The following is a 57,671-nucleotide window of genomic DNA, read 5'->3' as shown; positions in this document are numbered from 1 at the left end:
GCAGCCCCGTCCTCAAGCCCCCGTCCCTCTCCGTGGCACCAACGAGCACAGACAGGCCGGCGGCAGCCACGCCGCCTCAGGGCCCGCCCGAGCTGCGCGGGCTGGACACCGGCGGACGCAATCTGCGCCTCATCGTGCGGCTGCATCAGGGCGCAGATGATCCGGTCACGGCGCTGGCCGATATGCTGGCGGAGCTGCGTCGTGCCACCTTGGATGCAGACGACATGCGCCCGCTGCGTCTGGTGGTGATGGGGGACGGCGATACAGACGGATTTGCGCAGCTGACAGCGGGTCTCGGGGCCGCCGTGATGGTGCTGCGCAACGAGGCTCCGGCAGCCGCTGCCTCACTGATTTCGGTGCAGACCGACGGCCTGCCGGACTGGGAGGCGCTCTTTGCCCTTGCCGACCGCGAACCCTGGGTCGATTGCGCCGGTTCCGCTTTGCGCGCGCCGCGCCTGCTGCCGCAGCCCCGCCCCGCAGAACCCGCCGCAGCATTGGGCCTGAATGACAGAGCGAACGAGGCCCTGAACGGGGGCCAAACCCACAGCTCGGCCTTCTCGTGGCAGCCCAGACCGCGCCAACGTCCCCGCGCCGACGAGGTCGAAATCGCGGTGGCCGCGACAGGGCTCAACTTCCGCGATGTGATGCTGGCCAAAGGTCTTTTGCCCGAGCGGCTGATCCGTAGCGGGGCGTCCGGTGGCGGTCTGGGTATGGAATTTGCCGGTATCGTGCAGCGGGTGGGCCGCGATGCCCCGCTGGCGAAAGGCATGGCCGTCATGGGCTTTGCAGCCGATGCCTTCGCCACACATCTGACCGTGCCCGCAGCGGCAGTCATGCCCCTGCCCGAGGGGCTGGACCTGCATCAGGCGGCGGCCCTGCCGGTGGCCTATGTCACCGCATGGGAGGCACTGCGCGGTGTGGGGCGTGTCTCGGATGGCGACATCGTGCTGGTGCATGGCGGCGCGGGGGGCCTGGGGCTGGCAGCGATCCGTGTGGCGCGGCTTTTCGGGGCGCGGGTCTTTGCCACAGCCTCGAGCGCAGAGCGGCAGGCACTGGCGGTTGCCGCAGGGGCGGAGGCCTGTTTTGACAGCCGCACACTGGACTTTGCCGATGCGTTGCGCGCCGCGACCGGCGGACATGGGGCCGATATCGTGCTCAACAGCCTCGCGGGGGAGGCGATGCTGCGCTCGGTCGAGGCACTGGCCCCTTTCGGCCGTTTCATCGAACTGGGCAAGCGTGGCTTTGTCGAGAATGCGATCCTGCCGCTCGGACAGTTGCCCGAAGAGGCCAGCTATCACAGCTTCGATCTGGACCGGCGTCTGGCGGCCCGCCCCGCACAACTGGCCGGAACGCTGCACAAGATCGGCGCGGCGCTTGCCGAAGGCCGCCTGCCCGCATTGCCGGTGACCCCTTTTGCGGCAGAAGACGCCGCCGAAGCCTTCGGGCATATGTTTGCCGCAAGACAGGTGGGCAAGATCATCATCACCCCGCCGCCACTTCCCACGGGCCCCGCCGCACCCTACCGGCCCATCCGCGACGACTGGGTGATCCTGGGCGGCACAGGGGGCGTGGGGCTGGCTCTGGCCAAAACCCTGCGCGAGAACGGGGCCAAACGGGTCCATCTGCTGTCACGCTCGGGCACGCCGAACCTTGGCAGCGGGGCGGCGGGCGCATGGGTTGCCGCCGATCAGGGCACGGTGCTCCACGCGCTGGATGGTCGCGACGCCGCCGCGCTTTCGGCCTATATGGCGCAGATCGATGCCGACGGCCACCGTCTGGGCGGCGTGATCCATGCGGCAATGGTGCTGCGAGACCGGTTGATCCGCGACCTCGACCCCGTCGAGACGGCGCTGGTGCTGCGCGCCAAACTGGGGGTGGCCCGCAGCCTTGATCAGGTGCTGCGCCAGCGGGCGGAGTCCCCCGATGCGGTGCTGTTTCTGTCTTCCGTGGCGGCCTGTCTCGGCAATCCGGGACAAGCCGCCTATGCCGCTGCCAATGCGGCGATGGAGGCGCTGGCCGAGCGCCGCCGCGCCGATGGCCACCCGGCCTCGGTGCTGGCACTGGGCCCGATCGGGGACGGGGGCGCGCTGGCACGCAATGCGGCCCTGTCGGCGCAGTTGGGACGGCTGGACGGGCTTGCGATGCTGCCGATGCGCACCGCCGTGGCAGAGATCCTGTCGACCCTGCGCGACCCCACCGCCCGAAACCGCCTTTTCGCCCCGCTGAACTGGGCGCGTCTGGCACCGCATCTACCGGCGCTTGCCGCCCCGCCTTTCTCGTGGATCGTGCCCGAGGGCGCGGCACAGGCCGCAAAACCCGGCGATCTGGCGCGCGCTCTGCGCGGCCTCGAATGGCCCGAGGCTCTGGCCCATGTCGAACGGGAACTGGCCGATATCCTATGCGATATCCTGCGCCTTCCAGCGGCAGAATATGACCCGCATCGCCCGTTGGGGCGCTATGGGATCGACTCGCTTATGGCACTGGAATTGCGGCTGGAAATCGAACGGCGACTGGGGCTGCAACTGGCAAGCTTCCCGCTGTCCGAAAGCACGACCCCCGCGCGCTTCGCCGTTGCGCTGCTGACACGCCTGCACGCACAGGAGGCGCCGGATGGCTGACGGCCCGCGCATTCTGCTGCTCCACCGCAACCAACCCGCGCAGTTCGAATTCTTCGGCAGGTGGCTGGCCCGTCGGGGCTGGCAGGTGACCTATATCCATGCCGGAGCCGCCTCGGACAGCACGGATGCGCTCGGCATCCGCACGCTGCGCTTTCCGGTGGCGGCCATGGAGCGCCCCGAGACCGATTTCCGCTATGCGCTGGATTATGCCGCCGCCACCGCGATGGGGGCCGCGGTGCTGTTCGAGCATCTGCGCAATCACGAGGGCTACCGCCCCGATGTGGTCATGGCGCATGCAGGCTGGGGGATCGGGCTCGGGGTGCGACAGATCTGGCCGCAGACCCGCTATATCGCCTATCACGAGTGGTATTATACCGATCTGGACTGGACCACCGGCAGGATCGAGCGCCCCAGCACGCCTCCCGTCGCGATGACCAACCGGATGCGGAACTTGCCGATCTCGGCCGAATTCGACAGCGCCGATGCCAACTGGTGTCCGACACAGTTTCAGGCCAACCGTTTCCCGCCCCCGCTGCGGCAGCAGATTTCCGTTCTGGCGGATGGCGTGGATTGCCGGTTCCATCACCCCGATCCGACCGCCAAGATGGATTTCGACTGGCTCTCCCTGCCCGACCGGCCAAAGCTGCTGACCTATGCGACCCGTGGTCTGGAGCCTTTGCGCGGCTTTCCGCAATTCATGATGGCGCTGGCCCGTTTGCAAAAACAGCGGCAGGATTTCCATACCGTGGTGCTGGCGCAGGACAGCGTCTCCTATGGTCCGCGCCTGCCCGAAGGGGAAAGCTGGGGCAAACGCGCGCTGGCGGCGCTGGACCTCGACCGGAGCAGACTGCATCTGGAAAGCATGAAGCCCCGCAGCGACTATCTGCGCACGCTACAGGCCTCGAGCGCGCATATTTATTTCACCGAACCTTTCGTCACCTCCTGGTCGCTTTCGGAGGCCCTTGCAAGCGGCTGCCTTGTGATCGGGTCACGCACGGGGCCGGTGATGGAGCTGGTCGAGGACATGCAGACAGGCATTCTGGTGGACATGGACGACCCCGAGGAGGTTTCCGACATGATCGGCTGGGTCTTCGACCACCCCGAAGAGGCACAGGCGATCCGGCGGCGGGCACGGCAGCAGATGCTCGATCTCTATGACAGCGAGGCGGTCTTCCGGCGTAAGGAGGCCCTGTTGCGCCAGATGATTTCGCGCGTGGCGGACACGACCGGACCCTATCAGCCCGTCCTGTAAGCGCCTGTGAGGCCGACACCGCCGCGCGCCATCTGCCCGCCCGTGCAGGCCCTGCCGACACGCGGGCCGCAGCCGGAAAGACGGGACGTGTCGCGGGCCTCTATAGCTTTGCCAGCACCTGCGCGATCACGTCACGGACACGGCGCGCGCGGGCCGGAAGCTGCCGGTTGCGGCGATAGGTCAGCCAGAGTGCGTGCCGGACCGGAACTGGCAGCACCATCACCTGAAGGCGGTGGCGCTGCGGATGGGCCTGAACCCCGCTGCGCGGCAGGATCGTGTAGCCCAAGCCCCTGAGGACAGGCGCGGGAATCTGACCGATCTGGTTGATGAAACTCCGCGCCCGGATATGTTCAGCGCCCTGAAAACTGTCCGGAAAGTTTGCGCCAAGCACCTCTTCGGCATAGGCGAACCCGTCTGGATGGGCAATGAAGCCCAAAGCGTCCAACCCTGCCAGATCCTGCGGTGGCGAGACCTGTTCCGGCAGGATCAGACACAGCTCGTCCTGCCCGACGATATCTCCGTCGAGCCGCATATGGGCGGGCGAGTGATCCACGATCCCCATATCACACTGCCCGCCCAGAAGGCCGTCGATGATACGCGGTTGCGGCATCGCCTCAAGGCGGATCGACAGGCCCGGGGCCTGCTCCATCAGATCCATGAAACGCGGATAGAGCAGCAGGGCAAGCGACCCCGAGCAAGCCACACAGACATCGCCATGATCCGGATCGTCATACTGCAACCGCCTGCGCAAATCGGCCTCTTCCGCACGCCTGCGGCGCGCAAGGGCCAGAACCGTTTCTCCGGCGGGGGTCGGGGCAAAGCTCTTGCCGTCGCGCGACAGAAGCGGCTGCCCGACCTGTGCCTCGAGCTTGCGGACCTGCTGGCTGACACCGGGCTGGGTCATGTTCAGGGCCTGCGCGGCGCGTGTGAAATGACCGATATCGCAAAGCGTCGCAAAGGTTTCGAGCCAGCGGGCGTTCAACATCAGATCATTCCGGCATGTTATGAAATTCAGAATGAATGATAATTTGATGATTTTTGTGCTGCAACACATATCAACGGGACCAATCAAGGAGCTTTCCATGACCCGACCAACCCCCCGCACGTTCTCCCATATCGGCCTCTCGGTCCCCGATCTTGATCGCGCTGTCGAATTCTACCGCGATGTCATGGGCTTCTATGTCATCATGGAACCGACCGAGATTGCGCAGGACGATAGCGATATCGGCATCATGTGTGATGATGTTTTCGGCGCGGGCTGGGGCAAATTCCGCATCGCCCATCTATCGACCGCCGACCGGATCGGCTTCGAACTGTTCGAGTTTCCCGAAAACTACCAGCCCGAAAACACCCTGCCCTATCGCCAGACGGGCCTGTTCCACTTTGCGATTCAGGATCCCGACCTTGAAGGGCTGCTGGCCAAGATCGTGGCGGCAGGCGGCAAGCAGCGTATGCCCGTGCGCCATTATTTCCCGGGCGAGAAACCCTATCGCATGGTCTATGTCGAGGATCCTTTCGGCATCGTTTTCGAGCTATATTCGCATAGCTACGAGCTGACCTATTCGGCGGGGGCCTATAACTAAGGCCCCGCATAGGCCTGCGGCGCGACCGGCCCGATGCCGCGCGCAGGCCGCCACATCCCCGAGCGCTCAGGTCGGCGTGGGGGTATCATACCCGATTGCCGCGCAAAAGCGGGCCATTTCTTCCGCACTCGGGCGCTCGCCGATATAAACCTCGACATAATAGGGATGGCGCGCCACACGCTCGGCCAGATCCTCCTGCACCCGCATCGAGATATACCCGATCTGCACCAGATAGATCGTGCGGGCACGGACATCGGCATCTGCCGGTGCGAACCCCAAACGCAGCAACATCGCGCGAAGGGCCTCAAGGCGACGGGCATCATTGGCCTGCAACCGCGCCAGCACGGACGGATCCCGCTGCGCCCATGCCCGGACCGCCAGTTCGAGGGCGGTATCGAATTGCGCCTCCGACATGAAAATCGCGATCACGTTCAGCATCGCCTCGGGGCGGCTGGCGGCATAGCTTTCGGTGGCGGCAATCAGAGCCGCCGTCGTGGCCTTCTCCCAACGCTCCAGAAGCGCTGCCAGAAGCTGCCCGCGGTCTTTGAAAAACCAGTAAAAGCTCGTGCGCGACAATTTCAGGCTATTGGCCAGCGGCATGATCTTGACGGCATCCACCCCCTTGGCAACGAGGGCCTGATAGGCGGCATCCAACCATAGCTCGGAAGAGCCGCGCCAGCCGCGCTCGGGGGGGGGATCATCTGTCATCAGGCATTCTCGTCATGGGTGGAGGCGAATTGTCTATAAAATGTGCAATACTGTCCAGAGGCATTTCCCCTCAGGATCGACAAGGCGGCCCCATCCCGCCGGTGACCAAAAATCCGGCGCGCGCAATGAATGCCATCCCGGAATAGAGTACATGCGTGAACTCATAGTTGACACATATGAACATTTTGCCGCACCCTCCCGCTATGGCCCCAAGGCACCGCAGGGAAAGGTACCCAGATGTCGCATGATCCGCTGTTGCAGCCCTATCAGCTCAAGCATCTCACTCTTAAAAACCGTATCATGATCACCAGCCACGAACCGGCCTATCCCGAAGACGGCATGCCGAAAGAGCGCTATCGGGCCTATCATCTGGAACGGGCGAAGGCGGGGGTGGCCCTGACCATGACGGCAGGCTCGGCCTCTGTGGCGCGCGACAGCCCGCCGGTGTTCAACAATATCCTTGCGTGGAAAGACGAGGTGGTGGGCCATATGGCCAAGCTCGCGCAGGAATGCCATGACGAGGGCTGTGCGGTGATGATCCAGCTGACCCATCTGGGCCGCCGGACCCGGTGGGACAAGGCCGACTGGCTGCCCGTTGTCTCGGCGGGGCATGAACGCGAGGCCGCCCATCGCGCCTTTCCGAAAAAGCTGGAAGACTGGGACATCGCCCGCATCATCGACGATTATGTCGATGCGGCAGAGCGTATGAAGGCGGCGGGGCTCGACGGGATCGAGCTGCAAGCCTATGGCCATTTGATGGACCAGTTCTGGTCACCGCTGACCAATACGCTTGACGGGCCTTATGGCGGCTCTGTGGACAACCGGCTGCGCTTTACCTTCGACATCCTTTCCAAGATCCGCCAGCGCTGTGGCGCGGAATTTCTGGTGGGCCTGCGCTATACCGGCGATGAGGACCTGCCGGGCGGTCTGACCGAAACCGACGGGATAGAGATCTCGCGCCGCCTGCGAGACAGTGGTCTGGTCGATTTTCTCAACGTGGTGCGCGGCCATATCGATACGGATGCGGGCCTGACCGATACCATTCCGATTCAGGGAATGAAAAACGCGCCGCATCTGGAATTTGCCGGACGGATCCGTGCCGCGACCGATTTTCCGACCTTCCATGCCGCGAAAATTCCGGATGTGGCCACCGCGCGCCACGCGATTGCCAGTGGCAAGGTCGACATGGTCGGGATGACCCGCGCCCATATGGCGGACCCGCATCTGGCGCGGAAGGTGATCGAGGGCCGCGAAGACGATATCCGCCCCTGTGTCGGCGCGAATTACTGCCTCGACCGGATCTATCAGGGCGGGATGGCGCTGTGTTTGCACAATCCCTCGACCGGACGCGAAATCGAACAGCCCCACAGTATTGCGAAAGCCGAGACCGCGAAACGGGTCACCATTGTCGGGGCGGGCCCTGCAGGGCTTGAGGCGGCGCGCGTCGCGGCAGAACGCGGGCATCATGTGACGGTCTTCGAGGCGGCGGACCAGCCCGGAGGGCAAATCCGTCTGGCGGCACGGCAGGACCGCCGCCGCGAGATGTCATCGATCATCGCATGGCGTTACGAGCAATGCCTCAAACACGCTGTAACATTCCATTTCAACAGCTTCGCCGATGAAACCGATGTCGAGGCGACGCAGCCCGACGAGGTGATCATCGCGACGGGCGGCCTGCCCCATACCGAGGTGCTGGCACGCGGCAATGATCTTGTTGTCTCGGCATGGGATATTCTTGCAGGGGATGTGAAGCCCGGACAGAATGTGCTGATTTTCGACGATGCGGGCGATCACGCAGGGCTTCAGGCGGCGGATCTTGTGTCCGCAACCGGCGCGAAAGTCGAAATAGTCACCCCCGATCGCGCCTTCGCCCCCGAGGTGATGGCCATGAATCTGGTGCCCTACATGCGCGCCCTGCAAAAACGCGACACGACCTTCACCGTGACATGGCGCCTCAGATCGGTGACCCGCGCAGGCAATCAGCTGACGGCCTGTCTCGGGTCCGATTACGGTGACATCACCCGCGAACGACAGGTGGATCAGGTCATCGTCAATCATGGCACCCGTCCTCTGGACGAGATCTATTTTGCGCTCAAGCCCCGCTCCCGCAATCTGGGCGCGGTCGATTACGACGCGCTGGCAACCGGTGGCCTGCAGGAACGGACACCCAACCCCGAGGCCGCATTCCGCCTGTTCCGCATTGGCGATGCCGTCTCGGCCCGCAATACCCATGCGGCCATCTATGATGCCTTACGCCTGATGCGCACATTATAGACCACACCTCTTTGGCCGCGACCTCTGTCGTGGTGTCGCGGCCCTCTGCCCGAGAATGCGCGCCGTTCTACGCGTCGTCCCGCACCTTCTCGAGCCATGTCACAGCGGTTCCATCAAGGCTTTCCTGAATGGCGATATGGCTCATGGCCGTGCTGTCGCAGGCCCCGTGCCAGTGCTTTTCTCCGGCAGGAAACCAGACGACATCCCCTTGCGAGACCTCCTCCACGGGACCGCCCTCGCGCTGCACGCGCCCACGCCCGAAGGTGATCAGGAGGGTCTGCCCCGCCGGATGGGTGTGCCATGCCGTGCGCGCGCCCGGCTCGAATGTGACATGCGCCCCCGAGCAGCGACCGGGCGCTTCGGCCTGAAACAGCGGATCGATACGCACGGTGCCGCTGAACCAGTCTTCCGGCCCCTGCATCGACGGGGTCTCACCGGAACGGGTAATTTTCATAATGCTTTCCTTTCTATGGGGTTTCTATCGGACGTCCCCGGATTACAACCGGCCACCATAGACGGGAAAGACGCCAGCTTCGCCATAATCGCGGATCGTCTCGAACGCCTTCAGAACCGCCATATCTTCCGGCGTGATGGTGAAATCGAGCTGCGCATTGCGGCGCATATGGTCGGGATTGGCGGTCTTGGGCAGGGCGATCATCCCCAGTTGCAGCACATAGCGGATGCTCAGTTGCGCGACCCCCACCCCGTAGGTTTCCGCCATCGCCTGCAGATCGGGATGCGACAGGATCTGCCCGTGCCCGATAGGCGAATAGGCCTCGGCCAGCATGTCGTGCCCCTGAATATAGGAAATCAGATCAAAGGGCGTGTTCGAGATATGCGCAAGGATCTGGTTGATCATCGGCTTGATCTTTGCATTTTGCAACAGATTGTCCAGATCCGCCTGCTGGAAATTCGACACCCCGATCGCGCGCAGCTTGCCTGCCTCGTAAGCCTCTTCCAAGGCACGCCATGCGGCCAGATTACCCTCGGAATAGGGATCGGCCTCATGGAAGGCGGCCCAGGGTTTCGGGCTATGGATGATCATCAGGTCGATGTAATCCAGCCCGAGCGTCTGTAACGACCCGTCAATCGCCTTCACGGCATCCGGATAGGATTTGATCTCTGCGGCCAGCTTCGTGGTCACGAAGACCTCGTCACGCGCGATGCCACTGTCGCGCACACCCTTCCCGACGCCCGCTTCATTGGCATAGGCCTGCGCGGTGTCGATATGGCGATAGCCCAGTTCCAGCGCGGCCTGCACCGCGGCGGCCGCCTCCGCATTCTCGATCATCCATGTGCCCAAGCCAAGCTTCGGGATCGCGACCCCGTTCGGCAAAGTCAGGGTTTCGGTCATTCCCATCTCGCAGTCCTCACATCATCCTATGGCGCCCGCGCAGGCTGGGCCAGCGGGCTCTGCACGGCACTTTAGAGCGATAAGCCAAGAGGGATAATCGGCGCGATACTTATAGGACTAATGAGCCAGCCGCATAAATCCTTCCTTCACAACCGCAGCGCCTCCAGCACTGCGCCAAAGGCCGAAGAGGGACGCTGGCGGCTGGGGTAATACAGATGGAACCCCGGAAAAGCGGGAGAAAACGTCTCGAGGCAGGACTGTAGCGCACCGCTTTCCAGATAGGGCGCCGCCAGACAGTCCGGCACCAGAGCCAGACCGTGCCCGTCAAGCACCGCAGGCAGCAGGACGCCAACCGTATTGAAACAGAGCTGCCCTGACACCTTGATACGGATGTCATGGCCCGCCGCATCCTGAAACTCCCACGCATAGAGGCCGCCATGCGTGCTGAGACGCAGGTTGATACAGGCATGACGGGTCAGATCCTGCGGGACCTGCGGCACACCGGCTGCGGCAAAATAGGCGGGCGCCCCCACGCAGAGCATCCGCTCGTCCGGACCGATGCGCAAAGCGATCATCCCGTCACTGACATCCTCGCCATAGCGCACACCCGCATCACATTGCGCCGATGCAAGATCGGTAAAGCCGTAATCCATCACCAGTTCGAGACGGATCGAGGGGTACTGCTTCAGCAACGGAGAGAGTTTGGGCCAGAGCAAGGTCTCGATCGCATATTCGGTGGCCACGATCCGCACCGTACCTGTCGGATGTTGCCGCCCCTCGTCCAGCGCCCGCAACCGCGCCTCGATAGTCTCGAAACAGGGGGTCAATGTGGCCAGCAAATCCTCGCCTTCCAGAGTCGGTGCCACAGAGCGCGTGGTCCGCGTCAGAAGGCGCAACCCAAGCCGGTGTTCCAGTGCCTTGATGGTGTGGCTCAGCGCCGATTGCGAGACATTGAGCCGCGCCGCCGCCCGCGTGAAGCTGCGCTCTTCGGCAACCGCTGCCAAAGCGATAAGGTCCTGAATATTCTCGCGCAGCATCCTGATCTCCTTCGCGGGGGCGTCTTCCGAAGGATATATGCGCACCACTCATAAGGTCTACAGAGTGATGAGCCCATTGCAGCAATCGGGCCCGCCCCGTCTGAAGCCCCGAGCCCCGTCTGAAGCCCCGTCCGGAACCCCGTCCGGCGGGCCGCCCCGCGTCAGAAGGTTTTCGACAGCGTCAGACGGACATCGCGCCCCGCTTCGGGATAGGAGGCACTGCTGGTGGTATATTGGCGGATATACTGCTTGTCGAAGATGTTATCGACCGCGAAATCGACCCGCAGCCCCTCCAGACGGCCCTGCGCAACCGTATAACCCACAGCCAGATCGTTCACGCCCCAGCCTGCCTGTTCGACACCGTCAATCGTCTGTGCCCGCCCTGCCCGCAGGGTCCAGCTCAGATCCCAGCCAGAGGCGAACTGACGGCCCAAGGTCAGCCGCGCCTGATCGGTCAGCGCATAGTTATACGCGCTATACGCCGACAGGCTGTCATTGCTGTAGTCATTGTAGAAACTGGTGGTCAGGCTGGCCTGCGCATAGACCCCGTTTGCCAGCCGGTATTGCAGCGCCGCTTCCAGACCCGCGCTGCGCAGGTCTTGATAGGTCGTGCTGGGATAGGCATTATTGTCATCGATATCAGTCCGGTAAAGCCCGATGGACGCCGTCATCTGGTCGCCCTGCTGCAGCGCGTTGGTTGACTGCTGCTTTACGCCAATCTCCCACGAACGGCTCTTGGACACCGTCTCCCCCCAATAGGTGCCATCCGCCCATTGGCGGCCCGCATATTCGGGAAGGGCCAAGGCTTCGGAATAGGTGAAAGAGCCATAAAGGCGCAGATCATGACCAAGCCCTTTCTCGAACCCCGCCCCCAGACTGCGCGCGGTGCTTGACATATCCGCCAGCGCGGCACCGGTATTGGAGGACAGATCGCTCAGCCGCTGATGCTCGACCCGCCCGCCCAGCGACACCGTCAGATCACGCCCGAAATCCATCTCGTCAATGGCAAAAAGGGCGGTGCGGCGCGAGATGCCCTCGCCCGCGACGCCGCGCATGATCCCGTCATGTTCCTGCCGGATCAGCGCCACGCCGCCCCGCAGCCTATGCTGGATCGCGCCGGTGGAGAATTGCGCGGTATTGGTTGCCTGCAGCGTATCGGTATCGACCGTATAGCTGCCCGAAAAGGCAAGGGACGCCCCGCCCAGCCCCTCGATGTCGAAATCCTGCCGCGACTGGGAATAGCTCAGCTTGAAATCCACCAGCGGATTGGCCTCCGGCTGGTAGCTATAGGCGACCGAGGCCACATGGCCATCGCGGGTCCGGTTGACATTGCCGAAGGCCGCAATCTCGGACGAGGTGGCAAAGGGCACATTCTGCTGCACGCTTTCGGACCTGTCATAGGTAAAGGTCAGCGCCTGCTCGTTTGCGGCCCCGAAGCGGTAGCGCCCCTTCAGCAGATAGGAGGGCACGTTATAGGCCCCCAGATCGATCTCCTCGCCCTTGCCATCCTTGCTGTTATCCTTGGCGCTGCGGGCATAGCTTGCCAGAAAATCGACGCTTTCATTGGGGGCCCATGCCAGCGTGGACGCCGTTTTCCACCCCTCGCCATTGGAGCTGGCCCCCAGCACCTGACGATAGCGGAACCCGCCTTCCGCACCGGTCAGGTCACGGCCATTGATCGTCTCCATCGCGATGGTGCCCCCCACGATCCCCGAGCCGTATTCCAGCGAGGCCAGTGGCCCCTTGAGCACGGAAACCGATTTCAGCAGGGCCGGATCGACCGCCTGTCCGCTGGAATTGCGATAGATCGAGCTGCCCGCAATCGAGATGCCGTCCAGCGCATAGACCACCTGCTGCGAACTGGGCATGGCGGCATTCCCGCCGAAATTGCGGATCGAGATATTGGAGGTCAGCAGATCGTTCTCGCGCGTGGCCGACACGCCGGGCACCGATGCCACCGCCTCGGCCACCGACTGGACCTGACGGTGCGCCATGTCCTGTGCGGTGACACGCTCGGTCCCCGGTGCGCCCGCGGGCGCCTGCGACATATCCTCGACGCGGATCGTCTCCAGCAGAACGGGGTCGTCCTCCTGCGCCATTGCCTGCGGCGCGAATGCCACCATCATTATCAGCCCCAAAGCGGTGCTTCTGTGCCAAGGCTGTGTCGAACAGGCCATATCTGTCTCTCCATAGGGTCCGCCTTTTCTGCGGCGGTATTGCTGTTTCGGCTGGCGATGGCTGGCCTTCAGGATCATCGGGGGACGGCGTTAGCGGTCCCGTGCGGTTTGCGGCAACAACCAGGGCCGTCCGTCCTGCGGCGCGGTATTGATGCGCAACGGGCAGCCGTAGCAGGCACTGAGATCCCCATCGGTCAGCACCGCCTGCGGCGGCCCCTGCCGGTAGATCCGGCCCTGCGACATCAAGGCGATCTGGTCGGCAAACATCGATGTCAGATTGAGGTCATGCATCACCGCCACCACACCGCCGCCTGCATCGGCAAAGTCGCGCGCGATCTGCATGATGGAAAGCTGATGGCCGATATCGAGCGCCGAGACCGGTTCATCCAGCAGGAGCCAGCGCGGCTGTCCCTCATGCATGGGGTGCCAGATCTGCGCCAGAACGCGCGCCAGCTGTGCCCGCTGGCGTTCGCCCCCCGACAGTTCCTGCACCAGCCGCCCGCCATAGCCCGCCAGCCCCACACGCCGGATCGCCGCCTCGACGATCCCCAAAGGGCCGGTCCCCTCTGCCCCCTGTTCGGCGATATGGCGGCTCAGCCCCGCGCCCAGCCCCAACCGGACCAGCTCGAACACGGTAAAGGGAAAGGCCACCTGCCCCGATTGCGGCAGCACCGCCCGCCAGCTTGCCTGCTCGGCGGGGCGCAGGGCGGAAAGCGCCCGGCCATTCAGATACACCTGCCCCTGATGGGACAGCTCCCCCGCGAGACAGCGCAAGAGGGTCGTCTTGCCTGACCCGTTCGGGCCGACAATGGCCGTCACCGCAGCAGGTCGGGCCTGAAAACTGACCCTCTCAAGCACCTGCCGCCTGCCGAATTCCACCGAAACCGTTTCTGCCACCAGCATGATCAGACATCCACCAAGGCGCGATTGCGCAACAGGATCCACAGGAAAAACGGTCCGCCCAAAGCGGCTGTCACAATCCCGATCGGCAATTCCGCCGGTGCGATCACCACGCGGCTCAGGCAATCGGCAAGCAAAAGGGTGATCGCGCCCAGCAGGGCGGCATTGGGCAGCAGAAACCGGTGTGCAGGCCCCTGAACCAGCCGCAGCAAATGCGGCACCACAATCCCGACAAATCCGATCCCGCCGGTCAGCGCAACAGAGGCCCCCACCGTGGCCGCCACCAGCACGATGGCCCGCCGCTTCAGCCGCTGGGGATCAACCCCCAGATGCACGGCCACCGCCTCGCCCAAAGACACCGCATCCAGCCCGCGCGCCAGAGCGGGGGCCAGACAGAGCCCCGCCAAGATCACCGGCGCGGCCACCACCAGCTTGGCCCAGCTGGCCCCCGCCACCGATCCCATATTCCAGAAGGTCAGATCGCGCAGCTGGCTGTCGCTGGCGCGATACACCAGCACACCGGTCAGCGCCCCCGTCAACGCGCCAAGCGCGATGCCCGCCAGCAGCAGGGTCGCGACCGAGGTCCGCCCTCCCTGTGTGGCAATCCGATACAGCACGAAGGTCGACAGCCAGCCGCCCAGAAAGGCCGCCACAGGGGTCAGCCCCGCGCTTGCAGGCCCGAGCAGCGCAACCGGCAGCAGCCCGCCCAGCACAATGGCCGCCACCGCCCCGAGCCCGGCCCCCGCAGAAACCCCGACCAGCCCCGGATCGGCCAGAGGGTTGCGGAAAAGCCCCTGCATCACGGTGCCCGACACCGCCAACGCCGCCCCCACAAGCGCCGCCGTCACCATGCGCGGCAGGCGGATATTCCAGATGATCAGACTGTCGCGGGGATCGGCCACACCCAGCCCTGCCTTGGCGGCGAGAACGCCCAGCACATCGCTGGCCCCTGCCGCCCCCAGATGCAGCGACAGCGCCATCACCCCGATCAGGGTCGCGCATAATCCCAGCCCGAGCAGACGGGCACGGAGATGCCGGTCCCCCGCAGGGCGCGGCGCAGCCATGCGCCACCGGCCCGAAAAGGCCCCGAAGCCACAGCGCAGGATCATTGCGGTGCAGCCGCGGCCAGAAGGTCCTGCCGCAAATGCGCGGCCATCTCGGCGGTGCGCGGCCCGAAGGCCAAGGCCGCAGGCGCGACCCGCACCAAGGCCTGCCGCTGCCCTGCCGGTGTGCCCGCCAAGGCCGCATTGCGCCAGAGATCGGCCGCAGCGGCGTCCATCTCGGGGCGGCCGGTATGATCAAGCATCACGACGATATCGGGGGCGGCCTGCAGGATCGCCTCGTCCGACACAAGGCGATAGCCCGTATAAGCGTCCGCCATCACGTTCTCCGCACCCGCAAGGCGCAGGATCCCGTCGGCGCCAGTGCCGGCCCCTGCCACATTCAACCGTCCGGCCTGATCGGACAGCACGAACATCACCCGCGGATGCGGGCCTTGGGCCACCATATCGCCCAGCTGTGCAAAGGCCGCCTGCTGCGAACGGGCCAATGCGTCGGCCTGTGGCGCACGCCCCAGCGCCGCCCCGATCAGACGGATATTGTCCAGCACCTGTGCCGGATCAAACCCGCCTTCCAGCGTCACAAGCGGCAGGCCGGTGGCGCGCAACTGCTGCAGCGTTTCCGGCGGTCCCGCCCCCGCCTGCAAGAGGATCAGATCGGGCGTCACCGACAGCACGCCCTCGGGCGAAAGCTGGCGCATATAGCCGATATCGGGCAAAGACAGCACCTCGGGCGGGAAACGCGATGTGCTGTCACGCGCCACCACCTGATCCCCCGCCCCCAGCGCGAAAACAAATTCGGTCGCCGCATCGCCCACCGGCAGAATACGTGCGGGCTCTTGCGCCTGAGCCGCCCCGACACAGACCAAGGCGACGCTGACCAAGGCGAGAACGGCGGCCCGTAGCTTCCGGCTCATTCTGCGGCCTCGGCGGAACAGGAGGGCAGCGCATCCAGCAGATGATGCCATTGCGCCAGATCGTCGCTGTCACTCTCGCGCTCGCCAAAGCACTGGAAGATCAGCTCGCCCGCCGCATCGAAAGCCTCCAGCGACACCGCCAGACCGCGACGGGTCGGCTTTTCGACCACATAGCATTCCGCAATATGATCGCCGCGCAGATGCAGGTTGAACCTTTCATCCAGCACATTCAGCCACGGTCCCAGCGGGCGGACAGTGCGGATTGCGCCCCAATGAATCTGGATATGCCCACGGTTGCCGACGAAAAAGATCACCTTCTGGCCCGCCATCGACAGATCCCGCAACCAGCCGCCGACCGATGCCGGATCCACCGCGCGCACGAAGGGATGGCCAGCCATACGATAGGCCCCCAGACGGTTCATGCCCAACCTGTGGGTGAGCCGGTTGAACTGATGGGTGTCGGTCATCTCCTGCCAGCCCGCAATCAGCGCGGGCCGCTTGGCCGGATCGCCCTTGGGGCCTTCGGGGGCGGGCAGCGGCAGCGGTGCCAGCTCGGTGGCGGGGTCGGGCAGGCGCAGCCGGTCAACCAGCGGCTGCCAGGCCGCAAGCTGCGATTGTGCCAAGAGGTAGATCTTCTGTAGCGCCTCGCCATAGAGATCATAGAACTGCAAAGAGCGGCGCGGACCTTCGGGACGAAGCTCGGTCACGGCAAAGCCATAAGCCCAGTATTTGGGAAAGATCCGCGTGTCGATCTCGCGGCCCAGAACCATCGCGGCATGAGACCCCGCCTTATAGGTGCCAAAGCGCCCGACGCGTTCATGCACGCAAGACCCGTTGCGTGTCAGCGTCATGACCTCGCCCAGATCAGGCAGAAGCGGCATGACCTCGTCGGGATGGGCCGTGATGGGAGAGGCCGCATAATCCCCCGGCACATCCAGCGCCGCCCCGATATGGGCGGCCACGAAAGCGGCCTCGGACAGGCCAAGCTCTGCCGCCATATCCCGTTGCCGTTTGCCCGACGCCTTGCGGAAGTCCCGAATACTCTGCACCGTTCGCATGATATCCCTCATGTGAAAATATCGGGCTCGCAATCAATATGCTGGCGGTTTCATCTGGAAAAGGACGGGATCAGGCGCCGGACATGGGGAAAAATTCCCATGCCCCATCAGGGGCGCCCCCCAAGGCGAAATAAAGCGCATACAGAAAAGACGGCCTCTGCGCGCCAAGCCGGTCTGCCTTATAGGGCGGCAGGTTTCGGCAGCAGAGCGGCCAGACGTGCCGCCGTTTTCACGATCTGCTCATGGGGATTGGCTTCCGACAGGAAAATCGCGAACGGCTCGGCATTGGCGGGCTTGCCCTCCCAATGGGCCGCAACCACCCGCAGCAGATAATTCTCCAGCGGATTGATCTTATGCGCGCAGCAGTCGCAATCGGGATTGCCATAGCGCATCGGTGACTTGCGCGCCGTCAGCACCCGATCCATCAGCACGGCCATATCGGCGAACACCTCGGCCCCCTTGCCACGCCCCCAGATCTTCTGGGCAAAAGCCAACCCCCGCAACCAGCCATTTTTGGGCGGATTATCAAGGCTTTGCATCTGCAACCGGAACAATCGCAGCAACTCGGCCTGCGGAAACTCTGCTTGGGTCTGATCCGAATGGTGGGTGCTTTGGATATGTGACAAGATCTGTGACTCCATTGTTGCGGGCAGAACTTGACAAAAATACTCGGAAAAATCAAGAGACGATTTCCTTGCGGCGGAGAAAACGAAAAAGGCCCCCGCGAACGGAGACCTTTTATAGGCTTTTCAATACCTTAAAGAAGAACGCGGATCATTCTTCCTCGAAATGGCCGCACCAGTCATCGGTTTTCACAACCGGCCAGAGGCCATGCGAGGAGGCTTCCGGCTGCGACACCGGCGGGTTGAAACGGCACAGACCCGCATCATCGGCGGCTGCAACGGTTTCGGAATTGGTTTTGTGGTCTTCGAAGAAGGCGCAATCGGCGCAGGACTTGCTCATGATATTTCCTCTCCTTTTTATGGCGGTCCGGACAGGACGCTGCCTTGCATAGGGGAAATATATGGCACAAAAAATAAAAGTCAACAAAAACAAATACTTGAGCATAAATGTCAGGGATAGAAACCCGACCATTTCACTTGCAAAACGTCACCCAATCCCCAAGCCGCACGCCCATAAGAACCGCTTTGGGATGCCCCCCGAAGGCAAAGACAGGGAGATGTGGGCCCATCCCCCTGCCTGCCCTTACAAACGCCCCATCAGGAGGCGATTGCAGATCAGAATGTCATCTGCACCGACAGATACGCCGTCCGGCCCGGCTCGTTGACGCGGGGAACGGTGGTGTCGAACACGCTTTTGCGGTTGAGATGGCGGGCATAGGTTTTGTCCAGCAGGTTATCCACCCCGCCCATCAGGCGCACATTATCGCGCAACTGGTAGCTGCCGAACAGATCCAGCGTCGCCCAGCCCGCGGTTTTGCCCGGATCGATCGACGGGTCGATCCGGTTCTGGCGGCTGGCCCAGTTCACCCGCGCCCCTGCCGACCACAGATCGGCGGACCATGTCGCGCTCAGGCTGCCCGATAGCGGCGGAATCTGCGCCAAGGCCGTGTCATCGCTGGTATTCTCGCCATGCGTCCATGTCGCATCCCCTGCAAAAAGCCATGCGCCATAGCTGTAGCTTCCCAAGACCTCGACCCCCGAGAGGTCCGCCCCGACATTGCGATATTGGGTGCGCGAGCTGCCTGTCGAGGTCGTGACGATCTCTTGCAGGATATAGTCATCCACACGGTCATAGAAAGCGGACGCATTCAGCGACCAGTTCTCCCGCGTGGTCTGGAAACCGATATCCAGCTGGTTGTGCTTTTCCGGCGCGATATCGGGATTGCCGACATAGCTTGCAACCCCCATCGACCCGCGCGCCATCGCGCGTTCATTCGCATCCGCCGTGCGCACCGCCCGCGACAGGCCGATAAAGGCTTTGGTCTGCGCATCGAACTGGTGTTCGTACCGCAAGAGCCCGCCGACATTGTCCTCGCTGCGGGCATGATCATAGCTGGTGCCATACACCTCGGTGTAATAGTCGTTGGGCGAATAGCCATTGACCGACTGATCGGCCTTGCCCACATCGGCATGCACGTGATCATAGCGCAGCCCCGCCCTGAGCGTGTCGCTGGCGCTCAGCATGGTTTCGGTTTGCACATAAAGGCCGGTCTGGGCGATGGTGACATCGGGCCATGTCAGCGAATAGGGGCTGTCCAGGTCGATCATCGCCGAAGACATCGCCATATAGCCCAAGGCCGTGCGGGAATTGGACTGGTAGTCGATGCCGACCGTCGCTTTGGTGCGCCCGAAATCCAGCTTGCCTTCCAGTTTCCCCCCATGCGTATCCGAAGTGGTGGGCGACAGCATGGCCATATTTGTGGGACTGCGGAGCGAGTAGTTATCCATCCGGTGATCGACATCCGACCGGTAGACCGAGCCTTCGATCCGCGTCAGCGGCCCGTAGCTGAGGTCGACACCGCCCCGCAGACGGATCGTTTCGGTTTTCGACAGCGGGCTGTCCATCGCCGCGCCTGCAAATTCGACATCCTCTGCACGGTCATGTTCGACATCCAGCGCCAGATCCACACCATTGTTCTTGTAGCCCAGCGTAACGCCGGTGCTTTTCTGGGTATAGCCCGCGCGGACATCCCTGCCGCTGCCGTCCTTATAGTCATTGGCCGTCTTATACTCGCCCGAGGTTTCCAGATAGAACCCGTGCCCCAGATCGAAGGCCAGCGTGCCCGAAACCTCTTTCGCCTCGGAATTGCTGGACCCGCCAACCGTCAACGACCCCGAGACCTTCTTGCCCGCCTCGAATTCGGGGGCGTCGCGCTCCAGCCGCACCGTGCCTGCCGGTGCTCCCGGCCCGTTGGTCACACTGGAATAGCCCTTTTCCACCACGATCCGGTCCGCCCGGTAAAAGCTGGCAATCGAGGTGGGCGGGTCCATCCGGCTGGGGCAGCCGCCATAGGTAAACGAGCCCGCATCAATGATATTGATCTGGTTCTTCGACATGCCCCGCAAGATGATGTCGATCCCGTGCCCCCCCATACGCGACCCTTCGATGCCGGGAATGGTGGACATCAGCGCCCCGCCATCCAGCGCAGGTGCCGTGGCAAGGGCCTCCTTGTCGAGCGTGACGGTGGTGCCGTCGGTCTGCATCGCAGCCCCTTCGACATAGATCGTGTCCAGATCGACGGTTGTCGCGTCCTTCTTTGCGGTTTCCGCAAAGACAGGCAGGGCAATGGAACAAAGCAAAAAGGCGGTCACGCTACGGCGTGCCGTGAAAGACAGAATAGTCATGGAGAAGCTCCGGAAAGTAACGAAACATGCACAAGGGGGCCACGCCCTGCTGCGCAAGACATCTTGAGGGCAGAGCCTGCCCTGTCAGCGGTTGTCAGTTGATGTCACGCCACAAACGGAGGGCCACGGATCCACAGCCGCACAGGATGGGCCGCCGGAACGATCCCCGCCAGCCGCACGGGTCCGAAACCGATCCCCCGCGCCAGTGCCACGAAATCCGGCGGTCCGCCCAGAACCGGCAAGGCGGTCAGGCCAAGAACACAGAACGGACATTTCGAAGCCGCCCTGCCCTCGGTCTCGGGCAGATCGCGCACCGCGCCGGTGACCGGATCATAAGCCACACGGTGCAGCCCCGCCCCATCGCAGAGCTGCAAGATCACCTCATCGGCGCGCAGACTGGCATCGGGCAAGGCGGGCTGATAGGCAAATGCCACCTGCAGCCCCAGAAGCGACGCAAGAAGAACAGCCAGAATGCCGTGAAATCCCTTCCCGATATGCGCCGCTTTTTTCATGACGCGAAGTAATCGCGTCACCCGAATGTGATCAAGGGGGCGAAGGCATTCCGTGCCGCAACGTGACATCACAACCACAGGCGGAACGCCGCGTCTTTTTCTGTGCGCAAGAGGGGCCGCCCCTGCGCGGCGGATGGAATGGTCCGTCAGGCTGTCATGTTGCAAGATGGCCCGAGAAAAGAACGACCCACCCAAACGGGGCAGACCCAACGTGATGCAGACCACTCCGAGACAGGCAAGGCAGATCCTCCACTGGGCAGGGCTTGGGGCGGCCTGTATCCTCTCGGGCATTGTCCTTTCGGCACTGGCGGTGCCGGCAGGGCTGCTGATCGGGCCGATCCTTGTGGGGATGTGTTTCGGCCTGTCCGGCCATGTGCTGACCTTCAACCGTGACCTGCGGGCGCTGGCACAAGGGGCGACGGGAGTGCTGATTGCCACCAGCTACCGCCCCGACACCCTTGCCCGTCTTGGCGAGGTCTGGCCTCAGGCGCTGGCCACACTGGCGGGCACGATGCTGGTGGCGATCCTCGCAGGGGTGATTGTGGGACGGCTCGGAGTCATTGCCCGCGAAGAGGCGATCTGGGGGTTCCTGCCGGGCATGGCCAGCGCCGTCATCGCCATCAGCGAGGAACGCAATCTGGATGCACGGGCCGTTGCCATCATTCAGGTGCTCCGGATTCTGGTGGTCATCCTGTCGATGTCGGCACTGGCGGCGATTTTGCATATGACGGGCCTGCATGTGACGGACCTGTCCGATCCGGCCCAAGCAGCCCCCGCCCGAAGCACCCCGCACGGGCCGGTCTGGATCACATGTCTGCTGGTGGTGCTGGCCCCGCTGTCACAGCGCTTCCTGCGTTTTGTCCCCGCCGGAGGGATGATGGTGCCACTGATTGCCGCCATCGCGCTGAAATCCGCAGGCGTTCCGGTCGGCATCCCCCACGAGATGCTGGTCGCCGCCTATCTGGTCATCGGCGCGAATGTCGGCCTGCGATTCGACCGCCCCCTTCTGCGTCAGGCCGGTCGGGCCATGCCCGCAATCATCGGTGCGGCGATAGGGATGGTGCTGCTGGGCGGCGGGATCGGGCTGGCTCTGGGCTGGACGGTCGGGCTCGACCCGCTCAGCGGGGTGCTGGCCGCCGTGCCCGGAAGCATCGATGCCGTGGCCGCGCTCGCCTATTCCAGCAATGCCGATATGTCTTTCGTGATGACCTTGCAGATCCTGCGGCTGTTTGTCGTGCTGATTGCCGGACCGCCCCTTGCGGCCTGGGCCGCCCGACACTCCGCCCCGCGCCGCAGATAGCGGCGCAGGCCTGCACAGCTCAGGTCCAAGGGCTGTTTTTATCCCGCTGGCGGTTCACCTTGGGCAACGATGACGGGCGCGCTTGCAAAGGGCTGGCGGCTTCGGCCGGACGGGGCGCCGTCGCGCGAGGCGCGCCAGAGCGTTCGCCCCGATCGCCCATCTGCACAGCCAGTTCCCGCAGCGCGGCCACACGGTTTTCGGTGGCGGGGTGCGTCGAGAACAGCTTGTCACGCCCGCCCCCGTGCAGCGGATTGATGATGAACATATGCGCGCTGGCCGGATTGCGCTCGGCGGTCAGGTTATCGACCTGCGCAGCCCCCTGCTGGATCCGCTGCAAAGCCGACGCCAGCCACAAAGGATGGCCACAGATCTGCGCCCCCTGCTTGTCGGCGGCGTATTCCCGCGTGCGGGAAATCGCCATCTGCACCAGAGAGGCCGCCAGAGGGGCAAGGAACATCATCGCCAATGTCCCCACAATGCCCAGCCGGTTCTCGTCGCGGCTGCCACCGAAGAATAACGCAAAATTCGCCAGCATCGAAATTGCCCCCGCGAAGGTCGCGGTAATGGTCATGATCAGCGTGTCACGGTTCTTGATATGGGCCAGTTCGTGGGCCACCACGCCCGACAGCTCTTCGCGCGACAGCACGCGCATCAGACCCGTGGTCACCGCAACAGCGGCGTTCTCGGGGTTGCGCCCTGTCGCAAACGCATTGGGCTGGGGCGTGTCGATCAGATAGACCGCAGGCATCGGCAGGCCCGCATTGCGCGCCAGCCCCGCCACCAGCTCGGTCAGTCCCGACGGATCACGCGGACCGATAGGCTGGGCGTTATGCATCCGCAGCACCATCTTGTCGGAATTCCAGTAGCTGAACAGGTTCATCGCGGCGGCAATGGCCAATGCGATCACCATCCCCGTGCTGCCGCCAAGCAGATAGCCAAGGCCCAAAAACAGCGCCGTGACAGCGGCCATCAACATTCCGGTTTTTACATATCCCATTGCCTTGATCCTAATCCGGTCTCCTCTGGAGGGGTTCAACTGGATATAGGTGTCAAACCGGACGGCACAATGGGGCACAGGGATTACGCAGGACCGAAGGGGCGCAGGACCGGCGGGGCGCAGGGCCCTTCAGGCCGGTGGCCAAAGATATCGGCCGAATTTCGTTAGCGCGCTGTTGAATATTCCACAAACCCCGCCATCACATTGCCGAAGCAGAGGGGGGCGCCGGAATTGGAAGAAGGGCAACCCGAAACCGGATCACCCTTCCTCACTGGAGATGCACATCAGTGATGTGCAACGGTAGCGACGGAGCCGATTACGAACGGCCAGCGCCGCGATAGGGGCGCTCGATCGGCGCAACGGTATTGCGCGATGCGCCGGTTTCGATGAAGCGCGCTTCTTGGTCATCATCTGCGGTCGACATCGACACGAGTTCTGCCATCGAATATTTCGATGCATCAACGCCAAGCTGAGCTGCCAGCTGTGCTTTACCTTGAGAAACCGAGGTATTTTCCGAAGTACGGTTTTCGTGCTTCAGGAAGTAATTCGCGGTTTGCGTGTCGCCGTTGATTTTTGCATCGCGGATATTGGTCAATTCAGCGGTGGTGAAATCTGCGCCGTTCAGGCCGAGCTGCGCTGCGAGCTGTGCGTGACCTGCGGATTCTGCCGAAGCGATCCCTGCGGAAGCGGAAAGGGCAACAACGGCTGCGATAAGAACGTTTTTCATAGTCATCTCCAATGATTGCGGATGGCCCTTAGTGATTCAGGCCACCTGCCTAGTGATGACGCCCCTCTACGCCTGTGACTTTCACCGGTAAACGCTAGAAAGAAAGCAAGCTTATGTTTATATATGCACAGTCACAATTCTGTCATTTTAATGATTGATTCGAAATATATTAAGCGCCAATGATCGCGAGGCTCTTCGACGCGCCAATCCGGCTGGCCCCTGCGGCAATCATCGCCAGCGCCTCTGCGGTGGTCGAAATCCCACCCGACGCCTTCACGCCCATCTCCGGCCCCACCGTCTTGCGCATCAGCGAAACCGCCTCGATCGTGGCACCGCCGGAAGAAAACCCGGTGGAGGTCTTCACAAAATCCGCCCCCGCATCCTTGGCCAGATGGCAGCCCGTGGCGATCTGGGCGCCTGTCAGCAGGCAGGTCTCCAAGATCACTTTCAGACACAGCGGACCGCAAGCCGCTTTGACCGTTGCAATATCTTCACGCACGGCATCCAGATCTCCGTCGATCAGCGCACCGACGGGGATCACCATATCGATCTCCCGCGCGCCCTGCGCGATGGCCCAGCGGGCCTCTGCCGCTTTCACCTCGCTCGGGGAGGCGCCCAGAGGGAACCCCACAACGGTGCAGACCAGCACATCGCTTTGCGCCAGCGCCTTGACCGCGCGCGGCACATGCAGGGCATTCACACAGACGGATTTGAACCCGTGGCTGGCCGCCTCGGCACAGAGCGCGTCAATCTGCACCGCCCGTGTCTCGGGTTTGAGCGCGGTATGGTCGATATAGGCTGCGATCTCTGCCGGGGTCATCGGAACTCTCCTGAAACTGTCTGCCCCAATCCTTGGCAGGCCCCCCGTGGCAGGTCAACTGCCGAGCGCAGCGCCCGTCTCCGGCGGGGGCGCGATCCGTGGAAAGACAGGTGTGGCCGCGCCATCAAGCTTTCGGGCCTCGGCCAGCAGCGCCTCGCGCAAGTCACAAGACGTCGCCCAGCCGGTATTGGGGTCGTCACTTGGCACCAGAAACAGCACGGTCTGGCCCCAGATATCATGCTGCGTCACATAGACCCCACGGCTATCGGGCGCATCGCTCAACCCGTAATCGTCCAGCAGGCGGTGATAGGCCAGCCGCAGCGGCGCGACATCCGTGAGGTGATCAAGACGCAAAATCACCTCGAACAGGGTGAAATGCTCCTGCATGGTCCAGTTCTCGAAAGGCTCGGCCACGAAATCCACCACCGGCACCACAAGACGCTTGCCTGTCCAGACACGCAGCTGGACATAGGTGAAATTGATCCGCTCGACCGAGCAGACATAATCGCGGAACAGGATCTTGTCACCGATCCGCGCCGACTGGTTCATCGAGATCTGCAACGAGGCCATGATATTGGACAGGATATTGCGCGCGGCAAAAGCCAGCAGGATCCCGATGGTCCCTGCCGAGGCCAGAAGCGAGATCCCCAGCGACTGCATGACGCTGGCCTCGTTGAGAACAATCCCCACCCCCACCATCGCAATCAGCACAATCGCCCCGCGCCGCAAGGCCGATACGCGCGTGGCCATCGCGCGGCGCAGCTCCTGGCCTTCGCCGATGGCACTCAGTTCGGCCCCGTCAAAAGAGACCAGCCTCTCGATGATCACATCGGCGATATTGACGATCAGCCACAGCACCGCCGCCACCACACCCAGCACCACAAGCGGCGAGATCACCGTGTCGATCCGGCCAGAGAAGATGAACAACCGGTTCGAGATCATCGCCAGCGTGACGGTCATCACCAAAAGCACGACCGGCCCGCGCATCGCCACCAGAAACGAGGCGGGGGCCACGCGGCGGTTGCGGTGCAGCCCGCGCGACAGGAGCTTCTGCGTGATCCATCCGGCCAGTGCGGTGATCGCAATCGCCAGCGGCAAACCGATCGCCTCCCACCATTGCAGGCCCCAGACGGCCTCGCGGCGCAGAACGGATGGCAGCGCCTTTTCCAGTGCCGAGGGCGCATAGGCCTGTCCCAGAGCGGGCAGATTATCCACCGTCTGGCGCGACACGACCCAGACCGCCTCGCCGTTTTTCGGCTTGATACGGTTGATACGGATCGGCACCGGACGGTTACCCAGATCGACATACCATAGCAGGATGGAACGGCGCGGCTTGCCCGCCATAGGCGCATCCCCGACCGCACGTTCATCCAGCCCGTCAGGCCGGTCCCTGAGCGCATACCAGTCAATCACGATCTTCCGGTCGAGCAATGTCTTGAAATCGCGGGCAAGTTCCGGCCCCTTGGTCCGCTGTTCCATCTCGGGCACATCCGACAGATCCAGCATATGCGCCGCCGCCAGCCACTTGCCGTCATTGGCCTGTATCAGGAAGCTTTCCAAAGACGATCGCGGCGTGCTGCGGTCCAACCCGTCCGGCGGCGTGCCAAGACCGCGATTGAGCGCATCGGCCTCATACCATTCCGACGAGGCGCTTTCGGTTTGCTCGGCATGTGCCGCGTGCGGCAGGGCCTGCGCCAGACAGACAAGCAGCAAAAACAGGCCAGCACAACGAAGGGGGCGACGGAACAGCACGGGATAAGGCATCATTCCTGCCAACACCTCACGTCGCAAACGGTTCCCTGTCCCACAATCGCGGGGGCAAGGCTGGATTTCCCTAAGGTAGCTGACTAAAGATTACGCCATATAAAAGGGGGAGCCTTCCGACATGACTATCGAGACCACCGGCTGGATCGAGAAATTCGAAGGGTTGCGCCGCCTGCCCGAAGACATCAAATCCGTGCTGATCGCAGGCAGTCAGGTGCTCAGCGTGCCCGCCGGCACCGAAATTTTCGCCCCCGGACAATCGGCCGACAACCTGCTTTTGCTGCTGGACGGCACAGTGCGGGTCCAGCAGAAATCCGAGACCGGTCGCGAGGTGATCCTGTATCGGGTCAATGCCGGTGAAAGCTGCGTTCTGACCACCGCCTGCATGCTGGCCTTCGAAGACTATGCCGCCGATGGCGTCGCGGAAACCGATGTCACCGCCGTGGCCATTCCGCGTGCGACCTTCGACGATCTGGCCGGACGCTCGCCCCTGTTCCGCGAATTCATCTTCAAGGCCTATTCGCGCCGGATCACCGATCTGTTCACGCTGATCAATGACATCGTCTTCCAGCGGATGGATGTCCGGCTGGCGCAGCGCCTGCTGGAACTGGCGGATGCGACCGATACCATACGGGCCACCCACCAGCAGCTTGCCAACGAACTTGGCACCGCCCGCGAGGTGATCTCGCGGACGCTTTCGGAATTCCACCGGCGCGGCTGGATCGAACAGGCGCGCGGCGAGGTGCATCTGACAGGAAAGGTCGGGCTGGAACGTCTTGTTAAGGCTGCTGGCACAATTTAAGCGCGAAATTCATAGTTGTGTGACGAAGTCACCGTTACCCTGACACGCGCGGGTCTATGATCATGCATCTGCTCATCGGGAGGATGTGATGACAAGAAATATGGGAAAAACGGATCGTGCCTTGCGGGTCATTGTCGCCGTAGTGCTTCTGGTTCTGGCCATAGCGGGGATAATCCCTGCCGGGCTCCTGAAGATTCTGGCCGTCATCGTTGCCTTGGTCTTCATCGTGACCTCGCTGATCGGGACTTGTCCGCTCTATACGATCGTGGGCATCCGCACCTGCCCGCGCTCCTGAAACCGCGACGCCCCCTGCACAAGGAACTATGCGCATGAATTATCCGACCGACATGTCCGTCACCCCCGAGGTCAAAGGCTTCTTCGACCCGGCGACCAATACGATCAGCTATATCGTCAAGGATCCGGCCAGCCAGTCCTGCGCCATTGTCGATAGCGTCATGGATATCGATTATGCCGCAGGCCGGATCAGCTATGAGCATGCCGATGAGCTGATCGCCTATGTCGAGGCGCAGGGGCTGAAGCTGGAATGGCTGATCGAGACCCATGTCCACGCCGATCACCTCTCGGCAGCCCCCTATATCCAGAAGAAACTGGGCGGCAAGCTGGGAATCGGGCGCCAGATCACCGTGGTGCAGGATACATTCGGCAAGGTCTTCAACGAAGGCACCGAATTCCAGCGTGACGGTTCGCAATTCGACAAGCTGTTCGAGGATGGCGACACCTATCAGGTGGGCGGCATGACCTGTTTTGCCATGCATACACCGGGCCATACGCCCGCCTGTATGGTGCATGTAATGGGCAACGCCGCCTTTGTGGGCGATACGCTCTTCATGCCCGATGGCGGCTCGGCGCGGGCCGATTTTCCGGGCGGCGATGCCGCGACCCTGTATGACAGCATCCAGAAAGTCCTGTCTCTGCCCGACGAGATGCGCCTGTTCATGTGCCATGATTACGGCCCCAATGGCCGCGAGATCCGCTGGGAAACCACAGTGGCCGAAGAGAAAGCGCATAACATCCATGTGGGCGCGGGCAAGACCAAGGAAGATTTCGTCAAGTTCCGCACCGAACGCGATGCGCAACTGGATATGCCCAAGCTGATCATTCCGTCGCTTCAGGTCAACATGCGCGGCGGGGACCTGCCGCCGCAGGACAAGGACGGCAAACGTTTCCTGAAGGTGCCGCTGAACGGGCTGTAACCCCCGCCGCCTTAAGTCTTGCATGGCCCCAGGCCTTGCACCGCCCGGTCACGCGACAGCGACATGCGCGATCGGGAAAGGCAGGGCGGGGAACAGCGCGACGGGGAACAGCGCAACGGGGCCGCGTTTTGACAGGCCCGCGCTTTGACAGGCCCGCAAGGGTCACGTTTTAAACCTCGGGGTTGGCTACGGCCTGCCCCCTTTTGACACTTTATTCCAAGGAGGAGGGAGATCTTTGGAAAAACACGAATTGACGCGCGGCCTGTCTGTCGGCCCGCAAATCACGGCGGAAGATATCGACACGCTTGCCGCCGCCGGTTTCCGCTCGATCATCTGTAATCGGCCCGATGCAGAAGGCGCAGACCAGCCCAACCATGACGAGATCGCGCGGGCGGCCAGCGCGAAGGGGCTGGAGTTCCGCTACATCCCCGTAACGCCCGGCATGGTGACGGAGGCCGATGCCGAGCAATTCGCCTCGGCGCTGACCACCCTGCCCGGCCCGACCTTCGCCTATTGCCGCACCGGCACGCGCTCGACCACGCTCTGGTCGCTGTCGCAGGCCAATGACCGCCCGCTGACCGAAATCCTCGCCCGCACCAAAGCGGCAGGGTACGACATGAACGGCGTTGCACGGCGCATCGCCAATGGCGGCAAAACCCCCACCGATACCGCAGATGCCAAATTCCAGATCGTGATCGTGGGCGCAGGCGCGGGCGGCATCGCGGTGGCCTCCAGCCTGAAGGCGCGACGTGCCGATCTGGAAATCGCCATCATCGATCCAGCAGATATCCATTATTACCAGCCGGGCTGGACGATGGTCGGCGGCGGCATTTTCGAGCCTGCCCAGACCGCCAAGACGATGGGCAGCCTGATCCCGCATGGCGTGAAATGGATCAAGGCAGCGGTGGCCGCTTTCGAACCGGAAAACAACGCCATCATCCTCGATGGGTGTCGTGTGGTGAAATATGACCGACTGGTGGTATGCCCCGGCCTCAAGCTGGACTGGGCCGGTATCGAAGGGCTGGAGGAGACGTTGGGGCGTAACGGGGTCACCTCGAACTACCGCTATGATCTTGCGCCCTATACCTGGCAGCTTGTGTCTTCGATGAAAGAAGGGCGGGCGCTGTTCACCCAGCCGCCGATGCCGATCAAATGCGCGGGGGCTCCGCAGAAGGCGATGTATCTTTCGGGGGATGCGTGGTTCAAACGCGGCGTCCTGAACAAGATCGACATCCAGTTCATGAATGCGGGAGGGGTGCTGTTCGGGGTGAAGGACTATGTTCCCGCCCTGATGAAATATGTCGAGAAATACGACGCGACGCTGAATTTCTTCCACAAGCTTGTCGCAGTCGACGGACAGGCGAAGACCGCCACATTCGAGGTCACCAAGCCTGAGACCGAGACACAGACGATCACCACCGAATTCGACATGATCCATGTGGTTCCGCCGCAGACCGCGCCGGATTTCATCCGCGTCTCGCCTCTGGCCGATGCGGCAGGCTGGGTCGATGTGGATCAGGCGACGCTGCGGCATAAGACCTATGACAACATCTGGTCGCTGGGCGATGTGATGAATGCCCCCAATGCGAAAACCGCCGCCGCGGCCCGCAAACAGGCCCCGACAGTGGCCGAAAACATCATGTCCGATCTGATGGGCAAATCGGCGCATGCCCAATATGATGGCTACGGGTCGTGCCCTCTGACCGTGGAACGCGGCAAGATCGTGCTGGCCGAATTCGCCTATGGGGGCGTGCTGAAACCCTCCTTCCCGAAATGGCTGCTGGACGGCACGCAACCCACGCGCGCGGCCTGGTTCCTGAAAGAGAAGCTGCTGCCGCCGATCTACTGGAAGGCCATGCTGCGCGGCCACGAATGGATGGCCAAGCCCGAGCCCCTTTCGGCCAAGTCCGAATAATTCAGGCCCAACCCGATGCTGCTGCGGACCGCCAACCGGTCCGCAGCCATAGCGCAGGACCCCAAAGCCATGCCCTCTTTTTCCCGCTATCTGCCCATCCTGACCTGGGGCCGTGCCTATAACCGCACGGCTCTGTCCAACGATCTGGTCGCGGCCATTATCGTGACCATCATGCTGATCCCGCAATCGCTGGCCTATGCAATGCTGGCGGGGCTCCCTCCCGAAGCCGGCATCTATGCCTCGATCGCGCCGATCATCCTCTATGCGATTTTCGGCACAAGCCGCGCGCTTGCGGTGGGGCCGGTGGCGGTGGTTTCGCTGATGACAGCCGCCTCTATCGGCGAGATCGCCGCCAGCGGCACCGCAGGTTACGCGATTGCCGCCTTGACCCTTGCCCTGCTTTCCGGCCTGTTCCTGCTGGCCTTGGGGCTGTTCCGTCTGGGGTTCATCGCCAATTTCCTGAGCCATCCGGTGATTGCGGGCTTCATCACGGCCTCGGGCATCCTGATCGCCACCAGCCAGTTGAAACATGTGCTGGGGATCAAGGCCAGCGGTGCCACCCTCCCCGAGATGGTCACCGCACTTGTCGCACATCTGGGGCAGACCAACCCGATCACCCTGACCATTGGCGTCCTCAGCACCGCCTTCCTGTTTTGGGTCCGCAAGGGGTTGAAGCCGCTTCTGCGGCGGTTGGGTCTGGGTCCGCGACTGGCCGACATCCTGACCAAGGCCGGTCCCGTCGCCGCCGTTGTCATCACGACGCTCTGCACATGGGGGCTGGATCTGAACGCGCAGGGCGTGGCCATCGTCGGCAGCGTTCCGCAAAGCCTGCCGCCCCTGACCATGCCGGGCCTGTCCCCCGAATTGATCGGCCAGCTGGCGCTTCCGGCCATCCTGATCTCGATCATCGGCTTTGTCGAATCCGTTTCCGTGGCCCAGACATTGGCCGCGAAAAAGCGCCAGCGGATTGATCCCGACCAAGAGCTGATCGGCCTTGGCGCGGCCAATATCGGGGCGGCTTTCACCGGCGGCTATCCGGTCACCGGCGGCTTTGCGCGTTCGGTCGTCAATTTCGATGCAGGGGCCGAAACGCCCGCAGCAGGTGCGTTCACGGCAATCGGCCTCGGCATCGCGGCCATCGCGCTGACCCCGCTGGTCTATTTCCTGCCCAATGCCACGCTTGCCGCGACTATCATCGTGGCCGTGCTCAGCCTTGTCGATTTCTCGATCCTCAAGAAAACATGGCAGTATTCGCGCAAGGATTTCGTCGCCGTTCTGGTGACCATCCTGCTGACCCTTGCCGCAGGCGTCGAAATCGGTGTGGCGACAGGGGTGATCCTGTCGATCGTGATGCATCTGCTGCACACCTCCAAACCGCATGTGGCAGAGGTCGGTCTTGTGCCCGGCACCGAGCATTTCCGCAATATCCGCCGCCACGAGGTCATCACCGAACCGAGCCTGCTGACCCTGCGGGTGGATGAAAGCCTGTATTTCGTCAATGCGCGCGTGCTGGAAGACCGCTTGCAGGACCGCCTTGCCAGCGCCCCCGAAATCCGCAACGTCGTGCTGATGTTCTCGGCGGTCAATAGCGTGGATTACTCGGCGCTGGAAAGCCTCGAGGCGATCAACCATCTGCTGAAAGAACGCGGGATCGGCTTCCATCTCAGCGAGGTCAAAGGCCCCGTAATGGACAGGCTGGCCACTGCGCATTTCCTGTCGGAACTGAACGGGCAGGTCTTCCTGTCGCAATATCAGGCATGGAAAACACTGGTGCCTGCCGCGCAAACGGCCGCCGCAGAATAGACGCTGACAGGCCCGAAACACATGGCCTGCAAAGCGTGGCGCCCTGCCCGTTCGGGGCGCCATGCCTGCCGGAAGGATCAGGGGCGCAGACCCGTGGGAAGCGCCTCCGCTAGAGAGCCTTCGATCACCTGCCCAAGCCATTGCGCCTCTTTTTCAAGGTCGAATTCGGCGCAGACCTTGCGGCGGCCCTCTTTTCCCATCTGCGCCCGCAGGGCCGGATCGGCCAGCAGGCGATCCAGCCGGTCGGTCAGGCTTTCCAGATCCCCCGCCGGAATCGTAAAGCCGGACACCCCGTCTTCCACCAACTCGCCCACACCCGCCACGCGGCTGGCGATCACCGGAAGTTGGGAGCCCATCGCCTCCATCAGCGTGACCGGCACCCCTTCGGCAAAAGAGGCCAGCACCAGCATATCGGCACGGCGCATATGGTCGGCCACCGCATCCGAAGGCTGATACCCCCAGAACTTCACCCGCTCGGCCACCCCCATCGTGCGGGCCATCGTCTCGCAATAACTCCGCTCCGGCCCGTCACCGATAATCGACAGGGTCGCCTCGGGATGCGTATCCCTGAGCCGCGCGAAGGCCTCGATCAGAAGCGGCACGCCCTTGATGGCCGCCAGACGCCCGACAAACAGGATTTCCTGCCCCGCTTCTTTCGGCGTGGACGGGGTCTCATGCCCATAGAGCGCGGGGAAGATACCGCAATGGACGATTTTCAGCTTCGACCAATGCTCGGGCTTGGAAAAATACATTGCCTGCGAGCGGCAGAAATGGCTGATGCAGGACACAAAGCGCGCCCGCGCGATCTTGGCATCAATACGCCACCAGCGCGGCTCGTAGAAAATGGCGGGGCCATGCATGGTCACCGAGAAAGGGATGCCCGACAGCTCGGATGCCAGCATCGCCACCGAACAGCTGGAATTGGCAAAATGGTTATGCAGATGACGCACGCCTTTGGCCTGCAGATGCTGCGCCAGAATGGCCGCTTCAAGGAAGTAGAACCCTTGCCAAAGCGCCGCTTTCACCCCCGGCGGGCGGGTTTTCCATGCCAGCCTTGCGGTGCGCAACCAAGCTTTCGCATCGCGTTTCAACGCCCAGACCTGCGCCCCCAGAACCTTGGCAGGCGATTTGATCGCATCGAAAATGGCAAAGGTTGCCGCCTGCTCGCGGATCTGGTCCTCCCCGACAACATCACGGGCCGCCGTGCGCCGGACCGAACAGGTATGCACCTGCCACCCCTCATCGCGCAGCGCGGCAATCTCGCGCTGGATAAAGGTATGCGAGACCTTCGGATATTCGCCGGTCAGGTAGGCAATGGGAGGACGGGTATGCGTCATGAGAAATTCCAAAATGAGCGAGTGGGGAGGGAAAGGCCGCCTCAGGAGGTGACGGCCGGCCGGTTCAACCGGCCCTTCTTGCGCGTCGGTTTGGCCGGAACATCGGGGGCTATGTCAAAATCGGCATCGCGCTTGTGATACAGGCGGCGTTCCCGCGGTGAAAGATGCGAGGCCATCTCGGTTTGGCGGGCCTGATCATAGCGGACCCAGAGCGCCCCGCTCAGAAGCCAGATCGGCGCGACCAGCGACGAATTCGGGATGAGGTCGATCATATTCGCCGCCATGACCACCATCATCCCTATATCGATCGTATCGAGCCTGAGTTTGCGATAGGAAAAGGCACAGAGGATGACCGGCAGACAGATGAAGCCGAACAGGCTGAGATACCCGATCCAGCCATATTGGCCGATGATAATGATCCAGATCCCGTCGGTAATGGTGCTTGGCTTGCCCGTTTCAGGGTTGAACAGCAGGTTCCGGCCCCAGCCGCCCCACCCCGCCAGAGGTTTGAGATTGGCATGCGCCAGCAATTCGTCTTCATTGCGCAGGCGGAATTCCAGTGAGGCGGCCCGTTCGGGCGCATAGGGCGCAATCGTCTCGGCCACGGTTTCGGTGGGCACGAGGTTTGTGCCGCGCACAATCGGATAGCATAGCACCAACGCCGCGATGATGCCTGCCATCACCGCCTGCATCCCGCGCGAGCCGACCAGCAGGATCGGCAGCAGCAGCACGGTAATCAGCAGCGCGCCGGTATTCTTGGATAGGTAGAGTGCGACCAACAGCCACAGCGACACCAGCAACCAGCGCAGGCGCGACTTGCCATTGTCACTGGCCCGCGCCAGCGTCGCCGCCGCCAGCACCGCCATCGACATGAAAATCCCCACCCGCAGACCATGCGCAAGGAACACGATGGGCCGCCAGCCGCCATTGCGGTAATGCTGCCGGAAGTCATGCGCAAAGAAGCCATAAATCCAAGTGCTTAGCTGGGGGCTCATGCGGATTTCAATGAGGATTGCCACGGTATAGAGCAGCCCGCCGAAAACGATGGTCCGCAACAGCCAGATCTGCCCCTGACGGTCTGTCACCAGCTTCAACCCGACAAAGAACGGCAGCAGAAGGCAGGCCAGATTGCGGGTATAGGCCGCAACGTCATAGGGCCGGATGCCCGGAAGATAGGTCAGGCCGTCTACAATCGGAGCGCGATTTGTCAAATAGGTGATCACCGGCGAAATCAGCAGGAAAACCGTCGCCAAAATCAGCATCAGCCGAACTTTTGTGCGGGGCTTTTTCAGTAGGAAGGCCTGACGTTTCTTTGCAATCGGCGACGCGACGCCCTCGCCCGTCTTTTCGGCAACCGGTGCCAGTGCGGCTTCGTGCCGCGCCGCACGCCGCGCCATGAAGATCTCGTTTTTCTTCACATAGTGATAGACGATCAGCACCGCCAGAGACGGGACAATGGACTTGTTTATGTTGGGAATAACCGGAAAATTCAGGTTTGGCCGCTCCGGCAGGAGCAGATAGCCCCAGATCACGGCACCGATTGCGGCCTTGGTTGCGGGGTAACGCTTGAACAGCTGCCATGTAATGAGCGGCCAGACAAAAAGCATGAAGTAGGCAAAGAGGTTGGGCATCGGCGCTCGTGTGCTGACTCAAGGACTTGCAGAATGTGCGTCTATCTTTGGCAGAGTTTTGCACGTGCCTCAATCGCACAGTGCATCCTTTCTTGTCCCTGCCCCCCAGATCGGTCATGATCAACGCAAAGTTGATTAAGGAAATGGATTCCTGTGTCTGATATTGCTGTCATTGTCGTCAATTACGGTACCGCCGACCTTTCAGCCGCTGCCGTGCAAAGCGTGCTCGAGCATTCGCATGGGGGGCGGACGGTCGAGGTGCATCTGGTCGATAACGCCTCGCCCGGCGATGATGCGCAGGTCTTTGCGCGCCTGCATGCCGAGCGGAACTGGGGATCGCAGGTCACCTTATGGCCCGAAACCGAAAATCACGGCTTCGGACGCGGTAACAATGTCGTGCTCGACACATTACTGGCACGCCCCGCCTCTGAACGCCCGCGCTATGCTTTCCTGCTGAACCCCGATGCCACGCTCGAAAACGAGGCGCTGTCGATCATGGCGGATTTCCTCGACGCGCATCCGCAGGCCGGAGCGGCAGGCGCCAAGATCGCCAAACCCTCGGGAGAGCCGGTTTCGGCGGCCTTCCGGTTCTTTTCGCCGACGGCAAGCTTCGTGCATGCGGTCAATTTCGGCCCGCTGGCCCGCGCCTTCCGCAACCACGAGGTCGCCCTGCCCCCTGACACACCTGAAGGCGAGGTGGATTGGGTCTCCGGGGCTGCGGTGATGTTCCCGCTTGCGGTGCTTGAAAAGGTGGGCACTTTCGATCCCGAATTCTTCCTCTATTTCGAAGAGACGGAATTGATGCACCGCATTCGCGCGCATGGCTATCAGGTCTGGCATCTGCCGCAGGCACGGGTGCTGCATGCCGAAGGGGCCGCGACCGACGTGCGCTCGAACGAGGCCGTGCGCAAAGCCAAGCCGGGATATTGGTATCGGTCGTGGCTTTATTACCACCGGAAATGTCAGGGACGCGGCGGAGCCTTGCTGACGGGGCTGGCCTGGATGGCGGGGGCTGCGCTCAACGCGCCGCTGGCCAAATTGCGCGGCCAGAAACTGCATGCGCCGCTGCATTTCTTCCGTGATTTTTCGGCCCAGGTGATGTGGCCCTTGCTTCGGGGACGCTGATCCATGCCGGAAAGATTTGCCGCGATTGTCATCGGGCGCAACGAAGGCGAACGCCTGCTGCGCTGTCTGGCCTCACTGGAAGGGGCGATGCCGTTGATCTATGTCGATAGCGGCTCGACGGACGGCTCCCGCGAGGCCGCGCGCGCGCGCGGTGTGGAAGTCGTCGAACTGGATCTGACCAAGCCCTTCACCGCAGCACGGGCCCGCAATGCGGGGCTGGAGCGTCTGCGCGCGATTGCCCCGGATGCTGCCTTCGTGCAACTTGTCGATGGCGATTGCGAGATCCGCAGCACATGGATCGAGACAGCCCGGAGCTTTCTGGAAACCCGACCGGAGGTCGCCGTGGTCTGTGGCCGCCGCCGCGAACGCTTTCCCGAGGCGACCCCCTATAACGCCCATTGCGATCGGGAATGGGACACCCCTGTTGGCGAGGCCCGCGCCTGTGGCGGTGACGCGCTGATGCGTGTTCAGGCCCTGTCCGAGGTTGGCGATTACAACCCGACCCTGATTGCGGGCGAAGAGCCGGAGATGTGTGTCAGGCTGCGTAAGGCGGGGTGGAAAATCTGGCGGATTGACGCCGAAATGACATGGCATGATGCGGCTATGACGCGGTTCGGGCAGTTCTGGAAGCGGGCACGCCGCGCCGGTCATGCCTATGCCGAAGGGGCCTATCTGCACGGGGCGGCCCCCTATCATCACAATGTCGCACAAACGCGGCGGGCTCTGCTATGGGGGCTGTATCTGCCTCTCGCACTCCTGCTTGGCGCGCTGCTTCTCAGCCCTTGGATCGTGTTGGGCTTTCTGATCTACCCCGTGCAGATCCTGCGACTGGCGCGCAAGGAAACGGCGCGTTACGGCAGCCTGCGCACGGCCCTCGAACATGCCGCCTTTCTGACCATCGGAAAGGTCCCCGAAGCCATCGGGATCTGCGAGTTCCATCTGCGGCGCCTGACCGGCAAACGGGCGGGCATCATGGAGTATAAATAGTTCGCCTTGTGCCTCCTCCTCCCCTTTCAAAACGAGATCTTCACCATGACCGGAAGCGACGCCCATGAAATCTAATCCCGCGTATATTCCGTCTCTGGATGGCCTGCGGGCTATCTCTATTGCCATCGTCTTCCTGAGCCATGCCGGTCTGGGCCATATCGTCCCCGGCGGCTTCGGGGTGACGGTCTTTTTCTTCATTTCGGGCTTTCTGATCACCTCGCTGCTCTGCCGCGAATATGACCGCTATGGCAGCATTTCCCTGCGGGTCTTCTACCTGCGCCGCGTGCTGCGCCTGATGCCGCCACTGGCCTGCGCGATGGGGCTGGCCATCGTGCTGGTGCTGGCCGGTGCACTGGTGGCCAAGATCGATATACCGACCCTGCTCAGCCAGATTTTCTTCCTGTCGAATTACTACCAGATCTATGGCAACTCGCAGTCGATCCCCGGCCTCGGCGTCTTGTGGTCGCTGGCGGTCGAGGAGCATTTCTACATGCTCTGGCCCTTCATCTTTATCCTTTTCGCTAGAAATATCATCGGCTTCCGCAGCCTGACTCTGGCGCTGATCGGCTTTCTGGTCTGGCGCGGCATCCGGTTTTACGTCCTGGGCAGCAGCGAAAACGCGCTTTACTATCTCAGCGATGCACGTCTTGACAGCCTGCTCTATGGCTGTGTGCTGGCATTGATGATGTGGTGTGGCTACCTCCCGCGCGAGAACGTGTCGACGAAATGGCGCGGGGCGCTTCTGGTCGGGGCGCTCGGGGTGCTGCTGGTCAGCCTGGTGCTGCGCGATGCGGCCTTCCGTGGCACGCTGCGCTATTCGTTGCAGAGCCTCGCGCTGATGCCGGTTTTCTACTACGCGGTCACCACGCCCGATATGGCCCTGTTCCGCCCGCTGAACTGGCCGGTGCTGCGCAAGATCGGGGTCTGGTCCTATTCGATCTATCTGGTGCATTTCGTGCTGATCAACCTGTTCAACCAGCAGATCACCGGCGCCCATGCGCATCTCATTTCCGGCGGGCTCGCCCTGATCGGGTCGCTGGTTTATGCGGCAGTGGTCTATCACTTCGTCGAGGTCCCCTCGGCGCGTTTCCGCCACAAGATCACACGCCGCGCCCCGAAAGGAGAACCGGTCGGCGCGTAATGCCCCGACCGGTTCCGAAAGTCCTGCACCTTGTCTGTCCCTCCGGGGTCAGTCGAGGTGCAGCTTGATCCGGTCATAAAGCGGCTGGGCCATCAAACGCGAGGCGGTTGCCGTAATATGGTTTGAATCGCGGTAAAGCATGATCTTGTCACGCACTGCAGGGCACCGCCCCTCCTCGCAGAAGAACCCCGAAAAATCGACAGCTTCCACATGATCGGGCAGGTTTTCCGGCTGCAACGCATCGCGCGCAAGCGTCGGGCGCATCGCATCGCAGGCGGGATCGTCCTCGCCATTACGGTCGATACAGGCTGCGATGTCGAAGCTGGCACGCGGATTGTCGCGGATGGCGATCACCGGCGTATGGGGCAACGCATCCCACGCCATACGATAGCCCTGCGGAATCGTTTCGCCATCGCGCTGGATCCGCGTGGCATTGGTGACCACCATATCGGGGTCCAGCGCCTTCAGCTTTTCCACCGCCTGACGGTTCCAGTCCAGACAGGCCGCACGGTCGGAATCGATCTCCATCCCGTCCAGTGACAGGGTGAATGTACAGCCGCTTTTCACCAGATTGATAATCTTGATACGCGGGTCCTTACGGGCAATCTCCTGTAGCGCAGGCAGCCATTGCAGGGCGTGGCTCCCCCCCACAAGCGCAATCCGGTAGCTGCCCGACGGGTTGCCGTAATTACAGCTGACCACATCCGAGGCATGGAAATTGCGCTGATAGCAGCCATCCTTGTAACTTGAGGGGATGTCATCCTTGATCAGGCGCAGATCAGGGGTCAGTTGCGCCACCTTCTCGCCGGTTACCGCCTTCTCGATATCTTCAAGCGAGGCGACCTGACGTTCATCAACATGGTGTTTCCACCCCCATGAGAACCCCAGCGTCGGCACCAGCGCCAGCGCGCAAACGGTCACGGCCGTGGCCAGCCGCTTCTTGACCAGTCGCAGGTTCCGGAACGGTGTTTCAAGGAAATGATAGGTCACAAAGGCCAGCACAAAGGCCACCAGCAGAATGGCCATCCCCACCCCGACGGACACGTTCGGGGTGCCGGTGCGATCCCAGATGAACAGATAGATCGGCCAGTGCCAGAGATAGAAGGTAAAGGACAGGTTGCCGAGCCATTGCATGGCGCGGTTGTTCAGCACCACCATACCGGCGTTGTTACGGGCGGCGACGATAATCGCCGATGTGGCCAGCACGGGAATGAGCGCGGCCCAACCGGGGAAGGAGTCCGCCACAGGGATCACGGCGGCAAATCCGACAAGCGTTATCAGGCTGGCATAGCCCAGCCCTTTGGCCACCGCACGGCCCACAACGATGCGCGGCAGGACAAGTGCCAGCAGGCCGCCGGCCAGAAATTCCCACAGGCGGGCAAAGGTGTTGAAATAGGCGCTCGGCTGGTAACGATAGGTCTTGTAAAGCGCATAGGCAAAGGCCAGCGCGAGCAGCCCCAGAAAGACCTGCGTCATGGCGCGGCGCGCATTGGTGCGGTTGCGGCACAGCCGGAAGACCAGATAGACCAGCGGCGGCAGCATGAAATACAGCTGGAACTGCACCGACAGTGCCCAGAGCTGCTGGAAGGGGGACGGCGTCTGCCCCATCGAGAGGTAATTCACCCCGTGGTTCGACAGCCACATGTTTTCATAGAACAGAATGCCCGCAATCGCGCTGTCGATGCGCTCTTCGGACAGGATGCGCGTCCCGAAACCGCTGAACAGAAGGGATGTCCCCAGCACGACCGCCGAGGCACTGGGCACGATCCGCCCCAAGGTGCGGCGCCAGTATTTGGTGACATCGCCAAAGTGCAGATCGTCCCGCTTGAGAAAGCCCTGAAACAGGAAAAACCCTGCGATTACGAAGAACGCATCCACCCCACCGGACACGCGGTGAAACCAGATATGGTAGATGGCAACCAGCAGGGCCGCGACCACGCGGAAACCCTGGATTTCTTTTAAATACACGACATGAGGTCCCTGAATGACGAAGGATAAAAGGCGAATTGAGCTAACACAAAGCAAGCTCAGGTTGCACAGTCACCGATTACGTCATCATGGGAAAGGGGGCTCGATGCCGCATGGCAGAAAATTGCTAGCGTGCAAAGAATTCGGGCAGGCTATCCGGAGACCGCCTGCCCTGTCTGATCAGTTATACCCGTAATTATAACCGGTCGGATCATTCTCGTCGGGGAAGTTGCATTTGTTCAGCACCACCCCCAGCAGACGCGTCTGGTCGGAGAGCTTCTGCTCGAGCGCGTCAATCTGGCTTTTCGAGGTGACTTCGGCCTCGATGACCATGATCACCCCATCGACATGACGCAGGAACCCGTAGGCATCATCGGCCACCAGAAGCGGCGGCAGATCGAAGAGCATCAGATCCGGCGTATAGGCGTCCTGCACGGCATTGAGGAAATCCTCGATCCCGTCGCTTTGCAGCAATTCCGCAGACGAGGGCACCGGCGCGTTATTCATCCCCACCGCCAGATTGTTCCCGTAGCGCATCATATGATCGGCAAAGGCGACCTCGCTATTGATGACCGCGCCCATATTCGATTTGGGCGACTGGCCGAAGATCCGCGCCAGCGTGGGGTGACGCAGATCGAAATCGAACAGCATCGTGCGCAAAAAAGGCAGCCGCCCGAAAGACAGCGCCAGATTGCTGATCACGGTGCTTTTGCCCGCATTCGGCCCCGCCGAGACAATGGCGATCCGCCGTGCCTCGTGGCGACGTATCTCCTCGCGCAACCGCGTGCGCAACAGATCGAAATGCGCACTTTCCGCGGTATTGCCCGAAAGCAGCAGACGGTTGGTCTTGAGCAACTTTCCGTCCAGACGCATTTCAGGCAAGGCCAGCCACGGTGCCGAATGCGCTTCGGCTGTGGGCGCGGCGGTCATGTTCGGACGCGCGCGCCCGTCGGCCGCGAGCCCCGTCGCGCGGTTCGCCCGCGCCTTTTCGAGAGCCTGTTGAAGCTTTTCCATCGTCACAAGTCCCCGTTCAGATATAAAGGCCGACTTTCGCGGCGATCTTCTGGGCGATCACCTCGAAGGGCATGTAGAAAGTGTGGATCATCAGCAGCGCGAAAGGAATACCCAGACAGACGATCAACGAAATCGTCAGCAGGCGTTTGCGGTTACGCTGCACCTCCCCTTGCGTGCGCATATAGGGGATCGTGGCCAAAGGCGTGATCCCGAGACCGTTGATCAGATCGCTCGAACGTTTCACCGTGGTCGAAAGCATCTCGATCAAGACAATCAAGCCCAGACCGGCCATGATGCCACCGGCAATCCCCAGCACAGCGATTTTCTTGCGCGAAGGTTTGATCGGCTCGGTCGGCACGGCGGGTTGCTCGATCACACTGACACGCTGGCCGCGCGACAGGCTTTCGATCCGCTCGCCGGTGGAGGCGGTCGCAAGACGCTGCACCGCGCCATTATATTGCGACTGAGCGTTATCGTAATCGCGCTGCAGGGCCTCTAGGGCGATCGCGTTCGCAGGGATCTTCGACAGGGCATCCTCCACCTCGGCCAGTTGCGCGGTGTATTGCGACTGTTCGTCCTTGAGCTGGTCAAGCTGGCGGTCAAGATCGGCAATCTGCAGGTCGAACACCGCCTCCGACGGGTCTTTCGCCGTCTGGCTGTCATCGCTCTGGTTGCCGCTGATGGTTTTTTCAAGCTGCGTGATCCGGTTTTTGATCACCGTCACACGCGCGCTATCGGGGGCGTATACCGCTTCCAGCTCGGCAAGCTGGGCCTTGAGGTCCAGCAAACGCTTCTGCTCGGGGGGCAGATTGGACTGGCGGCTATCGATCCGACCGGTGGTCTCGTAGATCTGGCGCAGGCTGCTTTTCTGTTTTTCAAGTGCGGCAGCGTCGCTGGAAATCTGGTCCAGACGGCGCTGGTAGTCGCGCTGCTGGGTGCGGAAATAGCTCTGGTTCTCGGGCAGCGCATCGGCATGCTCTGTCTTGAACTTCAGAATACGCGCGCTTTGCTGGTTCATTTCGGTTGCCAGACGGGACACTTCGTTTTCGAAGAATTCCTGCGTCTGGTTCGCCGTCTCCGTCCGGTTGCGGGCGTCTTCGTTGAGAATGAAGGTCAGATAGTCATTGACCACCTTCGCCGCGACCTGCGGGTTATGGTTATCGAAGGTGACAACCATCGTCGTGGCCGAATTGCGCCCGCTCGAACTTTCGACATCGGTTGCAGCCCGCATTCCCTGCACGATCTGGTCGGGGTTCAGGGTCGCCTGATCCGGCAGAACGTTATACTTGCGGGCGATCTCCAGCAGGTTCGAGCGCGTCATCAAACGGCTTTCAAACAACTGGAGTTGCTCTTCAGCGGGGGTGTTGACCGTCGATTGCGCCAGCTTGTCGGGGATCTGCGACCCTTCGACCACGATCTGCATCTGCGCGCGATATACCGGAGGGAGGGTAAGAGCTGCAAAAATGCCGCTGGACGCGATCAGAACAAAGACAAGCAAAAACAGCGGCAAACGCCGCATGAAAATCGCCAAGTAAAATCGGATATCGGCATTCATGGTGCGGGTTCCATTTCTGTATCGCCAAAGAAGACGCCATCAGCCAAGACTGCGGCAACCGTGGGTGCGGTAATCTGCTTTTCTTCGTCGTTCCAAGCGTAAAGCATTGAAAAATCACATAGTTGGTTCACAAGGCGGGGGATGCCAGCGGTATGGTCATAGATCATGTCACAGGCGTCCGGAGCAAATTCCTGCCCCGTACCCCCCACGGCGCGCAACCTATGGGCGATATACGCGCCTACGCCGTCGCGGTCCAGCCTATCAAGGTGATAACTTGCCGAAATCCGCTGGGCCAACTGTCTCATATTGGGGCCGCGGATGATATCGCGCAGCTCGGGCTGTCCAACCAGCACAAGCTGGATCAGCTCGTCCTTGTTGGAATTGATATTGGTCAGCATGCGGACTTCTTCGAGCCCTTCCGCCGAAAGGTTCTGCGCCTCGTCGATGATCAAAACGACACGGCGTCCTGTGGTATATTGCTCCAGCAGGAAATCTTGAAAGCGCTGGAACAGCGCCACATATTCGTTGGGAAGGTCATCGGTATCCACGCCGAAAGCATTCAGGATCCAGCGCAGCAACTCGCCCCGTCCGCCTTGGGCGTTCGAAATGAGACCGATGGTCAGGTCGGCATCCATTTCCCGCAAAACGGCTTGGACCAAAGTCGTCTTGCCAGCACCGATCTCGCCTGACACCAAGGTGACAGGCGCGCGCGACAGCAGGCCGTATTGCAAAACCGAGTATGCCCGCTTGTGCTGCACTGACCAGTAGATCAGCGACGGGTCAGGGACCAAGGTAAAAGGACGTTCGGAAAGGCCGAAATAATCTGTGTAAAGCACCACTTCAGCCATGAATGTGGTCCCGATTTATCAACAACACCTATGGCTCCGTGCTTATTGTTTTTTAGTTAACCGTTCGGCTTTCCCTATCTAGCGAAAACTCCGGCAAAGTCGAACTCCACAAGAATAAACCGTCAGCTTCCGGGTAGTTCAATGCGTTTCCGCAAAAAATCTCGCGATTAGCGGGAATTTACCAGTTGTGATATGGGCGGGTGAATGGCGTGTTGTCTCGCGCAAAGCAATGAGGCATGGTGACCCCAAATTTGGATAAAAATGGATTGATCACCTTGAAACGTGTCCTTCTCGCCTTTGTAACTGCAGCTTTTCTGGCCGGTTGCGATTCTGCATCTGAACAGGCGGCCAAGCATCTGGCCCACGCGCAGCAGTTGCTGGATGAGGGCGATACGGCGCGCGCTCAGGTAGAATTACGTAACGCGCTTTCCAAGGACGAGAGTCTGGTCGCGGCCCGACTGCTATTAGCGCAAATTCTCGAACAGAATGGTCAGTCATCACAAGCCTTTGCTCAGTACCGGAAAATCTCCGAACAGGACCCCAAAAATCTGGAAGCGATTCGCTCTCTGGCATTGCTCGCTCTGGATATGCACGCCTTCGATGATGCGGAACGCTACGGCAATGCCGCTCTTGCGCTGGCCCCTGATGATGCGGATCTACAGGCGCTGGCCGCCACAACGGCCTATCGCAAGGCCAATCTTTCGGGAGATACGGACGGGATGGAAGCCGCCGCCAAACAGGCGCGCGCCCTGCTGAAGGCCGACTCCAAAAACCTGCAAGCCCGTCGCGTCGTTGTGACAGAAGATCTGCGCCTTGCCGATCTGACCTCGGCCCTGAGCACCATTGACGAAGGGTTGCAGCAGGTGCCCGACGACCGTGACCTGCATAATATGCGTCTGCTGGTGCTGACGCGTCAGGATGACAAGCCCGCTATTGAGGCAGAAATCCGCAAAATGATTACGCTTTGGCCAGAAGATGAAACGCTGGATCGGGTGCTGGTGCAATTCTACCTGCAGGCGAATCGCAGCGACGAGGCCGAAGCATGGCTGAAAGGCCGGATCGATCCCAGCTCCGACAAGCCGCAGACGCGGATGGTCTATCTGCGTTTCCTCGCGCAACTGCGCAGCACGGAGGCGATGCGGGACGCGCTGACCCAGATGCTGGACGAAAAACCGCTGCCCCATGATATCGAGGCCAATCTGGCGCAGTTCCGTGCGCTGCGGGCGGGGGCCGATTTCACCCTTGGGCAGCGCGATCAGGGCATGTCCGAGATGGAATCCATTCTGGACGGCGTCTCGAGCGATGACAAAACCGCGCCCGAGACCGAGAACCTGCGCATCCAGCTTGCGCAGATGCGCCTGACGGCCGGAAACCCCGTTGGCTCGCGCGCTCTGGTCGAGCAGGTCCTGAAGGACAATCCCGAACATGTCGCCGCGCTGAAAATGAAAAGCTCGTGGCTGATTGACGAGGACAAAACCGATGATGCCGTTGCCACGCTGCGTTCGGCGCTGGCCAATGCGCCCAATGACGCGCAGGTTCTGACGCTGATGGCCAAAGCCTATCAGCGCGAGGGCCGCAACGAGCTGATGGCCGACATGCTGGCCCGCGCCGTCGAGACCTCGAACCAAGGGGTCGATGAATCCCTGCGCTATGCCCGCTATCTTGCGGGGCGGCAGGGCTATGGCTCGGCAGAGACCGTGCTGGTGGATGCGCTGCGCCGCAAGCCGGTCAGCCAGCCGCTGCTGACGACGCTGGCACAGGTCCATCTGGCGATGAAGGACTGGGGCCGGATGCAGCAGGACATCAAGGCCCTGCGCGAACGTTTCCCCAATGATGCCAACGCCCAGAGTGCCGCAGACGAATTGCAGGCGCAGATGCTCACAGGTCAGGGTCGTGACGACGATCTGGGGCGTTTCCTTGAAGGTCTGTCCAGCCATGCGGGTGGCTCCTTGGGGCCGCAGATTGCAATCATCCGCAACAGCGTGCGTCAGGGACAAGCCGATGTCGCGTATCAGGATGCCCAGAAACTGGTCACGGACTATCCCGATGCCCCCGAAGCCATAGTGCTTCTGGCACAGCTTGAGGCCCTGCGCGGCGAGACCGATGCCGCCCGCACACGCATGACCGCCCTGACCGAGGCGCATCCCGACTTCGAAACCGGCTGGCAGGCCTTCTACGGCCTCGAAATGCAGGCGCGTCAGCCCGATGCCGCGCAGGCCGTGCTGACCCGCGCGCTCGCCGCCCTGCCCGACAGCCGTGCCCTGAACATGCTTCAGGCCGGACGCTCGGAACAGGCCGGAGATATCGACGCCGCGATCGCCATTTACGAAAAACTCTATGCCGCCAATAGTAACGATGTGATCGTTGCCAATAACCTCGCCAGCCTTCTGGCCTCGACCCGTTCGGACAAGGCCTCGCTGGATCGGGCATGGACAGTGGCACGCCGCCTGAACGGCTCGAAAGAGCCCGCCTTCCGCGACACCTATGGCTGGCTGGCCTTCCTGCGCGGCCAGAACGAGACCGCGGTCAGCGAGCTTCAGGCCGCAGCGACTGGCTTGCCGAAAGATCCTTCGGTTGCCTACCATTATGGCCGCGCGCTGGCGAAAGCGGGCGAAGCCCAGCCCGCGCAGGCCCAGTATCAGCGCGCCAGTGACCTGCTGGCCAATGGCGCGCATGGCTATCCGGGGCTGAAATCCGAAATTGATCAGGCCCAACAATCTCTTGTGCAATAAATGCCGGTCCGGCGGACAAATGGCAAAACTTTGCGCATGAAACCAATGCAACGCAACGAAACACAACCATGACGTGTCATTTTTGGTCTTTCAGGGCTTCCCCCCGGCTCAAGGCTTTGGCAAGACCACAGGCGTGACCATGGTTTTCACCAAGAAAGAAAAAGGTTCAGGCATGTCGAGATTCATTTCGGTTTTCTTTGCGCTGGTTCTGCTGGCCCTGCCAGCAACGGCAATGGCCGCCTATGTCATCAAGCCCGGCGATACGCTGCAAATCGAAGTGGTCGAGGATAGCTCTCTCAACCGCACGGTGCTGGTGCTGCCCGACGGGTCGATCTCCTTCCCCGGTGCGGGCACGGTGCGCGCGGCAGGCAACTCGGTGGATACCGTGCGTCACGCGCTGTCCAGCCGCCTCGCCGCCGAATTCACCGCTCCGCCTTCGGTCTATGTCGCGGTGCAGAAGCTTTATGACACCGACGAATTCATGCCCGAGAAGGCAAAGATCTACATGATGGGCGAGGTCAATTCCCCCGGCATGCTGGAGGTCGAGAAAGGGATCACCCTGCTGCAAGCCATTGCTTCGGCAGGTGGTTTCACCCGCTTCGCTGCCACCAAACGTGTCGAGCTGCATCGCGTGGACCCGCAGACCCATGCCGAACAGATCTACCTGTTCGACTATAAGCACCATAAAGGCATTTCCGGCGGCACGCTGTTGACCGATGGCGATGTCATCTCGGTGCCGGAACGCCATCTGTTCGAATAAGAGTGATGACGAAAATGCACGAGAGGCTCCGGCACAAGACCTGCGGGGCAAGACAGCGTCTTGCCACCAAAGGACCCAAAGCACAGGTCGCGCGGGTTGCGCTGGCCTGCGCCACCGGTGCCCTTCTCGGCACGCCCGGTCTGGCGGAAGAGATAAAGGGCAATCACAGCCAGCTTGGCTATAGTCTCGGGATCGAAAGCGGCACCAATCTCGATTTGCGTCGGGAAAATGACGATTATGAATCCCGCCTGAATGCGGGTCTGACCTATGATTACAGCCGCGCCACGCAAAGCTCTGAGTTGCATTTCGGCAGTGACCTTCTATGGCGTCTGGAGGATGGCGGCGAGACCGTCTTCCTGCCCAAGCTGGCCCTTGATTACAAAACCCAGAGCGCGCGCGATGCGCTGAGCTTCGGGTTGAATTACACACGGACCGAAGTCACCGATCAGTCTGTCAGCTATGACGAAACCGGTTCGGTGCTGGATTATGACGGGCGCGGCCAGCGCGGCGTGGCCGATCTGAAACTGGGGTATCAGGGCGGCATCGACAGTCCGGTCAGCTTTAGTGTCGGCTATCGCTATACCGACCTGCAATATTACGATACGCAATCGACAAGCTACTCGAACTCGCAGCGCGCCTATTACGACCTCGGCCTGACGCTGACGCCCAATGCGTCCAGCAGTTACCAGCTTGCCTTGCATTATGATGACTACAATGTGGACAACATCACCGAGACCGAGCGCCAGACAAGCTCTGTCAGCGTGCTGACCACCCAGCGTCTCGATGCCGTAACCACCCTGCAATTCGGCGTCGGCTATAGCGATGTGCAAACCGACCGGATCACCTATGACGAGCGGGTGAATGGCGCGATCTTCAATCTCGGGCTGGAACGCGAGGACCGTCTGGGCACCTACGGGGTGATGCTGTCGAGCCAGATCGAAGGGTCGGGCCGCCGTCAGGAACTTAGCGCCTCGCGCAAACGCGCCCTGCAAAATGGCACCCTGAGCGCGATGGTCGGCCTGAGCGCATCCGATGAGGGCGACACCAACTGGATCGGCGCGCTCTCGCTGAGCCATGAATTGCCGCGCGACAAGCTCAGCCTGCTGCTGCGCCGCAGGGTCTATAGCAATGATGACAACGAAGATGTCGTCGTCACCCGCATATCGGCGAAGGTCAGCCACGATCTGTCCGAAGTCTCGGCGCTGAATTTCGGCCTGTCTGCCAGCACCAATGAACAGGAAAACGGCACCGATAGCCGCCGCATCGACGCCTCTGTCTCGCTCTCGCGCGAGCTCGCCCGCGATACACAGCTTTCGGCAGGCCTCTCCAAGCGCTATTCGAAAGACACCGCAGACCGCACGGCCGATTCCGAGATGCTCTTTGTGACATTGGAAAAAGACCTGGATTTCCTGCACTGATCGTCACGTCAGCGCGTTAACCAAGTTTTACCTCTCTGCGCCTATTCGGATAGGATGAGGACGAAACGGCGGGCCAACGGCCCCCCGTTGTGACCATTGGTAGAGATTGCGCAGCACGAGGCCATAAGAAATGAACAGGGTCAGGATACCGCGGGTGCTTGTCTTGCTGGTTTTGGCCTGCGTGATTCCGGAAGCCATCCTATCGATCTCCTCGGGCTATTTTCGTGGCTGGATCTATCAGAATTTCGCCTTCTGGCCGGGCCTCCTACAGGGCTGGAGCGGCAATTACCCCGGTCAATGGGCGCTGATGTTTGTCAGCTACGCGTTTTTGCATGGCGGAGTGCTGCATCTGTCTTTCAACATGCTGACGCTTGTCTCTCTCGGGCGGCCTTTGGTCGATGCCTTGGGGCAACTCCGGTTTCTGGTGCTCTATCTTCTGTCCGCCTTGGGCGGTGCGGGCGTCTATGCCCTTCTGGCGCATGATCCGGTGCCAATGGTGGGGGCGTCGGGGGCGCTGTTCGGCCTTGCCGGTGCTCTTGTCGGCGAGCAAATCAGCCTCGCCCGCAAGAATGGCGGCGCCGCGGCGGCGTGGAAGGCACTCATCCCACCGAGCCTGTTCCTGATCGGCATCAATGTGGTGATGTATGTCACCTTGTCGGGGCAGCTTGCATGGCAGACCCATCTGGGCGGCTTCCTGAGCGGGCTGGCGGTGATGGCTGCGCTGCAGCATCAACAGCACGGAAGCTGACCAAGGGGAAGGCCCGAGGCGACCCGACGTCACCCCGAAAGTCTCCCTTAGGTTGAAATTGCAGCACCCCCACAGATTGCGTAGAGACTTGGTCATCTCACCTCATGGCTGATTCGCATTGCCTTTTCAAATATGTCGAAAAAACAAGCAAAGGGCCCGTTGATAGCGGTAATTCTCGACCTTTCATGAAAGGTGATCGAGAACTCGTGAACTAAAATTTCGGTGTCTTTTCGCGCCCTTATCGGCAGTTTTTCGCCTCAAATATGGAAAAAATTTGATCGCTGAAACGTTAAGTATATTTTCAGAAGCGCTGCGATGCGGCATGATCGGTAACGTTAACTGCTTTAGCCAAGAACTGCGCCAGAAGCTTGGAGATTAAAGTTATGAAATCTGTGTTGATTGCGACCCACTCATCCTCCGGTTCAAAGGGGATTCGCATTCGCCGTGTCTATGCACGCGGTATGAAGCGGTGTTTCGACATCGTCTTCGCACTCTTGATGCTGCCGGTTCTCCTCCCGATTATCGGCGTTCTATGGATGCTGGCCCGCCGTGATGGCGGCCCCGGTTTCTTCGTGCAACCGCGCATCGGCCGCCACGGGAAAGTCTTCAACTGCTGGAAAATGCGCACCATGGTTGTCGATGCCGAAGCGGCCTTGCGCAAGATGTGCGAGGAAGATCCCGTGAAGGCGCATGAGTGGCATGTGAACCAGAAGCTGATCGACGATCCGCGCATCACCCGTATCGGTAAATTCCTGCGCGCAACCTCGCTGGACGAACTGCCGCAGATCTTCAACGTGCTGACCGGCGACATGAGTTTTGTCGGCCCGCGCCCCTTCCTGATCGATCAGGAAGAGCTGTATCGCGACGCAGGCGGCAAGTGGTATTTCAATATGCGCCCCGGCATTACCGGCCTCTGGCAGGTCGAAGGACGCAATGCCACCAGCTTTGTCGAGCGTGTCGGCTATGACAATAGATACTTCCGTGGGTTGAGCTTGTCGCGCGACATGGGACTGCTGGTCCGTACTGTTTCCGTCGTGTTCAAGCGCACAGGGAAATAACAAAAAAGCAACAGTGCACGGAAAATAGATTTAGTATGCGATGCTCACAAAACACTACATGTAGTTGTCGGGGCTAGGTTCCATAAATAAATGTATTAAACCACCACGCACATGGACAGGATTCAGAATAGCCGAAAGCAAAATCGTGCAAATAATAAAAAAAATGTTGCCGCGTTGCAGAAAGCTATCAAATTCGAGATACATTTAGTTTACCATGATTTGCGCGCGTATCGGGATTCTCCCTCAGGTAGATCATGGCGTGCTTTCCCTCCTGCTGGCGAAGCCGGCTTAACAAAAGGTGAAATTTATGAAAAAAACTCTCAAGACCGCAGCACTGGCCACCGCAATCGCGTTCGGCGCAGGCGCAGCAGCCCAAGCGGCAACCCTGTCCGCATCGGGCGCCCTCGTTGGCATGTACTCGCCCTTCACCTACACCTTCACGCTGGACGAAGCTTCCAGCGTTTCGGTGAGCGCGTCGAGCAGCGTCATCGACCCCTACTTCAACATCTTCGACACGACCGATTACACGAACTCGATCGTCTCGTTCAATGTTGGCGATGAGTCGGGCACCTATACCCTGGCCGCAGGCACCTACACCCTGCTCGTGTCCTCGCTGAGCGCGATCACGGGCACAGTTGACGTTGCACTGTCGACCACGCCGGTTCCGGTTCCGGCAGCTCTGCCGTTGCTGGCAACCGCGCTGGCAGGTGCTGGCTTCGTTGCACGCCGCAAGAAAAAAGCATCGCAAGCCTAAGCGCCTGCCTGCCATAATCTCCGGCATACGGGCCTGCCCCAGAGGACTCCTCTGAGGGCAGGTCCTCAAATTTCAGAAAAACAGCGAAACGACCGCCCATCCAAGGGCGATCCAGAGCATCAAGCCAAGCAAGGCGGCAGGCAGAATCCACCAGCCCGATCCGATCTTGTAACCGGACAGCTTCGCGCGCCTGGTCGTGCCAGCACCTCCGAGGCAAAGCCCCTGCGCATCAGATGCCGATGTTGCGACCGGCTTGTTCAGAGCGACATCCCGTCCCAAGACATCCTCCATTCCTCGCGTTCCTTACCCCACCATGCCTTGCATGGCCCACATAGGATCGCATCCGCGCGCCATCCTGATCCCAGAATAACCCCAAAGCCGGATCACGGACATATCTCTTTTACGCAATATTTCGCTTAAATTAGAAATTATCACGGGAACGTGAGCGTCGGCCGGTTGCGCCCGTCACATTCGTTAATTTCTCACCATTAAAAGGTTAACGGCGCACAAGTTATGATCATCGCGCCAGAAACACTCCGCCGCGACGCAGGACAGAAAAATCGCCCCAACCGCGAAGGAAAGGGGCGATGCATTCGTTAGGCGTGTGAAAGTGATTCACCGGCAGGCTTGGGAATAGATCGCATCCAGCGTCGCCGCGGCCTGCGGATGGGTATAGGCTTGCAGATAGCTCTGGGCGCGCTTGCCCATCTCGACGGCCCGTCCGCGATCTTGTGCAATCTCGGTGACGGCCTTCACGATCCCCTGCGCGAAACTCTCCATAAGATCAGGCCACGCCTCCATCGCCTGCGGACCGGCAAGATGGATCCAGCGCCCGTCACGATCCGCCTCCATCGGCAGGATCCACCCCGTTTCGCCATGCCGGACCAGTTCGGGCTGGGCGAACGTCCCACCAACAATCGACGGCACGCCACATAGCGCGGCCTCGATGGTCACCCAGCCCAAAGATTCATCGACCGTAGGGAACAGGAGCGCATCGGAGTGACGCAAATGCGACCAGATCCGCGCATTGGGAAGGGTCTGATAATGCGTGATGAAGGGTGCGTCGGCCAAACGGCGCGACAGTTCCTCTCCTGCAATCCGCTGGCCTCCGACGACATAGCTCCGCTCGGTCACCTTCCCGATCACGGTCAGCTCGATCTCCATGCCTTGCGCATGCAGCCGCTCTGCCGCGGTCACCGCCGCCCAAAGCCCCTTGCGCAGCCCGTCACCGCCAATGAACAAAAGCCTGATCGGCCCCTCACGTTTTTCCGGCGCGACCGGCAGCGGATCGGGCGTGCGCACACAGCCACGGAACAGCGTCAGCTTGTCCACCAGATGGCCATACCCCCAGTCTTCGAAACGGCGCGTGGCATAGGCCTTTGCCGCCTCGCTCAGCGGCAGGATGCCACGGCAGCGGTCGCTTGAAAGCCGATCTAGCGAACGCTTGAGCTGCGCATCGCTCCACTGCCCCAAAGTGCGCGGCAGTTCCAGTTCGTAGCTGACCACGAAGTCGCCGTTGCAGGGGATATGGTTGAAGGTATGCACCAGATCCGTGCCCGGTGCGAAGACCCACGGCGAATAATCCCAATAGCTGCCTTTCAGCAACCGGCGGGCCGTCCCCCCATAGACGCCCGAAAACTTGGTGTCGGGCAGGTCAATCCCATAGGTGACATGCTCCAGACCGTAATTCGGCGCAAAGACACCAACACGGCGCGTCACTCCCGCTTCGGACCGGGCATAGAGCGTTTTCTGCGGGGCTTCGATGGCCGTTTTGACATCTCTGCCTTTGGCGGGTGGGGCAAGCGTTTCAATAGGGGAAGAAAGGGATGCATCAGACATAGGGGAGGCCTCGCGCAGTCAGGGGGGAAGAAGAGAAGCGAATGGTTAAGGACGAAACCCTGCCATGCAGCGCGCATGGTACAGGATGTGGGGCCGTAAATAGCTTCAACTGTAAGGGGTGCGCCAAGAGTGGCAAACTTGACGTCGCGCCACAATCCTGAGGGGAGGTGGATTTTTGCCGATTCTGCCCAGAATTGCGCATTTCTCCGCGCAAAATGAGGCAGAAAAATATCGGCTCGTGGATTTTCGCTCAAAAATCGGCGCGGCGGCACTTTCTTGCGCAAATCGCTGGTTCACGAAGTTTTTTGCCACATATGCCGCAAAGACACCGTAACAGCCGGCAAAAACGATGCGCTAAAAGGGCGAAAACAACGATCGGCAAAACCTTCCCTTCCCCAGAGGACACAGCTGGGTTAAAAATGCGTTAATAGTAACGTTGATTGTTTCGCCAGCCCGATACCCTGCACGCTCCTGCCGGTTTTTCTTGGGGCCCCATTGCGGATAAGGAATTGAATATGACAGACTATCTGGCCGGGACCGATGCCAGTTCATCGCGCATCTCCCCACTGGGCCTGATCTGGTTCGGATTGGCGACGATTGCCGCCGTGGTCTATTTCCACGAAGGTTTCGACGCCCTGCTGACGGCATGGGCCACACCAGAATACAGCCACGGCCCGCTGATCCCGCTGCTGTCTGCCTTTATGTTCTTTCAGGAGCTGAAATCCGAACCGATCTATCGCGGCCCTGTCAATCGCTGGCCCGGCCTTGCCGTTCTGCTCTTTGCGGTGGCACTGGGGGCGCTGGGGAAATTCTCGCAGATCGATGATGTGGTCGCCTATGCGATCATCCTCTGGGTCGGCTCGATGCTGCTGATCAGCTTCGGCTGGGCGCAGGGCAAACATTTCTGGGTGCCCGTTCTGCACCTGATCTATATGCTGCCCCTGCCCGGCGTGCTGTATTACAAGCTGTCGACCTTTTTGCAGAGCATCTCCTCGGAACTGGGCGTGGCGCTTCTGGGGCTGCTGCAGGTGCCGGTCTTCCTTGAAGGCAACATCATCGATCTGGGCGTGCTGAAACTGCATGTAGCCGAAGCCTGTTCGGGGCTGCGCTATTTGTTCCCGATCATGTCCTTCTCCTATGTCTTCGCTGTGCTCTATCGCGGCCCGATGTGGCACAAGGCCGTGCTGCTGATCTCGGCAGCCCCGATCACCGTCGTGATGAATTCGGTGCGGATCGCGATTGCCGGCTGGCTGGTGCAATATCTTGGCGAGAGCCATCTGGAAGGGTTCTCGCATTTCTTCGAGGGCTGGGTCATCTTCATGTCCTCGGTTGTCATCCTGTTCGGACTGGCATGGACCATGCTGAAGCTGCAACGCTCCAAGATGAGCCTGCCCGAGGCGCTGGATCTCGACTTCACGGGGCTCTGGCCGCAGGCCAAACGCCTTGGTCTGATCGAGCCGTCCAAGGGGCTGATCGCGGCCACGCTTATTCTGGGCATTTCGGCGATTGGCTGGGAAATCCGTCCGGCTCCGGCCCCGATCCAGATCGACCGCGACCCTTTCGCGCTGTTCCCGCGCCACCTGCAGGACTGGCAGTCGCGCCCGATGGCCCGTCTGGATACCGCGGTCGAACAGTCCTTGGGGGCCAATGATTATTACGGCGCAAGCTTCACCCGCCCCGGCAGCACGACCCCTGTCGAATTCTTCTCGGCCTATTATAACGACCAGACGAAGGGCGGCACCCACTCGCCAGAAATCTGCCTGCCCAGTTCGGGATGGGAGATCGCCAAGCTTGATCGCGTGAATATCGCCCCCGAGGTCGGGCTGAAGCAGCCCTTCCGTATCAACCGCGCGATCATCCAGAAGGGCGAAGCGCAGATGATGGTCTATTACTGGTTCGAAAGTCATGGCCGCCATATCGCATGGGATATGGAAGCCAAGCTGATCCTGCTCTGGGACGGCTTCACCATCCGCCGCACGGACGGGGCGCTCGTGCGCCTGACCACCCCCATCAACGAGGGCGAAAGCCAAGCCCATGCCGAGGAACGGCTGAAAGAGATGTTCCTTGAAGTCAACTCTGTCCTGCCGCGCTTCGTGCCGCAGTGACGGAGGGTCATTCCAATCGCCTATGGCCTGCTTGTCGGGTTGGCCATAGGGTCCTTTCTCCAGCAAAGAACAACCATAACGCGAGGAATGTTTATGGATAACATGGCGAAGACGAAAGATATCGTTTTTGTTTACGGTGCCTTACGCTCGGGAACGACGGTCTTCCGGTTGATGCTGGACCACCACCCGATGATCGCCAACCCGGGCGAACTGGATTTCCTGTTCGACTTTCTCTGGCCCGACCCCTCGCATCCGACCCAATGGCGCTATGACATCGACAAGATGCGCCTCGACTGGATCTTTCAGGCCTACGGGCTGATTGTGCCTGCCGATAAAGACGGTTTGGACCTGCTGGAGAATTTCCTCTACCAGATCGATGCGCGGTACGGCTCGAAGCCGGTCATGACCATCAACATCCATCGCAATGTCGATAAGGTCCGCGCCATTTTCCCCGAGGTGAAGCTGATCCACATGCTGCGCGATCCGCGTGATGTGGCACGCTCTTCCATCGGTATGGGGTGGTCGTGCAATATCTATTACGGGGTGGATCACTGGATCAAAACCGAAGCGGCCTGGGACAAGGCGGGCATTGCCCCCGATGATCCCAACACCTTGCAACTCACCTATGAGAACCTGTTCCGCGACATTGACAGCCAGCTCCATCGCGTCTGCGATTTCCTTGATGTGCCGTGGGACGAGGAGATGCTCTCCTATCACAAGAACAGCACCTATGACCCGCCCGATCCCAAGCTGATCGAACAATGGCGTCATAAATGTTCGGCAGAGGATATCGCCTTGCTTGAAGGCAAAGCCCGCGCCTTGCTGGTTGCGCGTGGCTATGTGCCTGCCGGAGAAGGACATGTGCCAGGCTCTGCCGAGAAGCTGACGCTTTTCCTGCGCCAGCGCATGTTCCAATGGCGCGGCGGGATCGAGAAGCTGGGCGCGGGCCTGTTCTTCGGTGAAAAACTGACGCGGCATCTCAAGCTTCACCGGCAACACCGCGCCCTTGTCCACCAGATCAACCTGATCAAGCAAAAAAGCGTGCGCTGAGCTTCAGCGCCGCTTATCCGCCATGTAAAGCGCGAAGATCTTCGGCGCATCGATCAGATAGCGTTTCCACAATCTGCGGGGATTGCTGAGCAGACGGTGCGCCCATTCCAGACCCGCCTGACGCATCCATTGCGGTGCGCGGGTCTGATGGCCGGTCAGGAAATCGAGACTGGCCCCGACGCAGAACCCTGTCCCACGGGCAATGCCGCGCGCCTTCAGATCCGCGGCGAAAAACTCCTGTTTCGGGAAAGACAGGCAGAACAGATAGATATCAGCCGGAACCGCCTCTACGGCTTCCAGCGTCGCGCGCCATTCGGGGCTGCCCTGCCGCATGAAAGGCGCCTCGACGCGGACCAGATCCAGATCAGGATAAAGCGCCGTCAGTTTGGCGAAATCTTCCGCAGATGGCCCGATTGCCTGAATCCGCAGCCGCTTGGCCGCCCGATCATGCAGCAGGTCCGCCACCATATCCGATCCGGGATAGACCTGCAGATCAAGCCCCCGCCGCCGCGCCAGTTTCTGCAGGATACGGCTGTCGCAGATATGCCAGCGCGCCGCATCATAAACCGGCCGGATCTCCGGCTCTCGGGCGAGGCGCACGATATGATCGACATTGGGCGTCACCACATAATCGAACCGCTCGCCTGCGGGGCGGAAAAGGAGGTCGCGCCATTCCTGCTGCGAACAGAGGTCGAAACGCACAGACAGGAAATCGGCATCTGCCGGCGCAGAGGAGGTAATCAGATCGGTCATGGAAATACCCGTGAAACTGAGCCCATTGAGGGGGGAGGGGACACAAGAGGTATTATGGCATTGCCCGCCGACAAGAGGCAATGCGTTTCAAAGATGCATTCGCGTCAAAGGCGCGGTTTTCTGCGCATAAAACACCGGAAAATAAGGCGCTATCAGAAAAAGAGATTGATCTGCATTCAACTATGCCGTGTAGATTAACCCTATTACCCCGATACCCGCCGCCACTAATTTTCCGACGTTGAAGAGATTTGCCCGATGCCTACGCCAATGCCCCTGTCCCCGCCCCGCCGGAATACCTCGATTGATGCGCTCCGTCTGGTCGCGGCCTTGGGAGTGATCGCGCTGCATGCGGGCCGCTATCCCGAATGGCCCGCGCTGGCCGGAGACCTCTGGACATCGGCCTTTCGCTGGGCCGTGCCGTTCTTTCTGGCGCTCAGCGGCTATTATCTGGCCGATAGCGAACGGCGTTTTGCCAAGATCACCCTGCCCCGCATCACACGGATCTGCGTGATTTTCGCGCTGGTCTGGGTGCTGTACCTGCCTGTTCAGGTCTGGCGCGGCGGGATCGGGTCGATTGACATCGAAACCCTGATCCGTGGCAGCTATTTCCACATGTGGTTCCTGTCGGCAATGGTCATGGGGTTTCTGGCCAATGCCGCTCTCGCCGAGGTCAAAGCCTTCCGGCTGGCCATCGCCTTGAGCCTCCTCATCCTTTTCGCCAATATCGCGGCAGGCTATATCAACCTGCTG

Annotated in this window: 49 protein-coding genes (2 of these 49 cut by a window edge); 22 read left to right on the top strand and 27 right to left on the bottom strand. The window is 61.3% G+C overall.

Features of this window, described 5'->3' with window-relative positions; translation table 11 throughout:
* Positions 1-2,618, top strand: partial view of an SDR family NAD(P)-dependent oxidoreductase gene (locus tag RPE78_RS16615; RefSeq protein WP_330629589.1) — the 3' portion only. Its footprint begins 4,234 nt before the window's first position; only the last 2,618 of its 6,852 coding nucleotides appear in the window; the start codon falls outside the window, past its left edge; its stop codon occupies positions 2,616-2,618.
* A complete protein-coding gene (locus RPE78_RS16610) occupies positions 2,611-3,870 on the top strand; it encodes a glycosyltransferase (RefSeq protein ID WP_330629587.1) in 1,260 nt (419 codons plus the stop codon). The genes RPE78_RS16615 and RPE78_RS16610 overlap by 8 nt, the downstream gene beginning before the upstream one ends.
* A gap of 100 nt (positions 3,871-3,970) precedes the next feature.
* Here the strand turns inward: RPE78_RS16610 and RPE78_RS16605 are convergent, their stop codons facing one another.
* Entirely contained in the window at positions 3,971-4,855 is an 885-nt protein-coding gene (locus RPE78_RS16605) for a LysR family transcriptional regulator (RefSeq protein ID WP_330629586.1), read from the bottom strand.
* Positions 4,856-4,952: 97 nt separating this feature from the next.
* Here RPE78_RS16605 and RPE78_RS16600 point away from each other — a divergent pair, with 97 nt between their 5' ends.
* Positions 4,953-5,453 (top strand): lactoylglutathione lyase family protein, encoded by a 501-nt coding sequence (locus RPE78_RS16600; protein ID WP_330629585.1) that lies wholly within the window; start codon positions 4,953-4,955, stop codon positions 5,451-5,453.
* 66 nt (positions 5,454-5,519) lie between these two features.
* Here RPE78_RS16600 and RPE78_RS16595 read toward each other — a convergent pair whose 3' ends face one another.
* Positions 5,520-6,161 (bottom strand): TetR/AcrR family transcriptional regulator, encoded by a 642-nt coding sequence (locus tag RPE78_RS16595; protein WP_330629584.1) that lies wholly within the window; start codon positions 6,159-6,161, stop codon positions 5,520-5,522.
* A 237-nt stretch (positions 6,162-6,398) separates the two neighbouring features.
* Here RPE78_RS16595 and hpbA point away from each other — a divergent pair, with 237 nt between their 5' ends.
* A complete protein-coding gene (gene hpbA, locus RPE78_RS16590) occupies positions 6,399-8,435 on the top strand; it encodes an N-methyl-L-proline N-demethylase HpbA (RefSeq protein ID WP_330629583.1) in 2,037 nt (678 codons plus the stop codon).
* A gap of 67 nt (positions 8,436-8,502) precedes the next feature.
* On the opposite strand, the gene RPE78_RS16585 is transcribed toward hpbA, so the two are convergent.
* The 12 genes from RPE78_RS16585 to RPE78_RS16530 form a co-directional block, all read right to left on the bottom strand.
* Entirely contained in the window at positions 8,503-8,889 is a 387-nt protein-coding gene (locus RPE78_RS16585; RefSeq protein ID WP_330629582.1) for a cupin domain-containing protein, read from the bottom strand.
* Positions 8,890-8,931: 42 nt separating this feature from the next.
* Entirely contained in the window at positions 8,932-9,795 is an 864-nt protein-coding gene (locus tag RPE78_RS16580) for an aldo/keto reductase (RefSeq protein WP_330629580.1), read from the bottom strand.
* A gap of 140 nt (positions 9,796-9,935) precedes the next feature.
* A complete protein-coding gene (locus RPE78_RS16575; RefSeq protein ID WP_330629579.1) occupies positions 9,936-10,826 on the bottom strand; it encodes a LysR family transcriptional regulator in 891 nt (296 codons plus the stop codon).
* Between the two features lie 161 nt (positions 10,827-10,987).
* The gene (locus RPE78_RS16570; protein ID WP_406721726.1) at positions 10,988-12,952 is read right to left on the bottom strand and encodes a TonB-dependent receptor; all 1,965 of its coding nucleotides are present in this window, start codon (positions 12,950-12,952) and stop codon (positions 10,988-10,990) included.
* A 141-nt stretch (positions 12,953-13,093) separates the two neighbouring features.
* Entirely contained in the window at positions 13,094-13,906 is an 813-nt protein-coding gene (locus RPE78_RS16565) for a heme ABC transporter ATP-binding protein (RefSeq protein WP_330629576.1), read from the bottom strand.
* Positions 13,907-13,908: 2 nt separating this feature from the next.
* Positions 13,909-14,967 carry an iron ABC transporter permease gene (locus tag RPE78_RS16560; protein ID WP_330629647.1) on the bottom strand — a complete coding sequence of 353 codons (1,059 nt, stop codon included), beginning with the start codon at positions 14,965-14,967 and terminating at the stop codon, positions 13,909-13,911.
* 41 nt (positions 14,968-15,008) lie between these two features.
* On the bottom strand, positions 15,009-15,878 hold the full coding sequence (locus RPE78_RS16555) for an ABC transporter substrate-binding protein (protein ID WP_330629575.1): 870 nt from the start codon (positions 15,876-15,878) through the stop codon (positions 15,009-15,011).
* On the bottom strand, positions 15,875-16,936 hold the full coding sequence (locus RPE78_RS16550) for a ChuX/HutX family heme-like substrate-binding protein (RefSeq protein ID WP_330629574.1): 1,062 nt from the start codon (positions 16,934-16,936) through the stop codon (positions 15,875-15,877). Before RPE78_RS16550 ends, RPE78_RS16555 begins: the two co-directional genes overlap by 4 nt.
* A gap of 179 nt (positions 16,937-17,115) precedes the next feature.
* Positions 17,116-17,562, bottom strand: coding sequence for a hypothetical protein (locus RPE78_RS16545; protein WP_330629572.1), 447 nt, complete (start codon positions 17,560-17,562; stop codon positions 17,116-17,118).
* Between the two features lie 148 nt (positions 17,563-17,710).
* Positions 17,711-17,899, bottom strand: coding sequence for a hypothetical protein (locus tag RPE78_RS16540; protein ID WP_330629571.1), 189 nt, complete (start codon positions 17,897-17,899; stop codon positions 17,711-17,713).
* A 275-nt stretch (positions 17,900-18,174) separates the two neighbouring features.
* Positions 18,175-20,244, bottom strand: coding sequence for a TonB-dependent receptor domain-containing protein (locus RPE78_RS16535; RefSeq protein WP_330629570.1), 2,070 nt, complete (start codon positions 20,242-20,244; stop codon positions 18,175-18,177).
* 104 nt (positions 20,245-20,348) lie between these two features.
* Positions 20,349-20,756: a hypothetical protein gene (locus RPE78_RS16530; RefSeq protein WP_330629569.1), complete on the bottom strand. Its 408-nt coding sequence runs from the start codon at positions 20,754-20,756 to the stop codon at positions 20,349-20,351.
* A 214-nt stretch (positions 20,757-20,970) separates the two neighbouring features.
* Between RPE78_RS16530 and RPE78_RS16525 the strand changes: the two genes are divergently transcribed.
* Positions 20,971-22,056, top strand: a complete 1,086-nt coding sequence (locus tag RPE78_RS16525) for an AbrB family transcriptional regulator (protein ID WP_330629646.1) — start codon at positions 20,971-20,973, stop codon at positions 22,054-22,056.
* A 19-nt stretch (positions 22,057-22,075) separates the two neighbouring features.
* On the opposite strand, the gene htpX is transcribed toward RPE78_RS16525, so the two are convergent.
* The 4 genes from htpX to RPE78_RS16505 all read right to left on the bottom strand — a co-directional run bounded on the left by htpX (position 22,076) and on the right by RPE78_RS16505 (position 26,367).
* Positions 22,076-23,053, bottom strand: a complete 978-nt coding sequence (htpX, locus tag RPE78_RS16520; RefSeq protein WP_330629568.1) for a zinc metalloprotease HtpX — start codon at positions 23,051-23,053, stop codon at positions 22,076-22,078.
* 316 nt (positions 23,054-23,369) lie between these two features.
* Complete coding sequence (locus tag RPE78_RS16515) at positions 23,370-23,780, bottom strand: hypothetical protein (RefSeq protein WP_330629566.1); 411 nt, start codon at positions 23,778-23,780, stop codon at positions 23,370-23,372.
* Between the two features lie 169 nt (positions 23,781-23,949).
* The gene (gene deoC, locus RPE78_RS16510) at positions 23,950-24,600 is read right to left on the bottom strand and encodes a deoxyribose-phosphate aldolase (protein WP_330629564.1); all 651 of its coding nucleotides are present in this window, start codon (positions 24,598-24,600) and stop codon (positions 23,950-23,952) included.
* A 54-nt stretch (positions 24,601-24,654) separates the two neighbouring features.
* A complete protein-coding gene (locus RPE78_RS16505; RefSeq protein WP_330629563.1) occupies positions 24,655-26,367 on the bottom strand; it encodes a mechanosensitive ion channel domain-containing protein in 1,713 nt (570 codons plus the stop codon).
* Positions 26,368-26,485: 118 nt separating this feature from the next.
* Here RPE78_RS16505 and RPE78_RS16500 point away from each other — a divergent pair, with 118 nt between their 5' ends.
* The 5 genes from RPE78_RS16500 (at position 26,486) to RPE78_RS16480 (ending at position 32,098) form a co-directional block, all read left to right on the top strand.
* Positions 26,486-27,166, top strand: a complete 681-nt coding sequence (locus tag RPE78_RS16500; RefSeq protein ID WP_330629562.1) for a Crp/Fnr family transcriptional regulator — start codon at positions 26,486-26,488, stop codon at positions 27,164-27,166.
* Positions 27,167-27,254: 88 nt separating this feature from the next.
* Positions 27,255-27,461, top strand: a complete 207-nt coding sequence (locus RPE78_RS16495) for a DUF2892 domain-containing protein (protein WP_406721725.1) — start codon at positions 27,255-27,257, stop codon at positions 27,459-27,461.
* A gap of 34 nt (positions 27,462-27,495) precedes the next feature.
* The gene (locus RPE78_RS16490) at positions 27,496-28,380 is read left to right on the top strand and encodes an MBL fold metallo-hydrolase (RefSeq protein WP_330629560.1); all 885 of its coding nucleotides are present in this window, start codon (positions 27,496-27,498) and stop codon (positions 28,378-28,380) included.
* 235 nt (positions 28,381-28,615) lie between these two features.
* On the top strand, positions 28,616-30,295 hold the full coding sequence (locus RPE78_RS16485; RefSeq protein ID WP_330629558.1) for a TIGR01244 family sulfur transferase: 1,680 nt from the start codon (positions 28,616-28,618) through the stop codon (positions 30,293-30,295).
* Between the two features lie 69 nt (positions 30,296-30,364).
* A complete protein-coding gene (locus RPE78_RS16480) occupies positions 30,365-32,098 on the top strand; it encodes a sulfate permease (protein WP_330629645.1) in 1,734 nt (577 codons plus the stop codon).
* A 77-nt stretch (positions 32,099-32,175) separates the two neighbouring features.
* On the opposite strand, the gene RPE78_RS16475 is transcribed toward RPE78_RS16480, so the two are convergent.
* Both RPE78_RS16475 and RPE78_RS16470 read right to left on the bottom strand, forming a co-directional pair.
* Positions 32,176-33,435 (bottom strand): glycosyltransferase, encoded by a 1,260-nt coding sequence (locus tag RPE78_RS16475; protein WP_330629557.1) that lies wholly within the window; start codon positions 33,433-33,435, stop codon positions 32,176-32,178.
* A gap of 41 nt (positions 33,436-33,476) precedes the next feature.
* Positions 33,477-35,066, bottom strand: coding sequence for a hypothetical protein (locus RPE78_RS16470; RefSeq protein ID WP_330629556.1), 1,590 nt, complete (start codon positions 35,064-35,066; stop codon positions 33,477-33,479).
* A 153-nt stretch (positions 35,067-35,219) separates the two neighbouring features.
* Here RPE78_RS16470 and RPE78_RS16465 point away from each other — a divergent pair, with 153 nt between their 5' ends.
* The 3 genes from RPE78_RS16465 (at position 35,220) to RPE78_RS16455 (ending at position 38,319) form a co-directional block, all read left to right on the top strand.
* Positions 35,220-36,191, top strand: coding sequence for a glycosyltransferase (locus RPE78_RS16465; protein WP_330629555.1), 972 nt, complete (start codon positions 35,220-35,222; stop codon positions 36,189-36,191).
* A 3-nt stretch (positions 36,192-36,194) separates the two neighbouring features.
* On the top strand, positions 36,195-37,178 hold the full coding sequence (locus tag RPE78_RS16460; protein ID WP_330629554.1) for a glycosyltransferase: 984 nt from the start codon (positions 36,195-36,197) through the stop codon (positions 37,176-37,178).
* Between the two features lie 64 nt (positions 37,179-37,242).
* Positions 37,243-38,319 carry an acyltransferase gene (locus RPE78_RS16455; protein ID WP_330629553.1) on the top strand — a complete coding sequence of 359 codons (1,077 nt, stop codon included), beginning with the start codon at positions 37,243-37,245 and terminating at the stop codon, positions 38,317-38,319.
* A 48-nt stretch (positions 38,320-38,367) separates the two neighbouring features.
* Here the strand turns inward: RPE78_RS16455 and RPE78_RS16450 are convergent, their stop codons facing one another.
* The 4 genes from RPE78_RS16450 to RPE78_RS16435 form a co-directional block, all read right to left on the bottom strand.
* Positions 38,368-40,287, bottom strand: a complete 1,920-nt coding sequence (locus RPE78_RS16450; RefSeq protein ID WP_330629552.1) for an acyltransferase family protein — start codon at positions 40,285-40,287, stop codon at positions 38,368-38,370.
* Positions 40,288-40,467: 180 nt separating this feature from the next.
* Positions 40,468-41,301: a hypothetical protein gene (locus RPE78_RS16445; RefSeq protein ID WP_330629551.1), complete on the bottom strand. Its 834-nt coding sequence runs from the start codon at positions 41,299-41,301 to the stop codon at positions 40,468-40,470.
* 16 nt (positions 41,302-41,317) lie between these two features.
* Complete coding sequence (locus tag RPE78_RS16440; protein ID WP_330629550.1) at positions 41,318-42,856, bottom strand: hypothetical protein; 1,539 nt, start codon at positions 42,854-42,856, stop codon at positions 41,318-41,320.
* Positions 42,853-43,704, bottom strand: coding sequence for an AAA family ATPase (locus RPE78_RS16435; RefSeq protein ID WP_330629549.1), 852 nt, complete (start codon positions 43,702-43,704; stop codon positions 42,853-42,855). Before RPE78_RS16435 ends, RPE78_RS16440 begins: the two co-directional genes overlap by 4 nt.
* 275 nt (positions 43,705-43,979) lie before the next feature.
* Here RPE78_RS16435 and RPE78_RS16430 point away from each other — a divergent pair, with 275 nt between their 5' ends.
* From RPE78_RS16430 to RPE78_RS16405, 6 genes are all read left to right on the top strand, one after another.
* Complete coding sequence (locus RPE78_RS16430) at positions 43,980-46,436, top strand: tetratricopeptide repeat protein (RefSeq protein WP_330629548.1); 2,457 nt, start codon at positions 43,980-43,982, stop codon at positions 46,434-46,436.
* A 172-nt stretch (positions 46,437-46,608) separates the two neighbouring features.
* Entirely contained in the window at positions 46,609-47,196 is a 588-nt protein-coding gene (locus RPE78_RS16425; protein WP_330629547.1) for a polysaccharide biosynthesis/export family protein, read from the top strand.
* Between the two features lie 5 nt (positions 47,197-47,201).
* Positions 47,202-48,614: a hypothetical protein gene (locus RPE78_RS16420; RefSeq protein ID WP_330629546.1), complete on the top strand. Its 1,413-nt coding sequence runs from the start codon at positions 47,202-47,204 to the stop codon at positions 48,612-48,614.
* Between the two features lie 154 nt (positions 48,615-48,768).
* Positions 48,769-49,362, top strand: a complete 594-nt coding sequence (locus tag RPE78_RS16415) for a rhomboid family intramembrane serine protease (protein WP_330629545.1) — start codon at positions 48,769-48,771, stop codon at positions 49,360-49,362.
* A 461-nt stretch (positions 49,363-49,823) separates the two neighbouring features.
* Positions 49,824-50,420, top strand: a complete 597-nt coding sequence (locus RPE78_RS16410; protein ID WP_330629543.1) for a sugar transferase — start codon at positions 49,824-49,826, stop codon at positions 50,418-50,420.
* Between the two features lie 307 nt (positions 50,421-50,727).
* The gene (locus tag RPE78_RS16405; protein ID WP_330629542.1) at positions 50,728-51,174 is read left to right on the top strand and encodes a VPLPA-CTERM sorting domain-containing protein; all 447 of its coding nucleotides are present in this window, start codon (positions 50,728-50,730) and stop codon (positions 51,172-51,174) included.
* A 72-nt stretch (positions 51,175-51,246) separates the two neighbouring features.
* On the opposite strand, the gene RPE78_RS16400 is transcribed toward RPE78_RS16405, so the two are convergent.
* Positions 51,247-51,465, bottom strand: a complete 219-nt coding sequence (locus RPE78_RS16400; RefSeq protein WP_330629541.1) for a hypothetical protein — start codon at positions 51,463-51,465, stop codon at positions 51,247-51,249.
* A gap of 324 nt (positions 51,466-51,789) precedes the next feature.
* Positions 51,790-53,013, bottom strand: coding sequence for a glycosyltransferase family 4 protein (locus tag RPE78_RS16395; RefSeq protein ID WP_330629540.1), 1,224 nt, complete (start codon positions 53,011-53,013; stop codon positions 51,790-51,792).
* 515 nt (positions 53,014-53,528) lie between these two features.
* On the opposite strand from RPE78_RS16395, the gene xrtD reads away from it, so the two are divergent.
* Positions 53,529-55,118 carry a VPLPA-CTERM-specific exosortase XrtD gene (gene xrtD / locus RPE78_RS16390; RefSeq protein WP_330629539.1) on the top strand — a complete coding sequence of 530 codons (1,590 nt, stop codon included), beginning with the start codon at positions 53,529-53,531 and terminating at the stop codon, positions 55,116-55,118.
* Positions 55,119-55,220: 102 nt separating this feature from the next.
* A complete protein-coding gene (locus RPE78_RS16385) occupies positions 55,221-56,168 on the top strand; it encodes a sulfotransferase (RefSeq protein ID WP_330629538.1) in 948 nt (315 codons plus the stop codon).
* Between the two features lie 3 nt (positions 56,169-56,171).
* Here the strand turns inward: RPE78_RS16385 and RPE78_RS16380 are convergent, their stop codons facing one another.
* The gene (locus RPE78_RS16380; protein ID WP_330629537.1) at positions 56,172-56,921 is read right to left on the bottom strand and encodes a WecB/TagA/CpsF family glycosyltransferase; all 750 of its coding nucleotides are present in this window, start codon (positions 56,919-56,921) and stop codon (positions 56,172-56,174) included.
* A gap of 255 nt (positions 56,922-57,176) precedes the next feature.
* Between RPE78_RS16380 and RPE78_RS16375 the strand changes: the two genes are divergently transcribed.
* Positions 57,177-57,671, top strand: the 5' end (the start) of a protein-coding gene (locus tag RPE78_RS16375) for an acyltransferase family protein (RefSeq protein ID WP_406721723.1). The gene runs 579 nt beyond the window's last position; only the first 495 of its 1,074 coding nucleotides appear in the window; the start codon lies at positions 57,177-57,179; the stop codon falls past the right edge of the window.

Origin of the sequence: Thioclava litoralis (genome assembly GCF_045278885.1) — a bacterium.
GTDB lineage: Bacteria > Pseudomonadota > Alphaproteobacteria > Rhodobacterales > Rhodobacteraceae > Thioclava > Thioclava litoralis.
Note: the sequence above shows the minus strand (reverse complement) of the source record. Positions and strands in the feature narration are given on the sequence as shown.

Coding starts and splice junctions, on each gene's coding strand:
- RPE78_RS16610 (WP_330629587.1), top strand. CDS start 2,611: ATGGCTGACGGCCCGCGCATTCTGCTGCTCCACCGCAACCAACCCGCG.
- RPE78_RS16605 (WP_330629586.1), bottom strand. CDS start 4,855: ATGTTGAACGCCCGCTGGCTCGAAACCTTTGCGACGCTTTGCGATATC.
- RPE78_RS16600 (WP_330629585.1), top strand. CDS start 4,953: ATGACCCGACCAACCCCCCGCACGTTCTCCCATATCGGCCTCTCGGTC.
- RPE78_RS16595 (WP_330629584.1), bottom strand. CDS start 6,161: ATGACAGATGATCCCCCCCCCGAGCGCGGCTGGCGCGGCTCTTCCGAG.
- hpbA (WP_330629583.1), top strand. CDS start 6,399: ATGTCGCATGATCCGCTGTTGCAGCCCTATCAGCTCAAGCATCTCACT.
- RPE78_RS16585 (WP_330629582.1), bottom strand. CDS start 8,889: ATGAAAATTACCCGTTCCGGTGAGACCCCGTCGATGCAGGGGCCGGAA.
- RPE78_RS16580 (WP_330629580.1), bottom strand. CDS start 9,795: ATGGGAATGACCGAAACCCTGACTTTGCCGAACGGGGTCGCGATCCCG.
- RPE78_RS16575 (WP_330629579.1), bottom strand. CDS start 10,826: ATGCTGCGCGAGAATATTCAGGACCTTATCGCTTTGGCAGCGGTTGCC.
- RPE78_RS16570 (WP_406721726.1), bottom strand. CDS start 12,952: ATGATGGTGGCATTCGCGCCGCAGGCAATGGCGCAGGAGGACGACCCC.
- RPE78_RS16565 (WP_330629576.1), bottom strand. CDS start 13,906: ATGCTGGTGGCAGAAACGGTTTCGGTGGAATTCGGCAGGCGGCAGGTG.
- RPE78_RS16560 (WP_330629647.1), bottom strand. CDS start 14,967: ATGGCTGCGCCGCGCCCTGCGGGGGACCGGCATCTCCGTGCCCGTCTG.
- RPE78_RS16555 (WP_330629575.1), bottom strand. CDS start 15,878: ATGAGCCGGAAGCTACGGGCCGCCGTTCTCGCCTTGGTCAGCGTCGCC.
- RPE78_RS16550 (WP_330629574.1), bottom strand. CDS start 16,936: ATGCGAACGGTGCAGAGTATTCGGGACTTCCGCAAGGCGTCGGGCAAA.
- RPE78_RS16540 (WP_330629571.1), bottom strand. CDS start 17,899: ATGAGCAAGTCCTGCGCCGATTGCGCCTTCTTCGAAGACCACAAAACC.
- RPE78_RS16535 (WP_330629570.1), bottom strand. CDS start 20,244: ATGACTATTCTGTCTTTCACGGCACGCCGTAGCGTGACCGCCTTTTTG.
- RPE78_RS16530 (WP_330629569.1), bottom strand. CDS start 20,756: ATGAAAAAAGCGGCGCATATCGGGAAGGGATTTCACGGCATTCTGGCT.
- RPE78_RS16525 (WP_330629646.1), top strand. CDS start 20,971: ATGCAGACCACTCCGAGACAGGCAAGGCAGATCCTCCACTGGGCAGGG.
- htpX (WP_330629568.1), bottom strand. CDS start 23,053: ATGGGATATGTAAAAACCGGAATGTTGATGGCCGCTGTCACGGCGCTG.
- RPE78_RS16515 (WP_330629566.1), bottom strand. CDS start 23,780: ATGAAAAACGTTCTTATCGCAGCCGTTGTTGCCCTTTCCGCTTCCGCA.
- deoC (WP_330629564.1), bottom strand. CDS start 24,600: ATGACCCCGGCAGAGATCGCAGCCTATATCGACCATACCGCGCTCAAA.
- RPE78_RS16505 (WP_330629563.1), bottom strand. CDS start 26,367: ATGATGCCTTATCCCGTGCTGTTCCGTCGCCCCCTTCGTTGTGCTGGC.
- RPE78_RS16500 (WP_330629562.1), top strand. CDS start 26,486: ATGACTATCGAGACCACCGGCTGGATCGAGAAATTCGAAGGGTTGCGC.
- RPE78_RS16495 (WP_406721725.1), top strand. CDS start 27,255: ATGACAAGAAATATGGGAAAAACGGATCGTGCCTTGCGGGTCATTGTC.
- RPE78_RS16490 (WP_330629560.1), top strand. CDS start 27,496: ATGAATTATCCGACCGACATGTCCGTCACCCCCGAGGTCAAAGGCTTC.
- RPE78_RS16480 (WP_330629645.1), top strand. CDS start 30,365: ATGCCCTCTTTTTCCCGCTATCTGCCCATCCTGACCTGGGGCCGTGCC.
- RPE78_RS16475 (WP_330629557.1), bottom strand. CDS start 33,435: ATGACGCATACCCGTCCTCCCATTGCCTACCTGACCGGCGAATATCCG.
- RPE78_RS16470 (WP_330629556.1), bottom strand. CDS start 35,066: ATGCCCAACCTCTTTGCCTACTTCATGCTTTTTGTCTGGCCGCTCATT.
- RPE78_RS16460 (WP_330629554.1), top strand. CDS start 36,195: ATGCCGGAAAGATTTGCCGCGATTGTCATCGGGCGCAACGAAGGCGAA.
- RPE78_RS16455 (WP_330629553.1), top strand. CDS start 37,243: ATGAAATCTAATCCCGCGTATATTCCGTCTCTGGATGGCCTGCGGGCT.
- RPE78_RS16445 (WP_330629551.1), bottom strand. CDS start 41,301: ATGGAAAAGCTTCAACAGGCTCTCGAAAAGGCGCGGGCGAACCGCGCG.
- RPE78_RS16440 (WP_330629550.1), bottom strand. CDS start 42,856: ATGAATGCCGATATCCGATTTTACTTGGCGATTTTCATGCGGCGTTTG.
- RPE78_RS16435 (WP_330629549.1), bottom strand. CDS start 43,704: ATGGCTGAAGTGGTGCTTTACACAGATTATTTCGGCCTTTCCGAACGT.
- RPE78_RS16425 (WP_330629547.1), top strand. CDS start 46,609: ATGTCGAGATTCATTTCGGTTTTCTTTGCGCTGGTTCTGCTGGCCCTG.
- RPE78_RS16420 (WP_330629546.1), top strand. CDS start 47,202: ATGACGAAAATGCACGAGAGGCTCCGGCACAAGACCTGCGGGGCAAGA.
- RPE78_RS16410 (WP_330629543.1), top strand. CDS start 49,824: ATGAAGCGGTGTTTCGACATCGTCTTCGCACTCTTGATGCTGCCGGTT.
- RPE78_RS16405 (WP_330629542.1), top strand. CDS start 50,728: ATGAAAAAAACTCTCAAGACCGCAGCACTGGCCACCGCAATCGCGTTC.
- RPE78_RS16400 (WP_330629541.1), bottom strand. CDS start 51,465: ATGGAGGATGTCTTGGGACGGGATGTCGCTCTGAACAAGCCGGTCGCA.
- RPE78_RS16395 (WP_330629540.1), bottom strand. CDS start 53,013: ATGTCTGATGCATCCCTTTCTTCCCCTATTGAAACGCTTGCCCCACCC.
- xrtD (WP_330629539.1), top strand. CDS start 53,529: ATGACAGACTATCTGGCCGGGACCGATGCCAGTTCATCGCGCATCTCC.
- RPE78_RS16385 (WP_330629538.1), top strand. CDS start 55,221: ATGGCGAAGACGAAAGATATCGTTTTTGTTTACGGTGCCTTACGCTCG.
- RPE78_RS16380 (WP_330629537.1), bottom strand. CDS start 56,921: ATGACCGATCTGATTACCTCCTCTGCGCCGGCAGATGCCGATTTCCTG.